Annotated in this window: 59 protein-coding genes (1 of these 59 cut by a window edge); 25 read left to right on the top strand and 34 right to left on the bottom strand. The window is 71.9% G+C overall.

The window, feature by feature from the left end; genetic code table 11:
• The 4 genes from cysS to ACFXGI_RS32460 all read right to left on the bottom strand — a co-directional run.
• A protein-coding gene (gene cysS / locus ACFXGI_RS32475) for a cysteine--tRNA ligase (RefSeq protein WP_384714551.1) crosses the window boundary here: on the bottom strand, positions 1–894 show its 5' portion. Its footprint begins 507 nt before the window's first position; the window shows 894 of its 1,401 coding nt (coding positions 1–894); it begins with the start codon at positions 892–894; its stop codon lies off the left edge, out of view.
• Between the two features lie 88 nt (positions 895–982).
• The gene (gene ispF / locus ACFXGI_RS32470) at positions 983–1,492 is read right to left on the bottom strand and encodes a 2-C-methyl-D-erythritol 2,4-cyclodiphosphate synthase (protein WP_384714548.1); all 510 of its coding nucleotides are present in this window, start codon (positions 1,490–1,492) and stop codon (positions 983–985) included.
• Positions 1,482–2,228 carry a 2-C-methyl-D-erythritol 4-phosphate cytidylyltransferase gene (ispD, locus tag ACFXGI_RS32465; RefSeq protein WP_384714545.1) on the bottom strand — a complete coding sequence of 249 codons (747 nt, stop codon included), beginning with the start codon at positions 2,226–2,228 and terminating at the stop codon, positions 1,482–1,484. Before ispD ends, ispF begins: the two co-directional genes overlap by 11 nt.
• A 246-nt stretch (positions 2,229–2,474) precedes the next feature.
• Positions 2,475–2,957: a CarD family transcriptional regulator gene (locus ACFXGI_RS32460; RefSeq protein ID WP_003953493.1), complete on the bottom strand. Its 483-nt coding sequence runs from the start codon at positions 2,955–2,957 to the stop codon at positions 2,475–2,477.
• Between the two features lie 636 nt (positions 2,958–3,593).
• Here ACFXGI_RS32460 and ACFXGI_RS32455 point away from each other — a divergent pair.
• Positions 3,594–4,274 carry a DUF461 domain-containing protein gene (locus ACFXGI_RS32455; protein WP_384714542.1) on the top strand — a complete coding sequence of 227 codons (681 nt, stop codon included), beginning with the start codon at positions 3,594–3,596 and terminating at the stop codon, positions 4,272–4,274.
• 91 nt (positions 4,275–4,365) lie between these two features.
• Here the strand turns inward: ACFXGI_RS32455 and ACFXGI_RS32450 are convergent, their stop codons facing one another.
• The gene (locus ACFXGI_RS32450) at positions 4,366–5,046 is read right to left on the bottom strand and encodes a response regulator transcription factor (RefSeq protein WP_007265514.1); all 681 of its coding nucleotides are present in this window, start codon (positions 5,044–5,046) and stop codon (positions 4,366–4,368) included.
• A 52-nt stretch (positions 5,047–5,098) separates the two neighbouring features.
• The gene (locus ACFXGI_RS32445) at positions 5,099–6,322 is read right to left on the bottom strand and encodes a sensor histidine kinase (RefSeq protein WP_384714539.1); all 1,224 of its coding nucleotides are present in this window, start codon (positions 6,320–6,322) and stop codon (positions 5,099–5,101) included.
• 216 nt (positions 6,323–6,538) lie between these two features.
• Here ACFXGI_RS32445 and phoU point away from each other — a divergent pair, with 216 nt between their 5' ends.
• Entirely contained in the window at positions 6,539–7,216 is a 678-nt protein-coding gene (gene phoU, locus ACFXGI_RS32440) for a phosphate signaling complex protein PhoU (RefSeq protein ID WP_030858619.1), read from the top strand.
• Between the two features lie 129 nt (positions 7,217–7,345).
• The gene (locus ACFXGI_RS32435; RefSeq protein WP_199813613.1) at positions 7,346–7,495 is read left to right on the top strand and encodes a hypothetical protein; all 150 of its coding nucleotides are present in this window, start codon (positions 7,346–7,348) and stop codon (positions 7,493–7,495) included.
• A gap of 128 nt (positions 7,496–7,623) precedes the next feature.
• Here the strand turns inward: ACFXGI_RS32435 and ACFXGI_RS32430 are convergent, their stop codons facing one another.
• Entirely contained in the window at positions 7,624–8,652 is a 1,029-nt protein-coding gene (locus ACFXGI_RS32430; RefSeq protein ID WP_384714535.1) for a hypothetical protein, read from the bottom strand.
• A gap of 557 nt (positions 8,653–9,209) precedes the next feature.
• Here ACFXGI_RS32430 and ACFXGI_RS32425 point away from each other — a divergent pair.
• On the top strand, positions 9,210–9,512 hold the full coding sequence (locus ACFXGI_RS32425) for a hypothetical protein (RefSeq protein WP_384714532.1): 303 nt from the start codon (positions 9,210–9,212) through the stop codon (positions 9,510–9,512).
• 203 nt (positions 9,513–9,715) lie between these two features.
• On the opposite strand, the gene ACFXGI_RS32420 is transcribed toward ACFXGI_RS32425, so the two are convergent.
• Entirely contained in the window at positions 9,716–10,477 is a 762-nt protein-coding gene (locus ACFXGI_RS32420; RefSeq protein WP_030157053.1) for a phosphoglyceromutase, read from the bottom strand.
• 187 nt (positions 10,478–10,664) lie between these two features.
• On the opposite strand from ACFXGI_RS32420, the gene ACFXGI_RS32415 reads away from it, so the two are divergent.
• Complete coding sequence (locus ACFXGI_RS32415; protein ID WP_384714529.1) at positions 10,665–11,945, top strand: MDR family MFS transporter; 1,281 nt, start codon at positions 10,665–10,667, stop codon at positions 11,943–11,945.
• Between the two features lie 72 nt (positions 11,946–12,017).
• Here ACFXGI_RS32415 and ACFXGI_RS32410 read toward each other — a convergent pair whose 3' ends face one another.
• Positions 12,018–12,506 carry a YbjN domain-containing protein gene (locus ACFXGI_RS32410; protein ID WP_384714526.1) on the bottom strand — a complete coding sequence of 163 codons (489 nt, stop codon included), beginning with the start codon at positions 12,504–12,506 and terminating at the stop codon, positions 12,018–12,020.
• Positions 12,499–13,881 (bottom strand): D-inositol-3-phosphate glycosyltransferase, encoded by a 1,383-nt coding sequence (gene mshA, locus ACFXGI_RS32405; protein ID WP_384714523.1) that lies wholly within the window; start codon positions 13,879–13,881, stop codon positions 12,499–12,501. The genes ACFXGI_RS32410 and mshA overlap by 8 nt, the downstream gene beginning before the upstream one ends.
• Positions 13,882–14,184: 303 nt before the next feature.
• Between mshA and ACFXGI_RS32400 the strand changes: the two genes are divergently transcribed.
• The 3 genes from ACFXGI_RS32400 (at position 14,185) to ACFXGI_RS32390 (ending at position 17,895) form a co-directional block, all read left to right on the top strand.
• Complete coding sequence (locus tag ACFXGI_RS32400) at positions 14,185–14,997, top strand: class I SAM-dependent methyltransferase (RefSeq protein ID WP_229338328.1); 813 nt, start codon at positions 14,185–14,187, stop codon at positions 14,995–14,997.
• A 276-nt stretch (positions 14,998–15,273) separates the two neighbouring features.
• A complete protein-coding gene (locus tag ACFXGI_RS32395; protein WP_384714520.1) occupies positions 15,274–16,335 on the top strand; it encodes a C40 family peptidase in 1,062 nt (353 codons plus the stop codon).
• 234 nt (positions 16,336–16,569) lie between these two features.
• On the top strand, positions 16,570–17,895 hold the full coding sequence (locus ACFXGI_RS32390) for a PP2C family protein-serine/threonine phosphatase (protein ID WP_384714518.1): 1,326 nt from the start codon (positions 16,570–16,572) through the stop codon (positions 17,893–17,895).
• A gap of 46 nt (positions 17,896–17,941) precedes the next feature.
• Here the strand turns inward: ACFXGI_RS32390 and ACFXGI_RS32385 are convergent, their stop codons facing one another.
• The 5 genes from ACFXGI_RS32385 to ACFXGI_RS32365 form a co-directional block, all read right to left on the bottom strand.
• Positions 17,942–18,289, bottom strand: coding sequence for a DUF2516 family protein (locus ACFXGI_RS32385; protein ID WP_030157060.1), 348 nt, complete (start codon positions 18,287–18,289; stop codon positions 17,942–17,944).
• Positions 18,290–18,431: 142 nt separating this feature from the next.
• Positions 18,432–19,007: a hypothetical protein gene (locus tag ACFXGI_RS32380; RefSeq protein WP_363124532.1), complete on the bottom strand. Its 576-nt coding sequence runs from the start codon at positions 19,005–19,007 to the stop codon at positions 18,432–18,434.
• 26 nt (positions 19,008–19,033) lie between these two features.
• Positions 19,034–19,444, bottom strand: a complete 411-nt coding sequence (locus tag ACFXGI_RS32375) for a helix-turn-helix domain-containing protein (RefSeq protein WP_384714513.1) — start codon at positions 19,442–19,444, stop codon at positions 19,034–19,036.
• Between the two features lie 51 nt (positions 19,445–19,495).
• On the bottom strand, positions 19,496–19,915 hold the full coding sequence (locus ACFXGI_RS32370) for a VOC family protein (protein ID WP_384714510.1): 420 nt from the start codon (positions 19,913–19,915) through the stop codon (positions 19,496–19,498).
• Between the two features lie 10 nt (positions 19,916–19,925).
• Positions 19,926–20,378 carry a helix-turn-helix transcriptional regulator gene (locus ACFXGI_RS32365; RefSeq protein WP_384714507.1) on the bottom strand — a complete coding sequence of 151 codons (453 nt, stop codon included), beginning with the start codon at positions 20,376–20,378 and terminating at the stop codon, positions 19,926–19,928.
• Positions 20,379–20,501: 123 nt separating this feature from the next.
• Here ACFXGI_RS32365 and ACFXGI_RS32360 point away from each other — a divergent pair, with 123 nt between their 5' ends.
• Both ACFXGI_RS32360 and ACFXGI_RS32355 read left to right on the top strand, forming a co-directional pair.
• A complete protein-coding gene (locus ACFXGI_RS32360; RefSeq protein ID WP_384714504.1) occupies positions 20,502–21,041 on the top strand; it encodes a hypothetical protein in 540 nt (179 codons plus the stop codon).
• Between the two features lie 10 nt (positions 21,042–21,051).
• The gene (locus ACFXGI_RS32355) at positions 21,052–21,384 is read left to right on the top strand and encodes a deoxyxylulose-5-phosphate synthase (protein ID WP_384714501.1); all 333 of its coding nucleotides are present in this window, start codon (positions 21,052–21,054) and stop codon (positions 21,382–21,384) included.
• Between the two features lie 55 nt (positions 21,385–21,439).
• Here ACFXGI_RS32355 and ACFXGI_RS32350 read toward each other — a convergent pair whose 3' ends face one another.
• The 3 genes from ACFXGI_RS32350 to ACFXGI_RS32340 all read right to left on the bottom strand — a co-directional run bounded on the left by ACFXGI_RS32350 (position 21,440) and on the right by ACFXGI_RS32340 (position 24,159).
• Positions 21,440–22,207, bottom strand: a complete 768-nt coding sequence (locus ACFXGI_RS32350) for a putative protein N(5)-glutamine methyltransferase (protein WP_384714498.1) — start codon at positions 22,205–22,207, stop codon at positions 21,440–21,442.
• Positions 22,208–22,222: 15 nt separating this feature from the next.
• Positions 22,223–23,467 (bottom strand): GNAT family N-acetyltransferase, encoded by a 1,245-nt coding sequence (locus ACFXGI_RS32345; RefSeq protein ID WP_384714495.1) that lies wholly within the window; start codon positions 23,465–23,467, stop codon positions 22,223–22,225.
• Positions 23,468–23,550: 83 nt separating this feature from the next.
• Positions 23,551–24,159, bottom strand: coding sequence for an AmfC protein (locus ACFXGI_RS32340; RefSeq protein ID WP_384714492.1), 609 nt, complete (start codon positions 24,157–24,159; stop codon positions 23,551–23,553).
• A 162-nt stretch (positions 24,160–24,321) separates the two neighbouring features.
• On the opposite strand from ACFXGI_RS32340, the gene dtd reads away from it, so the two are divergent.
• A complete protein-coding gene (gene dtd, locus ACFXGI_RS32335) occupies positions 24,322–24,747 on the top strand; it encodes a D-aminoacyl-tRNA deacylase (protein ID WP_384714489.1) in 426 nt (141 codons plus the stop codon).
• 9 nt (positions 24,748–24,756) lie between these two features.
• On the opposite strand, the gene ACFXGI_RS32330 is transcribed toward dtd, so the two are convergent.
• From ACFXGI_RS32330 to ACFXGI_RS32270, 13 genes are all read right to left on the bottom strand, one after another.
• The gene (locus ACFXGI_RS32330; RefSeq protein ID WP_384714486.1) at positions 24,757–25,725 is read right to left on the bottom strand and encodes a YgfZ/GcvT domain-containing protein; all 969 of its coding nucleotides are present in this window, start codon (positions 25,723–25,725) and stop codon (positions 24,757–24,759) included.
• A 10-nt stretch (positions 25,726–25,735) separates the two neighbouring features.
• A complete protein-coding gene (locus tag ACFXGI_RS32325; protein WP_229338304.1) occupies positions 25,736–26,191 on the bottom strand; it encodes a Fur family transcriptional regulator in 456 nt (151 codons plus the stop codon).
• 67 nt (positions 26,192–26,258) lie between these two features.
• Complete coding sequence (locus ACFXGI_RS32320; RefSeq protein WP_030157076.1) at positions 26,259–26,831, bottom strand: FABP family protein; 573 nt, start codon at positions 26,829–26,831, stop codon at positions 26,259–26,261.
• A gap of 275 nt (positions 26,832–27,106) precedes the next feature.
• Positions 27,107–28,006, bottom strand: coding sequence for a hypothetical protein (locus tag ACFXGI_RS32315; RefSeq protein ID WP_384714482.1), 900 nt, complete (start codon positions 28,004–28,006; stop codon positions 27,107–27,109).
• Positions 28,003–28,818, bottom strand: coding sequence for a hypothetical protein (locus ACFXGI_RS32310; protein ID WP_384714479.1), 816 nt, complete (start codon positions 28,816–28,818; stop codon positions 28,003–28,005). Before ACFXGI_RS32310 ends, ACFXGI_RS32315 begins: the two co-directional genes overlap by 4 nt.
• Positions 28,815–29,588, bottom strand: a complete 774-nt coding sequence (locus tag ACFXGI_RS32305) for a hypothetical protein (RefSeq protein WP_384714476.1) — start codon at positions 29,586–29,588, stop codon at positions 28,815–28,817. Before ACFXGI_RS32305 ends, ACFXGI_RS32310 begins: the two co-directional genes overlap by 4 nt.
• 113 nt (positions 29,589–29,701) lie before the next feature.
• Positions 29,702–29,965, bottom strand: a complete 264-nt coding sequence (locus tag ACFXGI_RS32300; protein WP_119097642.1) for a DUF3099 domain-containing protein — start codon at positions 29,963–29,965, stop codon at positions 29,702–29,704.
• A 129-nt stretch (positions 29,966–30,094) separates the two neighbouring features.
• A complete protein-coding gene (locus tag ACFXGI_RS32295) occupies positions 30,095–30,385 on the bottom strand; it encodes a DUF1416 domain-containing protein (RefSeq protein WP_229338292.1) in 291 nt (96 codons plus the stop codon).
• 63 nt (positions 30,386–30,448) lie between these two features.
• Entirely contained in the window at positions 30,449–31,294 is an 846-nt protein-coding gene (locus tag ACFXGI_RS32290; protein WP_384714472.1) for a sulfurtransferase, read from the bottom strand.
• Between the two features lie 177 nt (positions 31,295–31,471).
• Positions 31,472–31,555: a putative leader peptide gene (locus ACFXGI_RS32285; protein WP_350206375.1), complete on the bottom strand. Its 84-nt coding sequence runs from the start codon at positions 31,553–31,555 to the stop codon at positions 31,472–31,474.
• A 161-nt stretch (positions 31,556–31,716) separates the two neighbouring features.
• Positions 31,717–32,427 carry a DUF2993 domain-containing protein gene (locus tag ACFXGI_RS32280; protein ID WP_384714469.1) on the bottom strand — a complete coding sequence of 237 codons (711 nt, stop codon included), beginning with the start codon at positions 32,425–32,427 and terminating at the stop codon, positions 31,717–31,719.
• A 109-nt stretch (positions 32,428–32,536) separates the two neighbouring features.
• A complete protein-coding gene (locus ACFXGI_RS32275) occupies positions 32,537–34,465 on the bottom strand; it encodes a hypothetical protein (RefSeq protein ID WP_384714466.1) in 1,929 nt (642 codons plus the stop codon).
• Positions 34,466–34,475: 10 nt separating this feature from the next.
• Complete coding sequence (locus ACFXGI_RS32270; protein ID WP_384714463.1) at positions 34,476–34,730, bottom strand: MoaD/ThiS family protein; 255 nt, start codon at positions 34,728–34,730, stop codon at positions 34,476–34,478.
• A gap of 471 nt (positions 34,731–35,201) precedes the next feature.
• On the opposite strand from ACFXGI_RS32270, the gene ACFXGI_RS32265 reads away from it, so the two are divergent.
• From ACFXGI_RS32265 to ACFXGI_RS32245, 5 genes are all read left to right on the top strand, one after another.
• Positions 35,202–36,017: a response regulator transcription factor gene (locus ACFXGI_RS32265; RefSeq protein WP_384714460.1), complete on the top strand. Its 816-nt coding sequence runs from the start codon at positions 35,202–35,204 to the stop codon at positions 36,015–36,017.
• A 24-nt stretch (positions 36,018–36,041) separates the two neighbouring features.
• Complete coding sequence (locus tag ACFXGI_RS32260; protein WP_099891111.1) at positions 36,042–37,064, top strand: LacI family DNA-binding transcriptional regulator; 1,023 nt, start codon at positions 36,042–36,044, stop codon at positions 37,062–37,064.
• 227 nt (positions 37,065–37,291) lie between these two features.
• The gene (locus ACFXGI_RS32255) at positions 37,292–38,422 is read left to right on the top strand and encodes a S1C family serine protease (protein ID WP_384714457.1); all 1,131 of its coding nucleotides are present in this window, start codon (positions 37,292–37,294) and stop codon (positions 38,420–38,422) included.
• A gap of 63 nt (positions 38,423–38,485) precedes the next feature.
• Positions 38,486–39,241, top strand: coding sequence for a response regulator transcription factor (locus ACFXGI_RS32250; RefSeq protein WP_384714454.1), 756 nt, complete (start codon positions 38,486–38,488; stop codon positions 39,239–39,241).
• Positions 39,238–40,689, top strand: a complete 1,452-nt coding sequence (locus tag ACFXGI_RS32245) for a sensor histidine kinase (RefSeq protein WP_384714451.1) — start codon at positions 39,238–39,240, stop codon at positions 40,687–40,689. The genes ACFXGI_RS32250 and ACFXGI_RS32245 overlap by 4 nt, the downstream gene beginning before the upstream one ends.
• On the opposite strand, the gene ACFXGI_RS32240 is transcribed toward ACFXGI_RS32245, so the two are convergent.
• Together ACFXGI_RS32240 and ACFXGI_RS32235 are read right to left on the bottom strand one after the other, a co-directional pair.
• Positions 40,669–41,559: a phosphatidylinositol-specific phospholipase C gene (locus ACFXGI_RS32240; protein WP_384714448.1), complete on the bottom strand. Its 891-nt coding sequence runs from the start codon at positions 41,557–41,559 to the stop codon at positions 40,669–40,671. The genes ACFXGI_RS32245 and ACFXGI_RS32240 overlap by 21 nt on opposite strands.
• A 104-nt stretch (positions 41,560–41,663) precedes the next feature.
• On the bottom strand, positions 41,664–42,233 hold the full coding sequence (locus ACFXGI_RS32235; protein ID WP_384714445.1) for a TetR family transcriptional regulator: 570 nt from the start codon (positions 42,231–42,233) through the stop codon (positions 41,664–41,666).
• Positions 42,234–42,382: 149 nt separating this feature from the next.
• Between ACFXGI_RS32235 and ACFXGI_RS32230 the strand changes: the two genes are divergently transcribed.
• Positions 42,383–43,165, top strand: a complete 783-nt coding sequence (locus tag ACFXGI_RS32230; RefSeq protein ID WP_384714443.1) for an alpha/beta fold hydrolase — start codon at positions 42,383–42,385, stop codon at positions 43,163–43,165.
• 96 nt (positions 43,166–43,261) lie between these two features.
• Here the strand turns inward: ACFXGI_RS32230 and ACFXGI_RS32225 are convergent, their stop codons facing one another.
• Positions 43,262–45,076, bottom strand: coding sequence for a bifunctional metallophosphatase/5'-nucleotidase (locus ACFXGI_RS32225; protein ID WP_384714440.1), 1,815 nt, complete (start codon positions 45,074–45,076; stop codon positions 43,262–43,264).
• Positions 45,077–45,251: 175 nt separating this feature from the next.
• On the opposite strand from ACFXGI_RS32225, the gene mshD reads away from it, so the two are divergent.
• The 8 genes from mshD to ACFXGI_RS32185 form a co-directional block, all read left to right on the top strand.
• The gene (gene mshD / locus ACFXGI_RS32220) at positions 45,252–46,184 is read left to right on the top strand and encodes a mycothiol synthase (RefSeq protein WP_384714437.1); all 933 of its coding nucleotides are present in this window, start codon (positions 45,252–45,254) and stop codon (positions 46,182–46,184) included.
• Positions 46,185–46,550: 366 nt separating this feature from the next.
• The gene (locus ACFXGI_RS32215) at positions 46,551–48,833 is read left to right on the top strand and encodes an RNA degradosome polyphosphate kinase (RefSeq protein WP_384714434.1); all 2,283 of its coding nucleotides are present in this window, start codon (positions 46,551–46,553) and stop codon (positions 48,831–48,833) included.
• Complete coding sequence (locus ACFXGI_RS32210) at positions 48,814–49,770, top strand: CHAD domain-containing protein (protein ID WP_384714431.1); 957 nt, start codon at positions 48,814–48,816, stop codon at positions 49,768–49,770. Before ACFXGI_RS32215 ends, ACFXGI_RS32210 begins: the two co-directional genes overlap by 20 nt.
• Before the next feature lie 331 nt (positions 49,771–50,101).
• Positions 50,102–51,241 carry a phosphate ABC transporter substrate-binding protein PstS gene (gene pstS, locus ACFXGI_RS32205; protein ID WP_384714428.1) on the top strand — a complete coding sequence of 380 codons (1,140 nt, stop codon included), beginning with the start codon at positions 50,102–50,104 and terminating at the stop codon, positions 51,239–51,241.
• Between the two features lie 128 nt (positions 51,242–51,369).
• Complete coding sequence (gene pstC / locus ACFXGI_RS32200) at positions 51,370–52,359, top strand: phosphate ABC transporter permease subunit PstC (RefSeq protein ID WP_384714425.1); 990 nt, start codon at positions 51,370–51,372, stop codon at positions 52,357–52,359.
• Positions 52,359–53,441, top strand: coding sequence for a phosphate ABC transporter permease PstA (gene pstA, locus ACFXGI_RS32195; RefSeq protein WP_384714422.1), 1,083 nt, complete (start codon positions 52,359–52,361; stop codon positions 53,439–53,441). The genes pstC and pstA overlap by 1 nt, the downstream gene beginning before the upstream one ends.
• Before the next feature lie 30 nt (positions 53,442–53,471).
• The gene (gene pstB / locus ACFXGI_RS32190; RefSeq protein WP_384714419.1) at positions 53,472–54,248 is read left to right on the top strand and encodes a phosphate ABC transporter ATP-binding protein PstB; all 777 of its coding nucleotides are present in this window, start codon (positions 53,472–53,474) and stop codon (positions 54,246–54,248) included.
• A 211-nt stretch (positions 54,249–54,459) separates the two neighbouring features.
• On the top strand, positions 54,460–54,595 hold a 136-nt coding region (locus ACFXGI_RS32185; protein ID WP_384714578.1), incomplete at its 3' end, for a transposase.

Here is a 54,595-nt window from a genome sequence, read left to right as displayed (position 1 = left end):
CGAGCGGTAGTGCGGGGTGCCGAGGTAGTAGCGCAGGACGATCGGGCGCCAGGCCTTGACCATCTCGGAGACGAGCACCGAGTTGCCCAGGGACTTGGACATCTTCTCGCCGGACATGGTGACCCAGGCGTTGTGCACCCAGTACTGCGCGAACTCGTCGCCGAAGGCCTTGGCCTGGGCGATCTCGTTCTCGTGGTGCGGGAAGATCAGGTCGAGTCCGCCGCCGTGGATGTCGAAGGCGCTGCCGAGGTACTTGTGCGCCATCGCGGAGCATTCGAGGTGCCAGCCGGGACGGCCGCGGCCCCACGGGGTCTCCCAGTCGGGCTCGCCGGGCTTGGTGGCCTTCCACATGGCGAAGTCGCGGGGGTCGCGCTTGCCGGTGATGCCCTGCTCGGTGGGCTGGCGCAGGTCGTCGATGTCCTGGTTGGACAGCGCCAGGTAGCCGGGGTACGAGCGCACGTCGAAGTAGACGCTGCCGTCGGCCTCGTACGCGTGGCCGCGCTCGATGAGCCCGCGCATCATCTCGATCATCTCGGGCACGTGGCCGGTGGCGCGCGGCTCGTACGTGGGCGGGAGGCAGCCCAGCGCGTCGTAGCCGTCGTTGAAGGCGCGCTCGTTGTCGTAGCCGATGGACCACCACGGGCGGCCCTGGTCCTCGGCCTTCATGATGATCTTGTCGTCGATGTCGGTGACGTTGCGGATGAAGGTGACGTCGAGACCGCGGTACCCGAACCAGCGGCGCATGATGTCGAAGTTCAGGTAGGAGCGGACGTGCCCGATGTGCGGGGCCGCCTGGACGGTGGCGCCACAGAGGTAGATCGAGACGCAGCCCGGCGTGAGCGGGACGAAATCGCGGATCTGCCGGGCGCTGGTGTCGTACAGGCGAATAGTCACGGCATCCAGGGTAGTGGGCGGGTAGCAGTGCCCCGCGACCCTTTCGGGGGCGCGGGGAAGCTTTGTTGTGGAGTCGGTGCCCCCGGGACTACGAATTCGTCCGGTACACCAGTGCGGTGGCGATGGCGGCGAGGCCTTCGGCGCGGCCGGTGAGGCCGAGGCCGTCGGTGGTGGTGCCGGAGACGGAGACCGGGGCTCCGGCCGCCGCGGAGAGGGTCTTCTGGGCCTCTTCGCGCCGCTTGCCGATCTTCGGGCGCACGCCGATCACCTGGACGGCGATGTTGCCGATCTCGAAGCCCTCGGCGCGGACGATACGGGCGGCCTCCGCCAGCAGGGTGACGCCGGCGGCACCGGACCACTCGGGGCGGGAGGTGCCGAAGTGCGCGCCGAGGTCGCCGACGCCGGCGGCGGAGAAGAGGGCGTCGCAGGCGGCGTGGGCGGCGACATCGCCGTCGGAGTGCCCGGCGAGGCCGTCCTCCCCCTCCCAGAGCAGCCCGGCGCACCACAGCTCGCGCCCGGCCTCGAAGGCGTGCACGTCGGTGCCGATCCCGACGAGCGGGATCAGCGGGGCGGCGGAACCGGCGGAGCTAGTAGGCATCGGTGGCCCTCCTGCGGGCGAGTACGGCCTCGGCGAGGACCAGGTCGATCGGGCGGGTGACCTTGAAGGCCTCTTCGTGGCCGGGGACCACCATGACGGTGATGCCGAGCTGTTCCACCATTCCGGCGTCGTCCGTGGCGCCCTCGCCGTTGACGGCGATGGCCTCGTGCGCCCGTACGAGGGTCGCGAGGTCGAAGCCCTGCGGGGTCTGTACGGCGCGCAGCCGGGCCCGCTCGGGGGTGGCGACGACCGGCTCGGGCTCGCCGGGCCCACCGGGCTCGACCTCCTTGACGGTGTCGGCCAGCGGCAGGGCCGGTACGACGGCGGGAGAACCCGCGCGCACGGCCTCGACGACGGAGTCGACGGTGTCCACGGGGACGAGCGGGCGGGCCGCGTCGTGGATGAGGACGGAGGTGACGTCCGCGGGGAGCGCGGCGAGGCCGGCGCTCACGGATTCCTGGCGGGTCTCGCCGCCGGGGACGACCAGGATCTCGGTCCGGTCGGGCAGCGTGTGCTCGTCGACGAGCCGGCGCACCTCGGCGGCGCCGTCGGACGGGGCCACGACCACCACGAGGGACACGGCCCGGGAGCGGGCCATCGCGCGGACGGCGTGGATGAGCATGGGGGTGCCGCCGATGGCCCGCAGGGCCTTGGGGGCGCCGGGGCCGAGGCGTACCCCGCGGCCGGCGGCCGGGATCACCGCGGCGGTGCGGTGGGGGCGCGATTCGTCAGACATCAGTAGCTCCGAGCCAGGTTTGTGACTTCGGCCGACATGGGTATGGCCTGAAGGGTGCCGGGTGCGACGCCCTCGCCCCTTCCGTGACGACCGGTCGAGCAGGCTGTCAGGACCCGGCACGCCGGTGGAAAGAGTGCAGCAAAGGTGTGGGTACAGACATGCCGCAGCGCCCGGCAACAGCCCTCTCGTGGAGGAGAGGACATGTCATCGGGCACCGCGGCACAACTGTGTGAAGGTTTTCCCGCGTCAGGACGCGAGAACCTCGTCGAGGAGGGCCTCTGCCTTGTCCTCGTTGGTGTTCTCCGCGAGCGCGAGCTCGCTCACCAGGATCTGGCGCGCCTTCGCGAGCATGCGCTTCTCGCCCGCGGAAAGCCCGCGCTCACGCTCACGACGCCACAGGTCACGCACCACTTCGGCGACCTTGATGACATCGCCAGAAGCGAGCTTCTCCAGATTTGCCTTGTAGCGCCGGGACCAGTTCGTCGGCTCTTCGGCATACGGTGCACGAAGCACCTCGAAGACCCGGTCCAGCCCGTCCTGGCCGACTACGTCGCGAACGCCGACGAACTCCGCATTGTCCGCAGGCACACGAACCGTCAGGTCGCCCTGAGCGACCTTGAGCACCAAGTAGGTCTTGTCCACGCCTTTGATCTGGCGAGTTTCGATGGCCTCGATCAGCGCGGCCCCGTGATGGGGATAGACCACGGTGTCGCCAACCTTGAACGTCATGTGACAGGTACCCCTTCCGTGGCTATCCAGGGTAACACGAGAACTGACTGTTACGAATGGCGTTTTCGCAGGTCAGGGCACATCTCGGGGCTTGACAACAGCGACACGAACGTGCTGCGAGGAGCTTCCGGAGGGGGGTATTCGCAGGTCGGAGGCGCTGTGCGGACCGGGCGAAACGGCCACGCTACACCCGCGCGCCGGTCGCGGCAGTGTGACGTACGTCCCGTTTTGCCGGTTTCGAAGCCGGGAAACCGAACTACTCCGTTCGACTGGCGACCACCCGTACGGAGCGGTTCAGGCCCAATCCGGAATTGATCACCGGGGGCCGTTCGAAGGAATCCCGGAATTGATCACCGGGGGTCCGGCGTGCGATATGCGGGCGGCACATGATCGGCAGATGAACGGCGCGGGAAGTGCCGAGCGGAAGGGCCGGGGGAAGAGCGGTGTGAACCGCGGGGGAATGCAAGATCGCGGGGCCGGCACAGGGTGGCCCGTGCGCTGCGGAGGGTCGGGTGCGGGGGCGAGGCGGCGGCTCGGTAACCTAAGCGCGCTGACACACCCTTAGAGCGGCTTTACCTCGGCCGCTCCGAGACTGCCCACCCTTCCGTTCCGTACGTCCAAGGAGTTGCCGCCGCCGTGAGCCGCAGCCTTCGACGCGGTGCCCTCGCCGCCACCGCCGTCGTGTTCTCGATCGCCTCGCTGGCCGCTTGCGGTGCAGGCCAAAACGCGGAAACGCTCCAGATCAAGCCGGACAACGCCGCTGTCACCAAGGGCAACATCAAGATCCAGAACGCGCTGGTGATCACCCAGGGCGAGAAGGAGGGGAAGGGCCCGGCCGCCGTCTCCGCGACGCTCTTCAACACCGGCATCAAGCCGCAGACCCTTGACGCCATCACCCTCGTGGGTGGCAAGAGCAAGGTCGTGCTGAAGCCCGCCGAGGGCTCGTCCAAGGTCACCGTGCCGGCCCACGGCTCGATCGTCCTGGGCGGCAAGGGCAACCCCTCCGCCGTGATCGAGGGCGGGGAGGCCGTGCAGAAGGGCAACGCGCAGGAGCTCGTCTTCCAGCTGAGCAACGCGGGTGACGTGCCCATCGCCGCCTTCGTCGTCCCGGGCACCGGCATGTACGCGCCCTTCGGCCCGACCGAGGCCCCGATCGCCGCCCCCGGCGCCACGCCGTCGGGCAGTGCCTCGGCCGCCCCCTCGGGCAGCCCGTCCGGCTCCCCGGCCACCACCCCCTCGGGCGCCGCTTCCGGCACCCCGTCGGGCGCGGCCTCGGGCGCCCCGTCGGGTTCCCCGTCCCACAGCGCCGGCCACTGAGCCTGCGCCGCCACGTACGAAGGGCCCCGTCCGCCGAAGCGGACGGGGCCCTTTCGTCTGTGCGGCTCCTCTTGCCTGCGCCGCCCGCGGTTTACGGCTCGAACTTGTAGCCCAGGCCGCGGACCGTGACCAGGTAGCGCGGCGCGCCCGGGTCGGGCTCGATCTTGGCGCGCAGGCGCTTGACGTGGACGTCCAGCGTCTTGGTGTCGCCGACGTAGTCGGCGCCCCAGACCCGGTCGATCAGCTGCATGCGGGTCAGCACGCGGCCCGCGTTGCGCAGCAGCATCTCCAGCAGGTCGAACTCCTTCAGCGGGAGGTCCACCTTGGCTCCGGCGACGGTGACCACGTGGCGGTCGACGTCCATCCGTACGGGGCCGGCCTCCAGCGCGGCCGGGGTGACCTCCTCCGGCTCGCCGCGGCGGCGCAGGACCGCGCGGATGCGGGCGACCAGCTCCCGCGAGGAGAAGGGCTTGGTGACGTAGTCGTCGGCTCCTATCTCCAGCCCGACGACCTTGTCGATCTCGCTGTCCTTGGCCGTCACCATGATGACGGGCACGTTGGAGCGGCCGCGCAGCTGCCGGCAGACCTCCGTGCCGGGCAGGCCGGGGAGCATCAGGTCGAGGAGGACGAGGTCGGCGCCGTTGCGCTCGAACTCGTCGAGCCCGTCGGGCCCGGTCGCCGCGATGGCGACCTCGAAGCCCTCCTTGCGGAGCATGTAGGACAGGGCGTCGCTGAAGGATTCCTCATCCTCGACGACGAGCACTCGGGTCACGGAAGGACCTCCGGGGCAGGAATGGCTGGCTTGGTTCGTGGAGAAGCGTGGTTCAGGCAGGCGTGGGGTGGCTCGGAGCGGGGGACTCCGCGGCCGGGGTGGTCGCGGGTGCAGATGCCGGAGCGGCTGCTTCCGGCAGGCGCAGGGTGAACGTGGAGCCCTGACCCTCCGAGCTCCATACGGACACCTCCCCGCCGTGTGAGGCCGCTACGTGCTTCACGATCGCAAGGCCGAGGCCGGTTCCACCCGTGGCGCGGGAGCGGGCCGGGTCCACGCGGTAGAAGCGCTCGAAGATGCGCTCGCGGTCCTTTTCCGGGATGCCGATGCCCTGGTCGGTCACGGCGATCTCGATCAAGTCTCCCCCAGGTGCCGCGACCTTGCGTCCGGCTATGCCGACGCGGGTGCGGGCGGGGCTGTAGTTGACGGCGTTCTCGACCAGGTTCCCGAGGGCGGCCGCGAGCTGCCCCCGGTGGCCCCAGACGCGCAGGTCGGCGGTGCCGCCCGCGGCCATGGTGATGTGCTTGGAGGAGGCCGTGTGACGGCAGCGGTCGATGGCCTCGGCCACCAGCGTGTCCACCCGTACGGGCTCCGCGTCCTCGAGCGGGTCGTCGTTCTGCACCCGGGAGAGGTCGATGAGCTCCTGTACGAGGTTGATCAGGCGGGTGGCCTCGATCTGCATGCGGCCGGCGAAGCGGCTGACCGCCTCGGGGTCGTCCGAGGCGTCCATGACGGCCTCGGACAGCAGGGAGATGGCTCCGACCGGCGTCTTCAGCTCGTGCGACACGTTCGCGACGAAGTCGCGCCGTACGGCCTCGATGCGGCGGGCCTCGGTGAGGTCCTCGACCAGGAGCAGGACCAGCCGGGAGCCCAGCGGGGCCACGCGCGCCGAAACCGCGAGGGCCTCGCCGCGGCCGGTGCCGCGCCGGGGCAGGTCGAGCTCGACCTGGCGTATTTCCCCGTCACGGCGGGTGTCGCGGGCCATGTGGAGCATGGGTTCGACGGCGAGTTTGCCGCCGCGTACCAGTCCGAGGGCGTACGCCGCCGAGCTGGCCTTGACCACCGCGTCGCCCTCGTCGAGCACGACGGCGGAGGAGCGGAGTACGGAGAGGACGGTGTCCACGCCGGGCGGGAGCACCGCGTTGATGTCGGGGCGCATGGAGCTCCGGGTGGGGCGGGCCTGGTCGCGCTCGCTCCAGCGGAACGCCAGCATCGCGATCACACCGGTGCAAAGACCGGCGATCGCTGCAGCTGCGGCGACCGCCGCGTTCACGTCCATGCCTCAAGGTTAAGCAGGCCCGACGGTACTTCCACAGCCGTTCGGGTGGCACCTCGAACAGTCGTCGCCCAGAGTTCACCGTGGCGACGGGGTTGATTCACTTGTGATGCCGGAGTCGGACGCGTTTGCGCCCCACCGTGTCAACGTGGGGGCACGAGGCCGCCCCGGCCCGTCCCACACGGGCAGCAGAGGCAGTAGGCAAGAGAGGGACAAGCCATGCGTGACGCGTACCACGAGGAACTGGACTCGATCGGGGAAGGCCTGGTCGAGATGGCCCGGCTCGTCGGTTCCGCGATCGGGCGGGCCACGACGTCCATGCTCGACGCCGACCTGAAGCTCGCCGAGAGCGTCATCGCCGCCGACCAGAAGGTGGACGACCTCCAGCACGACCTGGAGGCCCGCGCCATCGCGCTGCTGGCCCGCCAGCAGCCGGTCGCCACCGACCTGCGCATCGTGGTGACCTCGCTGCGCATGTCGGCGGACCTGGAGCGCTCGGGCGACCTGGCCCAGCACGTGGCGAAGCTGGCCCGGCTGCGCTTCCCCGACACCGCCGTACCGCGGGACCTGCACGCCACCATCCTGGAGATGGGGCAGCTGGCGCAGCGCCTGATGGCCAAGGCGGCCGAGGTCATCATCACGAAGGACGTCGACTTGGCCCTCCAGCTGGAGCAGGACGACGACGAGATGGACCAGCTGCACCGCACGCTGTTCCAGCACCTGATGGACGACCGCTGGAAGCACGGCATCGAGACCGCGGTGGACGTGACCCTGCTGGGCCGCTACTACGAGCGCTTCGCGGACCACGCGGTGTCGGTGGCCAAGCGCGTGGTCTACCTGGTGACGGGCGAGCACGCGGACGAGCTGCAGGCGCCGACGCAGGTCGAGGGCGTCTGAGGCGTTCTGCTCCAATGCGCCGTTGACGCGCTGGTGCGGCTGGGCATGAATGAGGGCGAAGGCAGTAAGAGGCCTTGCGTACGAGACGTACCGGTACGACGCCACGCACGCCGCCTGCGAGGAGGATCCATGCCCGATTCCCCCGTCCCCATCACCCCGGAGCACGAGCAGCAGCCGCGGCCCGAGCCGCTGCGGCTCCCGCTGCTCGCGGCCTGCGGCTGCGGCTCGGGCTGCGGCTGCGGCTGCCAGTCCGGCGCACCCTGCCAGTGCGGCGGCTGACCCCGCCCGACCGGCTCGGCGGCCCGGCCGTCACAGGCACCAGGAGCGAGGAGAGGCCCCCTGCACGCGGAGATCCGCGGGCAGAGGGCCTTTCGCCGTTGCCGGCCCTATGTCTTGCGTCCTACGTCCTACCAGAACACGACGAGGTAGCCGCTGCCGCCCACGCCACCCGGGCTGCCCGCGCCGCCGGTCTCGGTGCCGCCGGTCCCGCCGCCACCGCCGTTGCCGCCCACGCCGGTGTTCGCCGGCGGCAGCTGGACGATGCCGTCGACGGCGGCCGCGCCCACTCCGCCCTGGGCGCCGCCCTGGCCGTTCGCGCCGCTGCGGTTCGTCACATCGAGGCTGCTGCAGGTGCCGGCGCCGCCGGTGCCGCCCGTACCCGGGGTGCCCGTCGTGACACTGCCGCCACCCGCTCCGCCACCGCCGGTGCCGCCCGTGGTGCTGAGCTGGATGCCGGTCGCGGAGGAGAACGTCGTCGGGCTGCCGGTCCCGCCGGTGCCGCCCGGCAGTCCGTTGTTGCCGCCGGCGGGCGCGCCGGGGCCGCGGGTGCCGGCCGCGCCGCCGGAGCCGACGTCCACCGTGTAGCTCTGGCCGGGCTTCACCTTGAGGACGCACCAGGTGAACCCGCCGGCGCCGGCGCCACCGCCCTGGCCTCCGTTGCCCGCCAGCGGCGCACTCGCACCGCCTCCTCCGCCTCCTCCGCCGCCACCTGCGCCCCAGGCCTGGACGTGCACCGAGGTCACGCCCTCGGGCGGTGTGAAGAACCCGTCCGCCGTGAAGTCCCGCAGGCCGTGGACGACGGCGGGCGCCTTCGGCTCCTTCTTCTCCCTCTCCTTCTCCTTCTCCTTGGAGCCCGAGCCCGGCCTGTCACCCCCGCCGTGGGAGCCGTCGGACCCCGGCCTGTCACCCCCGTCGTGAGAACCGTCGGACCCAGGCCTGTCTCCTCCGCCGTGGGAGCTGTCGGAGCCCGGCCTGTCTCCTCCGCCGTGGGAGCCGTCGGCGCTCGGCCTGTCACCTCCGCCATGGGGGCCGTCGTACGCGAGTGCCCCGGGTGCCGTGGTGAGCAGCTGGCCGGAGAAGGCCACGGCCGCGAGGGCCGAGGCGAGGAGCACCCGGCGGGGGGCGCGGGAGCGCTGGGAAACGGGCTTCTGGTTCACGGAGCGAGTTCCTTCCCCGCGGTGGGCCGAGGCTTTCGCGGAGGACGAGGGAATTGCGGGACCGGTCGGTCTGCGAGCCCATCGGACCCTCGCCCCCCGCACTCCGCACCCCGGAAACCGGATGCTTGACCCGCGCAGGTGACCGCTTGACCCACCCGAGCGACCAAGATCCCCAACCCGCCGCCGACTCCCCCGCCCCACACGCCAACAGGCCCCCTACCCGCCGAAAACCAGCAGGTGGAGGGCCTGTTCGTGGGTCAGTGTTACTTCTTGCCCTGGGTCTGGCGGGCCCGTTCTTCACCCTGGTCAGAGGGCCGCACACCCTGACCGACCTGCCGTCGGGCGGTCATCGTCGGTCGTTGTCCGTCGTCCTCGGTCGCCCTCGGAGGGCCCAGAGAGGGCCAGTGGCGGGGCCCCAGAAGCTGCTACCGGTAGCAGCCCTGCCAGCAACCGAAGGAAGGGGGCGGGTCCGGCCGGACGGGGGGTCTGCCGGGGCTGAACGGGGGACCGGTGGGGTGGGGAGGTAACCGGGGGGACGGGCGGGACGTTCCCCGCGCATGAAGCTGAATCGAACCTCGCTCGTCGGCGCTCTCGCCGGCGCCGTCCTGCTCCTCGGCGGTGCGCCCGCCCAGGCCGCCGACAACCCGCTGCTCTCGCTCCTCGACAACCTCAACATCTCCGACATCTCGGAGGTCGTGCACGTGCCGGTCGAGCGCGTCCTCAACCCCAACGTCGTCCTGTCCAACGGCAACGTCGCCGCGCTCCAGGACACGGCAGAGTCCCTGCTGGCCAAGCCCGTCGCCAAGCCGGCCGCACCGGCTGTCGCCCCGGCCAAGCCCGCCGCGCCGGCCGCCCCCTGACCCCCGGCCACGCGAGAGGGCCGTCACCCCGGCCAAGGCGGCCGTCACGCCGCCGAGTCAGCACAAGGGCCCTGCCCGGAGTCCCTCTCGGCGAGGCGCTCCGCCCGCAAGACCCACCAGCCTGAGGGCCCAGAGGGGACCCAGGGCCTGAAAATGCCTCCCACCGGCGCCGTATGCGCAGGTGGGAGGCATGATCACGAAACTTACTTCTTCTTGCCCTGGTTCTTGACGGCCTCGATGGCGGCGGCCGCGGCGGCCGGGTCGAGGTAGGTGCCGCCCGGCTTGAGGGGCTTGAACTCGGCGTCCAGCTCGTAGGCGAGCGGGATGCCGGTCGGGATGTTCAGGCCCGCGATGTCGGCGTCGGAGATGCCGTCCAGGTGCTTGACCAGCGCGCGCAGGCTGTTGCCGTGCGCGGCGACCAGGACGGTGCGGCCCGCGAGGAGGTCCGGGACGATGCCGTCGTACCAGTACGGGAGCATGCGGACGACGACGTCCTTCAGGCACTCCGTCTTCGGGCGCAGCTCCGGCGGGATCGTCGCGTAGCGCGGGTCCTCGGACTGGGAGAACTCCGTACCGTCCTCGAGGGCCGGCGGCGGGGTGTCGTACGAGCGGCGCCACAGCATGAACTGCTCCTCGCCGAACTCGGCGAGGGTCTGGGCCTTGTCCTTGCCCTGGAGCGCACCGTAGTGCCGCTCGTTCAGGCGCCAGGAGCGGTGGACCGGGATCCAGTGGCGGTCGGCTGCCTCGAGCGCCATCTGCGCGGTGCGGATCGCGCGCTTCTGGAGCGAGGTGTGCACGACGTCGGGGAGCAGGCCGGCGTCCTTGAGCAGCTCACCGCCGCGGACCGCCTCCTTCTCGCCCTTCTCGTTGAGATTGACGTCCACCCAGCCGGTGAACAGGTTCTTCGCGTTCCACTCGCTCTCGCCGTGGCGGAGGAGGATCAGCTTGTACGGTGCGTCGGCCATGCGTACGAGCCTAATGGACGCGCGGGGGCGCTCGCGCGCGTGTCCACGGCCGTGGACACAGCCGTGGACGGGGCCGTGGACGGGGCCGTGGATTGACGGTGCGCGTCAATCCGGTGGCTCTCGCCGACCCCCACCCGTAGGGTGCGGTGAGCAGGAGAGCCACTTACATTACCGGGGGGAATCCGTCATGTCCGTTGCCAGTCTCAGACGGGCGGCGCGTGAGAGCGTGGCCGGCCTCCCCCGCGAGTTCTGGTGGCTGTGGACCAGCACCCTGGTGAACCGGCTCGGAGCCTTCGTCGCCACGTTCATGACCCTGTACCTGACCGTGGACCGGGGCTATTCGGCCTCCTTCGCGGGACTCGTGGTAGCCCTGCACGGGCTCGGCGGGGTCGTCTCCTCGCTCGGCGCGGGCGTGATGACCGACCGGCTCGGCCGGCGCCCCACACTGCTCGCGGCCCAGGCCTCGACGGCGTTCTCGGTGGCGCTGCTCGGCTTCATGGAGCACCCGGCGGCAATCGCGGCGGTGGCGCTGCTGGTCGGCATGACCTCGAACGCCTCGCGCCCGGCGGTGCAGGCGATGATGGCGGACATCGTCCGGCCGGAGGACCGGGTCCGGGCCTTCGCGCTGAACTACTGGGCGATCAACCTCGGCTTCGCCGTCTCGGCGACGGTGGCCGGCTTCGTCGCCGAGTACAGCTACCTGGCCGGGTTCCTCGGCGAGGCGGCGCTGACGCTGGTCTGCGCGGTGCTCGTGTACGCGAAGCTGCCGGAGTCGCGGCCGGAGCAGACCGCCGCGGAGCAGGCGGCCGCCGAACCGGAGATCGGGCTCGGGACGGTGCTGCGGGACGGGCCCTTCATGGGCGTGGTCGGGCTGTCGTTCCTGATCTCACTGATCTTCACGCAGGGCTCGTTCGGGCTGCCGCTGGCCATGGGCACGGGCGGGTTCTCCGCCGCGGACTACGGCATGGTCGCGGCCGTGAACGGGGTGCTGATCGTGCTGCTGCAGCTCCCGGTCACCCGGTTCATCGAGAAGGGCGACCCGCAGAAGCTGCTGGTGGCCTCGGCGCTGCTGGCCGGGTACGGGTTCGGGCTGACCGCCTTCGCCGGGTCGGTCTGGAGCCTGGGGCTGACGGTCTGCGTGTGGACGCTGGCCGAGATCGTCAACTCCCCGACCCAGATGGGCCTGGTCGCCCGGCTCTCCCCGCTGCACGGGCGCGGCCGTTACCAGGGCATGTACACGATGTCCTGGGCGGTGGCCTCGCTGGTGGCTCCGCTGATGGCCGGCTTCATGATCGACCGGTGGGGCGCGGGCTGGCTCTGGGCGTCCGTGGCCGTGCTGGGCACGGTGGCGGCGCTGGGGTACTGGCTGCTGATGCGGAAACTGGCCTACAGCGAGCCGGGGTCGGTGGTCTCGGCTTCGGCCCCGGCCCCGGCAGTCCGACCCGCCCCGGCCGTCGCCGAGGCCTGAGGAGTGTCCCCCGGTCCCGTACGTACGAAGCCCCCGCGCGCGGGGGCTTCGTACGTACGGGACCGGCCGCGCTCAGGACGTCGGCTGCGTCAGGTGCTTGAAGGCGTCCAGGTTGCGCGTCGGCTCGCCGCGCGAGACCCGCCACTCGTACTCGCGCCGGATCGCGCTCGCGAAGCCCAGCTCCAGCAGGGTGTTGAACGAACCGTCCGCCGCCTCCAGGACCGTGCCGAGCAGCCGGTCCAGGTCCTCCGGGGTGACGACGGACAGCGGGAGCCGGGCCGTCAGGTAGACGTCGCCCAGCGCGTCGACCGCGTAGGCCATCCCGTACAGCTTGAGGTTGCGCTCCAGCAGCCAGCGGTGGACGCCCGCCTCGTTCTCGTCGGGGTGGCGGATCACGAACGCGTTCACCGACAGCGAGTGCCGGCCGACCCGGATCGAGCAGGTCGTGGACAGCTTGCGGGTGCCGGGGAGCTGGACGACGTACGAGCCGGGCTCGGGGCTCTCCCAGCCCAGTCCGGCCTCGGTCAGCGTGCTCTCGATGATCGCGGCGGTGTCAGCCATGGTGGGAGCGTACGCGACGGCGGTGATCATGCATCGCCGCGGTGTACACGTCCGCCGTGCCGCTCGCCGCCGTGTCCCAGCCGAAGAACTGCGCGTGCCGCGCGGCCTCGGCGCCCATCCGGTCCGCGAGCCCCGGTTCGTCCACGAAGCGCCGCAGCTCGCGCGCGTAGTCCACCGGGTCGTGCCCGGGTACGAGGATCCCCGTCACCCCGTCGTTGACGGCGACGGGCAGCCCGCCGACCGCGGCGGCCAGCACCGGGGTGCCGGTGGCCTGGGCCTCGATCGCGACGAGCCCGAAGGACTCGCTGTACGAGGGCATGACGAGCACGGACGCCGCCCGGAACCAGTCGGCGAGCGCGTCCTGGCGGACCGGCGGGTGGAAGTGGACGATGTCGGCGATGCCGAGCTTCGCGGCGAGCTTCTGCAGCCCCTCCGGCTTGGCGAGCCCGCTGCCGCTGGGCCCCCCGACGACGGGGACGAACAGGCGCCGGCGCAGCGAGGGGTCGCGGTCGACGAGCTCGGCGACCGCGCGCAGCAGGATGTCAGGGGCCTTGAGGGGCTGGATCCGGCCCGCGAAGAGCGGGATGACGGCGTCCTGCGGCAGGCCGAGGCGGGCGCGGGCGGCGGCCCGGCCGTCGCCGACGGTGAAGCGGTCGAGGTTCACGCCCGGGTGGACGACGGCCACCTTGCCGGGGTCGGCCTCGTAGTGGCGGACGAGCTCGTCGGCCTCTTCGGTGGTGTTCGCGATGAGCCGGTCGGCGGCGGCCACGATCTGCGTCTCGCCGATGACGCGGGCGGCGGGCTCGGGCGTGTCGCCTGTGGCGAGCGCGGCGTTCTTGACCTTGGCCATGGTGTGCATGGCGTGGACGAGGGGGACGCCCCAGCGTTCGGCGGCGAGCCAGCCCACGTGGCCGGAGAGCCAGTAGTGGGAGTGGACGAGGTCGTAGTAGCCGGGCCGGTGGCCGGCCCAGGCCTGCATGACGCCGTGGGTGAAGGCGCACAGCTGGGCCGGGAGCTCTTCCTTGGCGAGGCCTTCGTACGGGCCCGCGTCCACATGCCGTACGAGGACCCCGGGGGCCAGCTCGACCGAGGACGGCAGACCGCCCTCGGTGGCGCGGGTGAAGATCTCGACCTCGATGTTGATCGCGGCGAGGCGCCTGGCCAGCTCCACGATGTACACGTTCATACCGCCTGCGTCGCCGGTGCCGGGCTGGTGCAGCGGCGAGGTGTGCACGCTGAGCATGGCCACGCGGCGCGGCTTGCGGTGGTGGCCGACGGCCGGCAGGCGCAGGCGCGGCGGGTCGTGGCGGGTGCCGCGGGCGGCGGCGATGCGGCCGCCGAGGCTGCCGCCGAGGCGGGACACGTACTGGCTCAAGGGAGCAGTTCCTCTCGCTCGGACGACACTCGGACGGCCCGCGGTGGGGTGGGCGGACCACCGGCGGGACTCGGACGGACACGGACAGGGCATGACGGAAGGAGCGCACGGGGCGCCCTTCAAGGAGTGCAACCCGGATGGCCGTGTCCCGCATTCCGGGGAAGCGCGCATTTTTCCTCGGCGTTTGCGTCGGCGGCCCGCCCGGGGGCGGTTTCCGTCAGGTCGGGCCCTTTCGTGCGGCGGCGCCCTTCGTGCCGCGGGGGCGTTTTCATCCGGTGGGTGCGCTCCGCTTACCCTCGGCGCATGTCCTCCCGCTCCGCCGCCCCGCCCCCGCGCCGCCCCGTGGGCACGGTGACGCGCGGGACGACGAATCCGAACCGGCTGCGCCGGATGGACCGCTGGATCGCGGCCACGCACGGGCCGGTGCTGCGGCGCTCGCAGGACCCGGTCGCGGTGGACCTCGGCTACGGGGCCGCACCGTGGACGGCGGTGGAGCTGCTGGCGCGGCTGCGGGAGGCGGCGCCGCGGGTGCGGGTGGTCGGCATCGAGATCGAGCCGGCGCGGGTCGCGGGGGCGAAGCCGTACGAACGGGAGGGGCTGAGCTTCCGGCACGGCGGGTTCGAGGTGCCGCTGGAGGGCGGGGCCCGGCCGACGCTGATCCGCGCGGCGAACGTACTGCGCCAGTACGACGAGGATCAGGTCGCGGCGGTATGGGAGCGGCTGTGCGCCCGGCTGACCCCGGACGGCCTGCTCGTCGAGGGCACCTGTGACGAGATCGGGCGGCGCCACGTGTGGGTCGCATTGGGGCCCGAGGGAGCGCGCACGGTGACGTTCGCGACCCGGCTGGGCTCCCTGGAGCGCCCCTCGGACCTGGCGGAGCGGCTGCCGAAGGCTCTCATCCACCGCAATGTGCCGGGGGAACCGGTGCACGCGTTCCTGCGCGACTTCGACCGGGCGTGGGCGGCGGCCGCCCCCTACGCCTCGTACGGGGCACGGCAGCGCTGGATCCGGACGGCGCGGGCGCTGGCCGCGGACTGGCCGCTGGCGGACGGGCCGGTGCGGTGGCGGCAGGGGGAACTGACGGTGCGCTGGGAGGCGTTGCGCCCGGCGGGGTGAATGTGGCGCGGCCGGGAACCGGTTGCCGGGGTGGCCCGTTGAGTCGTCGGGGACGGGTGTGGGGGGGCAGGTGTGGGGGACTGGACGGGGGCTGGACCGAGGGCGGAGCCAGGACCGGAGCCGGGGCCGGAGCCTGCACCGGGGCGAAGATCGGGACGGCCCCCGTGAGGGTGTTGGAATTCACCCACTCGTGGCACCATCCCGAAGGCAGGGCAAAGTTACTGATGAATAGTCAGATCTGATACCGGATCCGACTCGGGGCACCTTGGGGGGACCATGGGGACCGTGGAGCGCAGGCGATGGAGGGGTGCGTCCGCTCTCACGCTGCTGTGTGCGACGGCGCTGCTGGCGGTGTCGGCCATGACGGGCGTGGCCCAGGCGGCGCCGATGCCCGAGCCCGGCGCCAAGTCCCTTGAGCAGGTACGCAAAGAGATCGACGAGCTGTACCGCCAGGCGGGCACGGCGACGGACGCGTACAACCTCGCGGAGGGCGAGGCCAAGGCGCAGTCCGCCAAGATCGTCGAGATCGCGAAGCAGGTGGTGGCCGGCCAGGACCGGATCACCGCCCTGAAGAACCGCGCGGGGGCCGCCGCGCGCGCCCAGTACCGCTCGGGCGGGATGCCGGCCGGCGCCCAACTGGTCTTGAGCAACAACCCGAGCCAGTTCCTCGACGGGGCGGACCGCATCCGCCAGGGCGAGAAGGCGACCACGGACCTGCTCTCCGAAATGAACCGCACGCAGAGCGACTTGCAGCAGTACGCGAAGGACGCGAGCGCGCAGTGGGAGAAGCTCGAAGCCAACCGGATCAAGCAGGAGACCTCGAAGAAGCAGATCGAGGAGAAGATCAAGTCGGCGGAGTCGCTGGAGAGCAAGCTGCAGGCCGAGGAGAAGGCCCGGCTGATCCAGCTGGAGCAGGAAGCGCAGTACAAGGCGCAGACGGCCTGGCTCTCGACCGGTGTGCTGAAGGAGATCAACACCTCGGCGTCGGAGTCGGGGAAGAAGGCGGTCCAGTACGCCACGGCGCAGATGGGCAAGCCGTACGAGTGGGGCGCCGAGGGCCCGTCCTCGTTCGACTGCTCCGGCCTCACCTCCCAGGCCTGGCGCGCGGCGGGCAGGAGCATCCCGCGTACGTCGCAGGAACAGCTGCGGCTGCTGCCGAAGGTCGCGATCAAGGACATGCGGCCGGGTGACCTGATCATCTACTTCGACGACGCGACCCACGTCGGGATGTATGTGGGCGACGGCGCGATGATCCACGCCCCCCGCCCGGGCCGCAACGTCACCCTGGCCGGAGCCGGCTCGATGCCGATCAAGGCAGTGGTCCGCCCCGACGCGTAACCGCGGCCCCGCGGTGAGGGAACCCCGGAGGGCCGGGCGACGTCTCGGTGGGCGGGACTGCGATCGCCGTCGCCGTGACGTTTCTCATTCAGTGGGCACCCAGTGAGGCGGACTTTCCCCCGCGATAACGGCATATGCCTGCGGCGCTGGCCCGGAACACCATTCCGCTCCCCGGCCACCGCCCGCTAGGGTCTGCCGGACGCACCCTCGGGGGGAGGGAAGGAACCGGAGACGATGGCCGTACCCGTACCGCGGCAGAGGGAGACCCCCGCCACGGAGAGCGCTCAGGCAACCCCGCCGGCAACTTTGTCGGCAGCCGCGCCGGCAGCACCGCACGTCCCCGCCGCGCACGCCACCGCGCCCCAGGCGTCCCTGACCCTGCTGGTGATCGAGGACGACCCCGCGGGCGGGCTCACCGTGCCCGAGATCCTCGACGCCGACCGGCACCGCATCCGGCTCCGCACCGCCCGCAACCTCACCGAGGCCGCGCGCCTGCTCACCCACGACGTGCACTGCATCCTGCTCGACCTCTCCCTCCCCGCCACCGGATCCACGACGACGGGCGGCTCGCGCACCGCCGTCGTCGACCAGCTGGACACCCTGCGCGAGGTGCTCCGGATCGCGCCCCGCCACGCCGTCCTCGTCCTCACGGCCGAGGCCGACGCCGAGCGCGCCGCCGAGGCCGTACGGGTCGGCGCACAGGACTTCCTCTTCCGCGACGAGCTCGACGGCCGGCTGCTGAGCCGCGCGATCCGCTACGCCGTGGAGAGAAAACGGGCGGACATCGCCCAGTACAAGCTCGCAGAATCGAAACTTCGGGCCCAGGAGAACGCCCGCCTGGAGCGGGGACTGCTCCCCAACCCCCTCCTCGAAGGCTCCGACCTCCGCTTCGCCGCCCGCTACCGCCCCGGCCGCAGCCGCGCGCTCCTCGGCGGGGACTTCTACGACACCGTCCGCACCCCCGACGGCACCGTCCACGCCATGATCGGCGACGTCTGCGGCCACGGCCCCGACGAGGCCGCCCTCGGCGTCGAGCTCCGCATCGCCTGGCGCGCGCTGACCCTGGCCGGCCTGTGCGGCGACGACCTGCTGTCGACCCTCCAGGAGGTGCTGGAGGTGGAGCGCCCCAACGACGAGATCTTCGCGACCCTGTGCACGGTGGACATCTCCCCCGACGGCCGCCGCGCCGGCCTGTGCCTGGCCGGCCATCCGGCCCCTCTGATCTCCCGGCCGGGCCGCCGTGCGCGGCTCCTCCCGTACGAGAACAGCGGCCCGGCGCTCGGCCTGCTGTCCAAGGCCCGCTGGCCGCGCCGCCAGGTCGAGCTGGGCGGCACCTGGAGCCTGATGCTCTACACCGACGGGCTGATCGAAGGCCGCATCGGCGAGGGCAGGGAACGGCTGGGGCAGGACGGGATGGTCGAGATGATCAACCGCCACCTCGACCGCGGCCTGAGCGGCGAGGGGCTGCTGGAAGCCTCCGTCACCGAGGCCCGCCGACTCAACGGCGGCGAGCTCACCGACGACGTGGCCGTGGTCCTGCTCTCCCGCAACGGATCCTGACGGTCCTACCGAGAGCCCGACGAGCCCTGACGGGTCCCGACGCGGGTCAGCGCCCGCCGTTGTACGGGCCGTACGGACCGTCGCTGCTGCTCCCGCCGCTGCGCCGGCCGCCCCGCCCGCCGCCCGAGACCTGCTTGAGGGCCGGGCGTACGTCGACGAAGAACACGATGGTGGCCACGAGGCCGGCGATCTCCAGGAACAGCATCCCCAGGAAGAAGTCCACCAGCACGGTGACACCGAGGATGACCAGCCAGAAGGTCTTGGTCTGCTTGTCGGCGGCGCGGTACGCGTCCTCGCGCGCCAGCAGCGCGAACACGAAGGCCACGACGGCGAGTGCCAGCATGGCGAACCCGAGCAACGGAAGCACTCCGTTATCGAACCCGTTCATCAACATCGCCTGACCGCCTTCTCACGCTCGCACGCCTGATGCCGCCTGCCTCCACGCTACCGGCAGAGCGGCCCTCGCAGACAACAACGGGCCGGACACCTCGCTGGTGCCCGGCCCGCCGCCACGGAATTCGATTCCCGTTCGGGATTCAGCTCTCGTCGCCGGCCACGACGGCGGCCTTCTTCACGTTGTTCTTGCGCGCCGCGTTGCGCCGGGCGGCGGGCTTCTCCTCGGCCGAGGCGTCGGCGGCGGGCTCTTCGGCCTGCTCCTGCGCCGGCACCTGCTCCTGCTTCGGCTCGACGGCGACCGCGATGTCGACGATCTCCTCGGAGACCTCGCCGCGCCAGGTCCGCACGGCCTGCTCGCCGTGCTCGGCGACCTTGTCGTACGTCTCCTTGGCGCGCACCGCGTACTCGGCGGCCACGCCGACGCCGCGCAGCGCCAGGTCCTGCGCGGTCTCCCCGAGCTTCTTCGGGTCGATCGCGGTCAGCACGTCGGCGAACTTGGCGGCGACCGCCTCCTGCGCCTCGCGCGCCTTCTCCTGCACGACCTTGGGGTCGGTGTTCTTCACGGCCTCGATGCGCGCGGGGGCCTCGGCGCGCAGCTGCTCGATGAGCCCGGGCACCTTCTTCGCCTGCTGGACCGCGAGGTCGGCGGTGCCGGCGGCGAAGTAGAGCGGCGTCGGGTCGGTGAGGGTCTTCTTCAGGTCATCGGCGATGGCCATGGTGGCTGGTCCTCCCGGATCACAGTTCAGTTCGTAGGGTGCATCGCGTCGTCCCCGCCGGACGGGTGGGACGGGTCGGCCGGGTCGGCCTCGGCCGCGTTCTCCTTGCGGAACGAGTCGTAGATCTGGAGCAGCACCTGCTTCTGCCGCTCACTGATGGACGGGTCGCCGAGTATGACGGCCCGCGTCTCGACCTCGTCGCGATCGCGCTCGTCCAGGATCCCGGCCTGCACGTACAGCGTCTCCGCGGAGATCCGCAGCGCCTTGGCCAGCTGCTGCAGGATGTCCGCGCTCGGCTTGCGCAGCCCGCGCTCGATCTGGCTCAGGTACGGATTCGACACCCCCGCCGCGTCGGCCAGCTGCCGCAGCGAGAGCTGGGCCTGCCGCCGCTGTTCGCGGAGGTATTCGCCGAGATTTCCGACGTTGAGCGATGCCATGCCCCGATCCTGCCGCACCTTGCTAACTATTGCAAGCACCTGCTTGCAAAATCACCCACGGGCGCGGGGCTGGTTGAAGCGGAGCATGTTGCCGGCCGGGTCGCGGAAGGCGCAGTCGCGGACGCCGTACGGCTGGTCGGCCGGCTCCTGGAGGACCTCGCCGCCCGCCGCCCGGATGCGTTCGAAGGCGGCATCGACGTCGTCGGTGGAGAAGATCACGCCGCGCAGCATGCCCTTGGCGAGCAGCTCGGCCATCGCCTGCCGGTCGGCGGGCGCGGCGTTCGGGTTCGCGGCCGGCGGTTCGAGGACGATCTCCACGTCCGGCTGCGCGGGCGAGCCGACGGTCACCCAGCGCATCCCCTCGAACGCCACGTCGTTGCGCACCTCGAGGCCGAGGGCGTCGCGGTAGAAGGCGAGTGCCTTGTCGTGGTCGTCGACCGCGATGAAGCACTGGGACAGCTTGATTTCCATGCAGTCGACGCTAAGCGCGGGCGGGGGATTCCGCTTCCGGGCCGTTCTCGGCGGGCCCGCTCGTGGCGGGGCCGTTCCTGACGGGCCGCGTGAGGATCTTGGCCACGCACGCCGGGATGGCCGCGCCCGGTTCGTGGCTGCGGGCCCGGTACGCGCTCGGGCTCTCGCCGACCAGCTCGGTGAAGCGGGAGCTGAAGGAGCCCAGCGAAGTACAGCCGACCTCGAAGCAGACCTCCGTGACGCTCAGGTCCCCCCGCCGCAGCAGCGCCTTCGCCCGCTCGACGCGGCGGGTCATGAGGTAGCTGTACGGGGTCTCCCCGAAGGCGGCCCGGAAGCTGCGGGAGAAGTGCCCCGGCGACATCAGGGCGACCCGCGCCAACTCGGCCACGTCGAGGGGCCGGGCGTACTCGCGGTCCATCATGTCCCGGGCCCGGCGCAGCCGTCTGAGGTCATCGAGCGTCACCCCGCCAGCGTACGGCGGGGGCGGCGCCGGCGGGAGGCCGTGACCGGCGCCGGCCGCGCCGGGCCCGGATCGGACGCCGTCAACTCGTTCGCCCTGCCGCTGCGTTGTCCGTACGCTCGCCAGATGGCGATACCCGAGAACGTCGAGGCGTGGGACCGGGTGGAGCGCCGCCCGGACCTCGTCGCATACCTGCTCCTGCTCTCGGCCGAGTACGCAGGCGCAGGGGCGCACCGCACCCTCGACGGCTTCCTCCTGGGCTGGGTGACGGTCCTGGACCGGCACCTCGACGGCACCGCCGTGCTCGGCGGCGGCTGGCGCGGGCTGGCCTGTCAGCTGTACCGGGCTCGCACGGCCGAGCCGCACCGGGACACCGCGCTCGCCGAACCCCCGACCGCCGAGGACGCGGTGTCGAACGCGTCGGACCTGCGCCGGTACCTGGCGACGCTGGCCGTGGACTTCGCCCGCGACCGGCAGGAGATGCGCACCCGCGCCGCCCGCGGCCTGTGGGCCGGGGACGGCGGGAGCTGGGCGCACGGCACCGCGGAAGCATGGTTCGACGGCTGGGCCGCATGGCTCGCGGTCACGCCGTACGCCCACGAGCTGGAACCGGTCGGCTGGCGATCGGTCGCCGAACAGCTCTCGGCCGCACGGATCTACGAGTAGGAGCTTCGCCGTGCCGCATCGGTTCGCCCACGTCTGCCTGTCCTGCCGGATCTCGCTCAAGCTCGCACGCCACGGCGAACGCGGCGAGGAGCGGGACCACCGGTGCCCGCGCTGCCGCGGGGCGCTGGTGTGCGCCGGTGACGCCTTCGCGGCGCCGCCGCGCCGGGACGTCGACAGCTGGCGCGTGGTCGGCGCCCTGCTGGCCGCCGGGGTCGACTTCCGGCAGGCCTGCTGCGGCTGCGGACCCGGCTACCGCCCGCGCACCCTGCGCGAGGTGCGGGAACGTACGGAGCGGGCCCGCAGGACCGGCCGGCCCCTCGCCCGGGCCCTCACCACGCCCTGAGCGGCGAGCGTGCGTGCCAGGCCCCGCCGGCCAGACGGGACTTTGACGACACGACCTAGGCCGCGCGCGTGCCGATCGCCAGCGTGGCGTGCAGGTCCTCCGAGGTGGTGGCGCGGACGATCAGGCCCGCCGCCGAGAGGGCCGAGGCCGTACGGGGGGACTGGCGGGCGCTCGTCTCGATCAGCAGGCGACCGCCCGGGGCCAGCCAGGGCAGGGCCCCCGCCGCGACCCGGCGGTGGATGTCCAGGCCGTCCGGGCCGCCGTCCAGGGAGGTCAGCGGCTCGTGGTCGCGGGCCTCCGACGGGAGCAGCCCGATCTCCTCCGTCGGTACGTACGGGGCGTTGACCAGCAGCAGGTCCACCCGGCCGCGCAGCGAGTCGGGCAGCGCCGCGTACAGGTCGCCCTCGTGGACCTGGCCGCCGTACGGGGCCACGTTCAGCCGCGCGTACGCCAGCGCCGCCGGGTCGATGTCCGCCGCGTGCAGCTCCGCCCTCGGGCCCAGCTGCGCCGCCACCGCCGTGCCCAGCGCGCCGACCCCGCAGCACAGGTCCAGGACGACGGCGTCCGGCCGGCCCAGGGACACCGCCTCCTGCACCAGGAACTCGGTGCGTCGGCGCGGTACGAAGGCCCCCTCGCCCACGCGCATGCGCAGCCCGCAGAACTCGGCCCAGCCGACGACGTGTTCCAGCGGTTCGCCGCCGGCCCGGCGGGCCACCAGGTCCGCCAGGTGCCCGTCGTCCTCGGCGGCGTCCGTCAGCAGCTCCGCCTCCTCCTCCGCGAAGACGCAGCCCGCCGCCCGCAGGGTTTCGACAATCGAAGTCACTGGATCCGATCCCTCTCAGAAGATGTCCGGGCACCACGGGCGGCGCGCCGTGCGGAACACCGCGTCCGCGAGCGCCAGAGCCCCCGGCCGCTCCTCCACGATCCGCCCGAGCGCGCCGAGCCGCACCGCCGACTCGTCGCCGAGGTACAGGGAGCCCAGCGCCGACGCGTCGAGCCGCAGGTCCGCCGGCTCCACGGTGGCCTCGCACTCCCCCGTGCCCGCGTCCAGACGGTAGCGCCCGGCGGCCGGACCGGCCGGGTCCGTGACCTCCAGCACCAGGACCCCGGGCACCTCGTACGTCCGCGCGCCCAGCGCCCGTACGACGTCCAGCACGCGCACCCACAGGAAGTCCGAGGCCGTCACGATCCTGGCGGCACGCGGGTCGGGCAGCAGCCGGCCCACGAGGTCGTCGGGGGCGCGGTAGCCCGTGCGGACCTTCAGCACCCAGTCGATCGAGCACAGGAAGTGCCACAGCGCGCGCTGCGCCTCCGGCGTGACCGCTATCAGGTCCTTGACCTGCACGGTGTTGAGCGGGACCTTCGCGTCCGTCCAGTGCTCGTCGGCCCCGTACACGACGAGGCCGGCCGGCTCGCCCTGCGCCGTCCGGTAGACGGCGTGGAACTTGCCCTTGTACGGGCGGGAGGACATCTCCTCCAGTCCGGTGGCCAGGCTCCACCAGCGCGCGTTCCGGCTGACCGTGCCGGGCGACACCGCCCGCAGCCTCTCGTGCAGCCCGGGTCCGACGGCGCGCGCCTCGGCCGCGTCCACCAGCTCGATCCGGCCCCCGTCCGCGGGCCCGGACCAGCGCGGGTCGAGCCCGGTGCGGCTCACGTCGATCTCCCACTCGGCGATCGACGCGGCGGGCCCGTACCCGTAGCGCCCGTAGATCGGGTACTCGGCGGCGATCAGCGTGGACACGACGTCGCCGCGTTCCCGCGCGGCCGCCAGCTCGGTGGCCATCATCCGGGTCAGCAGACCGCGCCGGCGGTGCGTGGGCAGCACGGCGACGTTGGTGACGGCGCTCGCGGGCACGCTCGCCCCACCCGGGACGGTCAGCTCCTGGGCGAAGGAGCGGAAGGTGGCCACGCAGCGGCCGGCGGATTCGTCGAAGGCGCCGAGCGTGCGGGCGAAGTCGGCGTGCTTGGCCCGCTGCGCGATTTCGGATGCGTCGGCGGGTTCAGGGCGCAGGAAGCCGCTGTTCACGGCTCGCAACCACTCGGGGAATTCGGATTCGGCGATGGGCCGGACGGCAGCACTCATAACCGGCCACGCTAACCGCCGCTCCGGTCCTCGTCGCGCGAATTACCCGTGCCGGACCACGCCGGACGGGCAACCCCCGCGGGCTACACCAGCAGGTCGTCCACCTGTGCCTCGCCCTCCCGGTAGCGCCGGGTGATCTCCGCGGTGCAGTCGTCGGCCGTGCGCTGCAGCTGCTGCCGGCGCCGCGAGACCTGCTGCTCGTACCGCACCAACCGGCCCATGGCGTCGTGCAGTTCGCCGTCGGTACGGGCGACCAGGTCCGACAGCTCCACGTCCGACAGCATCTCCGCCGCCAGCAGCCGGAACTCCTCGCTGTGCGGGGTGCAGAGCGTGACGTGCCGGGCGGAGGCGCTGCGGCTGGAGGGCGCGTCGGCGAGGATCTCCGAGAGCCGGTCCACCACCGGCGCCTCCGGGGTCACCGGGGCGTCCGGGTCGCTGCGCCGGGCCAGTTCGGCACGCAGGATGTCGATCCGGCCCTGGAGGAGTCTGCGTACGTAGCTCAGATCGGCCTCGTCGCGCTGCGCGTCGCGGCGCAGCGTACGCAGCTCCGGGAGCCCGAGTGCGGTCGCGGGCGTGGTCGGCGCCTGCTCCCCTCCCGTGCGCTGCGCGGGCGGGCGGACCGCGCCCGGCGCAGTGGCCGCGGGTGATGCAGGTACGGGTGATGCAGGTACGGAGGTACCAGAAGTATTCATGTGAACGTGTCCGTCCCCTCGACCGGTGCATGGGGTCTCCCCCGGCCCGTGGGACCGGGGGGAAGCACCGCCTGCGTGCATCGTGCCACTCTCCGTGGTGCAGGTGCAGTCCCACTCCACCCGATCGGCCCCTGATGGGTGCACGCCTGATACACAGGTGGTATGCGAGCAGTGGTGCAGAGGGTGGACGGCGCGAGCGTCGTCGTGGCCGGCGAGACCGTGGGCGAGATCGTCGGCGAGGGGCTGTGCGTGCTGGTGGGGGTGACCCACGACGACACCCCGGAGAAGGCGGCGCAGCTGGCGCGCAAGCTGTGGTCCGTACGGATCCTGGAGGCGGAGAAGTCCTGCAGCGACGTGGGTGCGCCGCTCCTGGTGATCTCGCAGTTCACGCTCTACGGGGACGCCCGCAAGGGCCGGCGCCCCACCTGGAACGCGGCGGCGCCCGGCGAGGTCGCCGAGCCGCTGGTCGACGAGGTCGTCGCGCAGCTGCGGGCGCTGGGGGCGACGGTGGAGACGGGCCGGTTCGGCGCGGACATGCGCGTCTCGCTGACCAACCACGGCCCGTTCACCATCGTCATCGACATCTAGGCACCGCCGTCACGGTGCGACGACGACCTCCTGCGCGGCGGCCGTCGTGCCGACGAGCAGCGGGGCGTCGACCGGCACGTTCCGCTTGACCAGCGCGAGCGCGATCGGGCCGAGCTCGTGATGGCGGACCGCGGTGGTCACGAAGCCCAGCTGGCGGCCCTCCTCCCCGTCGGCGGCGAGCCGGATCGGCGTGCCGTGCGCCGGGAGCAGCACCTCGGAGCCGTCCAGGTGCAGGAAGACCAGGCGGCGCGGGGGCTTCCCCAGGTTGTGGACGCGGGCCACCGTCTCCTGGCCGCGGTAGCAGCCCTTCTGCAGGTGCACGGCGGTGCCGATCCAGCCCAGCTCGTGCGGGATGGTGCGGTGGTCGGTCTCCAGTCCGAGCCGCGGCCGGTGCGCCTCGACGCGCAGGGCCTCGTACGCGAGGAGGCCCGCGGCGGGGCCGTGGGAGGCTGCGAAGGCCTCCAGCTCGGCGCGGGGCAGGAAGACGTCGCGGCCGTACGGGGTCTCCCGTACGGGGTGCTCCTTGGCGAGCTCGGCGATGGAGCCGGCCGGCAGGTGGACGACGGCGAAGTCGGCGGTGCGGTCGGCGACTTCGACGCGGTAGAAGAACTTCATCGACTCCAGGTAGGCGATCAGCGCCTCCTGGGTGCCGGGCTCCACGTGCGCCCACACGGTCTCGCCGTCGTCGACGAGGTAGAGCGCGTGCTCGATGTGGCCGTTGGCGGAGAGGATCAGCGCCTCGGTGGCCTGCCCGGGCGCGAGTTCCGTCAGGTGCTGGGTGAGCAGCAGGTGCAGCCAGCTCAGCCGCTCCGGTCCGGTGACGGTGACGACTCCGCGGTGCGAGAGGTCGACGAAACCGCGGCCGTCGGCGAGCGCGCGCTGTTCGCCGTACAGCTCTCCGTAGTGGGCGGCGACGCCCTCGTCGCGGCCTTCGGCCGGTACGGCGCCGGGGAGATGGAGCAAGGGGCTGCTGGTCATGCCACCAAGCCTACGACGGGGTGTCCTGGTGCTTGGCGGCGCACTTCTTGCAGAGCCCGAAGATCGCGAAGTGCTTCATGTCGGTCTCGAAACCGAAGGTGGCGCGCAGCTTCGCGGTGAACTCGGCGGCGATGTCCACGTCCGCCTCGATCACGTCGGTGCACTCGCGGCAGACCAGGTGGATGTGGTGGTGCCGGTCGGCGAGGTGGTACGTGGGGGCCCCGTGCCCGAGGTGGGCGTGCGAGACCAGCTTCAGCTCCTCCAGGAGCTCCAGCGTGCGGTAGACGGTGGAGATGTTGACCCCGGACGCGGTCTTGCGCACCTGGGCGAGGATCTCGTCCGGCGTCGCGTGCTCCAGGCTGTCGACCGCTTCCAGCACGAGCTGGCGCTGCGGGGTCAGCCGGTATCCGCGCTGCCGCAGGTCGCTCTTCCAGTCGGCACTCTCGGTGTCTCCGATGCTCCCCACCCGGCCAGTGTAAGCGCGCGAAGGGGACCGCGGGCCGAGCCCGCGGTCCCCTTTCGCGCAAGACCCGTCAGCGGAAGAAGGCGATGCCGTCGTCCGGCATGTCCGGGAGGTTGCGCGCCATCTCGGCGACCTCCTCCGGGGTGACGACCTTCTTGAGCTGGGCCGACATGTACGGGCGCAGCTCGACGTCCGGGGTGGCCTTCTCGCCGACCCACATCAGGTCGCTCTTCACGTAGCCGTAGAGCCGCTTGCCGCCGCTGTACGGGCCGGAGGCGGCGGTGCGGGCGACGGCGTCCGTGACCAGGTCGATCTGGGGCTTCTGGTCGGCGAGCTCGCCGTACCAGACCTCGACGACGCCCTGGTCGCGGACCATGACGATCTCGACCTTGCGGTCCTTGTCGATGCGCCAGTAGCCGGACTCGGACTCCAGCGGCCGCACCTTGTTGCCCTCGGCGTCGAGGACCCAGCTGTGGGAGGTGTATTCCAGGAAGTCCCGGCCGTCGTGGCTGAAGACGACTTCCTGGCCGAAGTTGCACTTCTCTTCGCCGGGGAAGTCGAAGACGCCCGCGCCCTCCCAGGTACCGAGGAGGAAGGCGAGGGGCACGAGGCCCGGGTTCAGGTCGGACGGGATCTGGATCATGTGTGGCTGCTCAGGCGATCTGTGGGAGGGGTTCCGGGTCCGGGACGGCGGCCGATCGGAGGATCAGCGCTGGCCCTGGTACAGCTTCTTCACTGCGAGGCCGGTGAAGGCGAGCACGCCGACGCAGACCAGGACCAGCAGGGAGGTGAAGAATGCCTCAAGCACGGGGTGCTCCTCGAAGTGATGTGGGCGTGTACGGGGCCGGTCCCCAAGCCTACTGGCCCGGGGACCGGCGCACTCCGTGAGGTAGGCCGCACGGCATTTCCCGTCAGGTGTCAGCTCAGCAGCTGGCTCTGCAGGATCACCGTCTGGTGGAAGGGGACGGTGGCCACGCCGGACTTCCGGGTCTGGATGATCACGCCCTGGACGTCACCCGCCTGGAGGCACCCGAGCCTGGTCTGCTCCTCGCCGCCCGCCGGCTCGGGCTCCCGGTACAGGTTGACGTGGTTGCCGCTGAGACCGCCGGCGTACCCGGCGATCCGGCGCTCCGGGCTGGACTGCTTGGTCTTGACGTCCTTCCAGGACAGGTCCGTCTCCAGGACCGGGGCGCCGGCCAGCTGCATGTTGACGGTGCAGCCGCGGAAGGCGTCCACGAAGCCCTCGGCGTGGAAGCGCAGCAGGTAGACGTGCGTGCGCGTGCCGTCGGGCATGGTCCAGCCCCGGCCGACGATCTGGCGCAGCCCCTCGTACTCCAGGCCCTCCTTGAGCTTCGCCCGGCCGTCCGGGGCGTACTCCTCCAGAAAGGCGTCGACGGACACCGCCCCGTCCTTGTCCGTCCTGACCCCGTCGTCGGGCCGGGCGCCCTCGGGGGCGGGCAGCAGCAGGCCGGTGAGCGGCGCGTAGTGCGTGCCGGCCTTGTTGTCGGGGCCCTCGGGCAGCGGGGCGCCGGCGGGCAGGGCGGGCTTGGCCAGGGCCGGGTACGTCCAGCGGCCGTCGTCCCGGGTGGACAGGCCGGGGATGTCGGTGCGCTCCGGCCGGGCGATCCCGTACGTGACCCCCGTGCCGACGGCGGCGAAGACGAGGACGGCGGCCGTCCAGCGCAGCGCCGCGAACAGCTTGCGGCGGTCCTTGGGCTTGGCGGCGGCGGGTACGGCGGCCTCGGCCACCGGCACGGCCTCGGCCACCGGGACGGCCTCGGCCGCGGGAACGGTCTCGGCGGTGTTCTGCTCGGTCACACGGACTCCCCGGGGGACTTCAGGTGGTTCATCTGCTGCTTGAACAGGTCCACGGCCTCGGTGGCGGAGAACGGCGGGATCCCGTACGCCCGGAAATCCACGAGGACGTCGCCCTGGACCGCCACGCAGTCGATGGTGTCGATCTCCTCCTTCTCCTTCCCCTCCGGGTCGCGCACCTTCTGCAGCGCGCACTTGGCGTCGGGGAAGCCGTCCGCCTTCGGCGCCTGGCGGTCGTCGGCGACCAGTTCGAGGATCTTCTTGGTGACGTCCGAGAACTTGGCGAGCGCCGACGGATCGGCCTGCGTGAGGCGTACCTCCGCCACCAGCCCGAGGTGGTCCTTGCTGTAGCTGCGTCCGGCCGTGCCCTTCAGCTTCAGGTCGGCCAGCGCCTTGTCCCGCTGCTCCCGCTGCGCACCGGAGAGCCCGGAGCGCGCTTCCTTGAAGGCTTCGATCGCCCGCTCGCCCGACACGTAGAAGTCGTTGCCGTCCGCGCCCATGTCGGGGCCGAGGCTGTAGTTGACCGGCAGCGGCATCAGCTTGCCGGTGAGCTCGTTCGCCGGCACGGCCGGAACCGGCTGCGGCGAAGCGCTGGGCGTGGGGCCCGCCGCGATCCAGTACCGGGTCGGCGCGCTGCGGTCGGCGTCGGCGACCGCGGCGGACGCCCAGAGGGCGCCTGCGGCGAGGACGGCCAGCGCGGCGGCGCCGGCGGCCAGCGCCACGGCCTTGCGCTTCGCCGCGCGCGGCGGCGCCACGGGGGCCGGGGTCCCGTCCGTCGCCGCGGCGGTCAGGTCCTCGTTCTGCCGGTCGTTCACAGGCGCTCCCACTGCCGCTTGGCCAGCTCGACGACCGTGTTCTCGTCGATGGTGCCGCGGTTGTTCGTGTACTCGATCTCCATGACGATGTCGCCGCGGCGGGCGATGACCCGGGACGAACGGACCGGGTAGTACCCGGGCTTCTCGTGGGCTTCGGAGTCGATCCAGAGGTGGCCGTAGGCCGCGGGCACACCCGGCATGTCCTTGCCCGTGTTGCCCGCGTACTCCTTCTTCTCCAGGTAGCCCTTGTCGTGCTGGTAGGCGTCGGCCCCCGCACGGTCGGCGAACTGGAACAGCTGCACCGAGACGTAGTTCCGCTCGTCCTCGGACCACCGGCGGCTGGCGATCCGGCGGATGTCCTTGCGGAGCAGGAAGCCGAGCCCCTGGTTGGGCTGCTTGTAGTAGTCCGCGGAGAACTGGTCCGGATCCTCGTAGCCCGAGGAGGTGACCTTCGCCCCGGACGGGGCCTCGATCAGCGTCTTGGCCAGGTCGTCGTCCGTCTTGTGCCAGCGGTTGGCGTTGACGGAGCGCGTGCTCGTCGACTCGTTCGGAGCCTGCGGCTTCGGCTGGTCGATCGTCTTCTGCGCCAGCGGCGGCAGGGGCGTGGGCTCGCGGTCGTACTGGATCGCGTAGCCGGTGACCGTGCCCGCGAGCACGCCGAGCACGACGGCGCCGGCGATCAGGAGGACCGTACGGCGGCCGTCGCGAGGGCGGCGGACTGAGGTCTCCTCCCCGGCCGGCTGCTCAGGGATGGTCTCTGCGTGTTCCAAGGAAGTCCCCCCACAGGACGTGCGGCATCAGGTGATCACCCGTGCACACGCATGACCTGTGCAGGAGGGGGGTGGTTGTACACACCCTTATTACGTTCTTATCTCGCGGCGTTTCAGTCCTCGTGACGCCGCTTTCCGTCCAGTTCGTCCCACCACTCGTCGGACTTCGGGTCCCCCGAGGGGTCGTCCCACCAGCGGTCTTCCGGGCCCCGGCGGTTCGCGATCATCGCGGCGACCGGCGGGATGACCATGGCGACCACGCACAGGGCCACGGCCGCCTCGACCGAGAACAGCCGCACGAAGGACCAGGCGGATACGAAGAGGAAGATGCATCCGCCCATGAGGACGAAGTAGACGCGGCGCCGCCGGGCGTACATGCATCCAGCGTAGGGCCGGAGGGGGAACGGCGCGCAGGGTCGCGACGGCACGAAGGGCCGCACCCCGTTCCAGTGGCGTCCAACCCCCGGGGGTGCGGCCCTTCGGCCGGTCATTCAGGCGTGCGGTGCTCAGACCGCGATCGCCACGTCCGTCACGCCGCCGGCCTCGGCCACGACCACGGCGCGGTCGGCCTGGCCGCCGGAGACCAGGGCGCGCAGGGTCCACGAGCCGGTCGCCGCGTAGAAGCGGAACTGGCCGGTCGCCGAGGTCGGGACCTCGGCCGTGAACTCGCCGGTCGAGTCGAGCAGGCGCACGTAGCCGACGACGGGCTCGCCGTCGCGCGTCACCTGGCCCTGGATGGCGGTCTCACCGGGCTTGAGCGTCGCGAGGTCGGGCCCGCCGATCTGTGCTCCACACATGTTCTCTGTCCTGTCCTAGAGAGGTCGTATCTACGGAGGGCGTCGCGTGCCCGGCCGTCGTGGTTACTTGTTGGGGCCGAGCTCGATCGGCACGCCGACCAGCGAGCCGTACTCGGTCCAGGAGCCGTCGTAGTTCTTGACGTTCTCCTGGCCCAGGAGCTCGTGCAGCACGAACCACGTGAGCGCGGAGCGCTCACCGATGCGGCAGTACGCGATGGTGTCCTTCGCCAGATCGACCTGCTCGGCCTGGTAGAGGGCCGTCAGCTCCTCGTCGGACTTGAAGGTGCCGTCGTCGTTGGCGTTCTTCGACCACGGGATGTTGCGGGCGCTCGGCACGTGGCCGGGGCGCTGCGACTGCTCCTGCGGGAGGTGCGCCGGGGCGAGCAGCTTGCCGGAGAACTCGTCGGGCGAGCGGACGTCGACCAGGTTCAGGGAGCCGATCGCGGCCACGACGTCGTCGCGGAAGGCGCGGATCGAAGCGTCCTGCGGCTGGGCCTTGTACTGGGTCGCCGGGCGGTTCGGGACCTCGGTGCCGTCGACCAGGTCGCGGGAGTCGAGCTCCCACTTCTTGCGGCCGCCGTCGAGGAGGCGGACGTCCTGGTGGCCGTACAGCTTGAAGTACCAGTAGGCGTAGGAGGCGAACCAGTTGTTGTTGCCGCCGTAGAGGACGACCGTGTCCCCGTTGGAGATGCCCTTGGCGGAGAGGAGCTTCTCGAAGCCCTCCTGGTCCACGAAGTCGCGGCGGACCGGGTCCTGGAGGTCCTGCTTCCAGTCGATCCGGACAGCGTTGGTGATGTGGTTCTTGTCGTACGCGGACGTGTCCTCGTCCACCTCGACGATGACGACATCGGCGTCGTTCAGGTGGGCCTCGACCCAGTCGGCGTCTACGAGGACGTCGCTGCGGCTCATGGTGTTCTCCTCCGGGGCAGTGTGCGGCGGGATCTGCGGGTACTCCTGGTGCGTACCGCTGCGGGCGGCTTCCTCGGGCACTGCGCGGGGAGGCGTCAGCGGGCAGGAGGGGACGGCTGCAATGCGGTCACGCGGGAAGGACGGTCGTCCGGCTGATGGAGCGGAAGCGCTCACAGGTCACATGGATCGACAGAGCATGGCGGCGACGCGACACAGGTCTACTGCCCGTCGCTTCGTGAGGTCCGCCTGCTGATGCTTCATAGCCATGGATCGTAGGGACGAATCGGCCACCCTGTCACCGGCGTATCATATACCGAGACAGGATCGTCCGAATAGTGGGATGAATACACCTTCGGACGGCTGCCGCACCGCCTCCGGGGCCTTCGCACGCCCCGCCCTTCTGCGGATCGGACAACGCCGTCTCACGATCCGGCCAGCACCACGTCCGTACCGCTCAGCGTGAGGTGCACGCCGGACTCGTCCGAGGTCAGCGCGGTCAGCTTGAGCCCGGACGGCAGTCCGCTGTCGAGCCTGCGGTCGAAGTCGGTCTTCTTGCGGACCGCGCTCTCGATCCCGGGCAGGCCCTCGCCCGGCACCTCGTCGGCCCGGACGCGGACCGTCTTGCCGCCGCCGGGGGCGTCCACGAGCGTGACCGTCGACACCACGCTGGGGGCGAGCCTGCGGCCGAGGACCTCCACGGCCGCCGTCACCTTCACCTTGCCGGGCGCCCCGCCGTACGTGACCGTCACACCGGTCTGCGAGGCCTCGGTCAGGTCCCGGTACGTGACGAGGGCCGTGCCCTCGGCCCGCTTCGCGGTGCCCCCGCTGTAGTCCCCGTTCAGCTTCACGCCGTGGAAGCCGGCGTCCAGCTCCGAGAGCCGCGTCTTGCGGCCGTCCGACACCGCCTCGACGCCCTTGAGCTTCACGTCGACGCGGTCGAGGTCGTGGCTGAGCGCCTGGGTCAGGAACGGGAACCCGTGGATGTCCACCTCCGTGGACCCGGCCAGCCCCTGGCGGGCCTGGATGCGCTCGGCCAGCCGGTTCTCGGCGTAGTTCACCGCCCAGCGGTCGGCGCCGGCGAACAGCGCCCCCAGCACCACTCCGATGATCACAACTACGCGCAGGAACCGCACGTGCCCTCCCCCTGTAGACCGGTACGTGCGTTCTAGTTGACCATGGACGGCCGTACGGGGGCCGTCAGGAGCGGGGGCGGGCCGGGCTGCGGGTGCCGCGCCCCCCGCGTCAGCCGACCACCCGCCCGATGAGGTAGACGGCGGGAGCGGCCGCCGCCAGCGGCAGCGCGACACCGGCCGTCATGTGGACGAACTTGGACGGGTAGTCGTACGCGGCCACCCTCAGCCCGATCAGCGCGCACACCCCGGCGGCCAGCCCGAGCAGAGCCCCGCCGACACCGACGGAGGTCAGCCCGCCGACGGCGATGCCCGCTCCGGTGGCGGCGGCCAGCGAGACGCCGACGGAGACCGGGGTCGGCAGCGGCAGCGCACGGGTGAAGACGGCGACCGCGACGGCCGCCGCTCCGACGCTGACGGCGGCGGAGTCGGCCGCCAGGTAGCCGGCGCAGACGATGGCGAGCGCGGCGGAGGCCACCGAGGCCATCAGCCCGTGCATCCGCTCGTCGGGGTCGGCGTGGCTGCGCAGCTGGAGGACCAGCGTGAGCAGCACCCAGGCGCCGAGGGTGCCGATGATCGCGCCGGGGCCGTACGTGTCGTCCACGGCGAGCACGGCCGCGTCGGCGACGAGGGCTCCGAGGAAGGCGAGGGCGATGCCCTGGCGGGCGGGCCACATGCCGTTGAGCCGGAACCAGCCGGCCGCGGTGAGTCCCTGGAGGACGATCAGCGGCGCGAGGAGGGCGAAGTCCCCGACGGCGGCGGCACCGGCCAGCAGCAGCCCGAGCGCGGCGGTCAGTACGGCCGGCTGCGGCCCGGGATCGATGATCGGCGACAGCCCCTCGGCCCGCGCCTGAGCCGGATCGACGGCCCGCAGGGTGTTCCCCCCGAGGGTGGGCGGAGAGTACTCGGGCTCCTCGCCGTCGGCGGGGGCCTCAGCCGCGGAAGCGGCCGCGGCCGGGGCCGGGGCCGGGGCGCCGGCGGCCTGCTCCTCGGGGCCCGAGCCGGAGCCGGAGCCGGGGTCGGGGCCCGGATAGGGCGGCAGGAAGGCGGTCTGCTCGGCGGCACCGCCCGCCGGGGCGGCCTGCGGAGCGGCGGCCTGCGGCGGGAGGTAGGCGGTCTGCTCGACGGCGGAGCCCTCGGCCCAGTCCGCGCCGGACCCGCCGCGCGCCCAGTCGCCGCCGGGAGCGGGGGGCTGGGCGGCGGGCGCCTCGTCCCGGAACCACCCCTCGGGAGCCACGGGCTGCGCCTGCGGCTCGGCCGCAGCGGGGCCCGGGTACGGCGGCAGGTAGGCGGTCTCGGCCGCGGCGGCGGCCGGCCGGCGCCCGCCCGTGTCGGAACCCGGGTACGGGTACGGCGTACCGGCGGCCGCCGGGGAGGCGGCCGGGCCCGGGTACGGCGGGAGGAAGGCCGTCTGCTCGGCGGCGTCGCCCGCCGGGGCGGCGGGCTGCGGCGGGAGGTACGCCGTCTGCTCCGCGGCGGAGCCCTCGGTCCAGGAGCCACCGCCCGGCGCCCAGCCGGAGGCGGCGGCCTCGTCGCGCAGGCCCCAGCCGGCCGCGGGGGCGGAGGCGGCCTGCGCCTCGCCACCCGGCTGCCAGCCGGCCGCGGGGGCGGGGGCGGCCGACGCGGCCGGGGCCTCGGTGCTCGGCTGCCAGCCGGCCGGCGGGGCCTGGGCGGCGGGTGCCTCGTCGCGGAACCAGCCCTCGGGCGCGGCCGACTGCCCGTACGCGGGCTGCCCGGCGCCTGGCTGCCCGTACGCGGGCTGCCCGGCGCCTGCGGGCTCCGGCCACGCCCCGGCTCCCTCCGGCGCCTGGGTCCAGCCCTGCGCCTGCGGGGCCGGCGCCTCGCCGGCTGCCGCCGCGGCGGCAGCCGCCTCGTCGCGGAACCAGCCGTCCGGCACAACCGGCCGGCCCGGCAGCGCGCCCGGCGGCGGCTGCACCGGCTGGTAGCCGGTTTCCCAGGTGTCCGACTGCCAGGTCTGGGTCCCGTACGGGTCCGGCTCCTGACTCTGCTGCTGCTGTCGCTGTTCCTCGGGAGTGCTCATCGGTTTCCGCTCACCCGCCCGCGAACGGCGGGAGCACCTCGACGGTGCCCCCCTCGGTCAGCGGTACGGCATCGTGCGGGCGCTTGCCCACGGGCTCTTCGTTCACGAGGAAGGAGCAGCGCTGCAGGACCAGGGTCAGCTCACCGGGATGGCGTTCCCGCACGGCGTCGAGCGCCTCGGCCAGTGTCCGCGCCGAGTACGGCTCCTCCGCCGTCTTGGCCGCGGCCTTGGCCGCCGCCCAGTAGCGGATGGTTCCGGTTGCCACTGCTGCTCCTATCGTCGGCTCTCTACCGTCGGCCTCCATGATGACCCCTCCGGCTCCCGGATCCGGTGTGCCTCCAGGCGCCCCGCATGTGCCCGGGCGGCCTCCCGTACGTCCATCGATCCGGTGAAACCGGGGCATACGCTGGTCGTGAGGGTGGCAGGAACCACAGACGCGGGGAAGGCCGATCCCCTGCCGCGCGGCGACGGGTGGGCTATTCTGCTGGCGAGAGGATCCGGGCAACGTTGCCCCCGGGTCCTTTTGTGCTTTCAGCGCGTTGAACGGACCGAGAACAGTGGTGTCCGTCCGGACCTCAGGGCGCGGGGACCGGCGAACGTCACACCGCACCAGCACCACGCACCACGCACCACGTACGAAGCAGTACCGCGAAAGTCCTCGACGGGACCGAGGAGGAACCGACGTGATGGACCAGCGAACCGTGCACGAACGCCCGACCGGGGCAGGTGGTCGGGCATGAGCTCTCTCCTGCTGCTGACCAATGCCCTCCAGCCGTCCACCGAGGTGCTGCCCGCCCTCGGCCTGCTGCTGCACAGCGTCCGGGTGGCCCCCGCCGAGGGCCCGGCCCTCGTGGACACCCCCGGCGCGGACGTCATCCTCGTCGACGGCCGCCGCGACCTGCCGCAGGTGCGCTCGCTCTGCCAGCTGCTCCGCTCCACGGGCCCCGGCTGTCCGCTCATCCTCGTCGTCACGGAGGGCGGCCTGGCGGCCGTCACCGCCGACTGGGGCATCGACGACGTCCTCCTCGACACCGCGGGCCCGGCCGAGGTCGAGGCGCGGCTGCGCCTGGCCACCGGCCGCCAGCAGCTCGGCTCCGACGACTCCCCGATGGAGATCCGCAACGGCGACCTGTCGGTCGACGAGGCGACGTACTCGGCGAAGCTGAAGGGACGGGTCCTCGACCTCACCTTCAAGGAGTTCGAGCTGCTCAAGTACCTCGCCCAGCACCCGGGCCGGGTCTTCACGCGTGCGCAGCTGCTCCAGGAGGTATGGGGGTACGACTACTTCGGCGGCACCCGGACGGTGGACGTGCACGTACGGCGGCTGCGCGCGAAGCTGGGCCCCGAGCACGAGTCCCTGATCGGTACGGTCCGCAACGTCGGCTACCGCTTCGTCACGCCGGAGAAGGTCGAGCGGGCGGCCGCGGAAGCCGCGGCCCAGGCGGCCGCCAAGGCCGCGGCGCAGGCGGCGGCCCGGGCTTCGGCCGGCGTCCCCCGTATGGAGGAACCTCCTGTGATCGTCCAGTCGACCGGACGGCCTGCCCAGAGGTAGGTCACCCCGCGTAGACTCCCGAGCGTGGCCAAGGTGACGCGGGATGACGTTGCACGACTTGCGGGTACGTCTACCGCCGTCGTGAGCTACGTCATCAACAACGGACCCCGGCCGGTCGCCCCGGCCACGCGCGAGCGTGTACTCGCCGCGATCAAGGAGCTGGGCTACCGCCCGGACCGGGTCGCACAGGCGATGGCGTCGCGGCGCACCGACCTCATAGGCATGATCGTCCCCGATGCCCGGCAGCCGTTCTTCGCGGAGATGGCGCACGCGGTCGAGCAGGCCGCCGCCGAGCGCGGAAAGATGGTCCTGGTCGGGAACTCCGACTACCGGGACGAGCGCGAGGTCCACTACCTGCGGGCCTTCCTCGGGATGCGGGTCTCGGGCCTGATCCTGGTCAGCCAGGGCATGAGCGAGCGCGCCGCCTCCGAGATCGAGGCGTGGGACGCGCGCGTCGTCCTCCTCCACGAGCGGCCGGAGGCCATCGACGACGTCGCGGTCGTCACGGACGACATCGGCGGCGCGCAGCTCGCCACCCGGCACCTGCTGGAGCACGGGCACGAGTACGTCGCCTGCATCGGCGGGGTGGAGAACACCCCGTCGGTCGGCGACCCCGTGGCCGACCACGTGGAGGGCTGGCGCCGGGCGATGCAGGAGTCGGGCCGCTCCGTCGAGGGCCGGCTCTTCGAGGCCCCGTACAACCGCTACGACGCGTACCGGGTGGCGCTGGAGGTCCTCTCCGGCCCGGACCGGCCGCCGGCCATCTTCTGCGCGACGGACGACCAGGCGATCGGCGTCCTGCGCGCGGCGCGCGAGCTGCGCATCGACGTGCCGGGGGAGCTGGCCGTGGCCGGCTTCGACGACGTCAAGGAGGCGGCCCTGACGGACCCGCCGCTGACGACGATCGCCTCGGACCGCCCGGCGATGGCCCGTGCGGCCGTGGACCTCGTCCTGGACGACGCCCTGCGCGTGGCCGGCTCCCGCCGCGAACGCCTGAAGCAGTTCCCGTCGGCCCTGGTCATCCGCCGCTCCTGCGGCTGCCGCTGACCCTCTCTTCGACGCGCTCCTCGCACCGCTCGGTGCCAGGGCGCCCCCGGGCTTCGGCCCGCTGCGCCGGCCTCCGTCGGCCGGCCTCCGTCCGTCGGCCCCGGCCGGCATGCCCCACCCCGCCCGGCGGCCCAAGGCAGGCGGGCTCATGTCGGGCATACGCGGTTCTGTCGGGCTTCTCAGGGGGGACTCAGGAAGCTCTCATGATCCGGGGACAGAGTCGAATCATGACCGAGAGCTTCCGCCGCGACGGCGAGTACCCGCAGGAGAACGGCCCGACCCAGAGCGCGCCCCTCGGCGGGGCATACCCGCCGCCGCCCGCCTACCCGCCCCCGGCGGCGCCCGGCTGGCACGAGGCGCACCAGCCCCCGGCAGCTCCCGTACCCACCGCGCCCTCCGGGGGCCCCGCGCACGCGGCCCGGGCCAAGCGGCCCGTCGCACTGCTCGCGGCCGTGGCGCTGGCCGCCGCCGTGATCGGGGGCGGCACCGCCGCCGGCGTGCAGCAGCTGCTCGCCGGCCAGGACCGCAGCGGCGGCGGCATCAGCGGCACCAACGTCTCGCAGTCCAGCACCGGCACCGTCTCCGGCGTCGCCGAGCAGGTCAGCCCTTCCGTCGTGCGGATCGACACCCGCACCGGCTCCGGCCAGGGCACCGGCTCCGGTGTCGTGGTCACCGCCGACGGCGAGATCGTCACCAACAACCACGTCGTCGACGGCGCCACCGAGATCCAGGTGACGATGAGCGACGGCAAGAAGTACACGGCCAAGACCGTCGGCACCGACCCCGACAAGGACCTCGCCCTCATCAAGCTCCAGGGCGCCAGTGGCCTCAAGCCGGCCAAGCTGGGCAACTCCGACAACCTCAAGGTCGGCGACCAGGTCGTCGCCATCGGCTCCCCCGACCGCCTCACCGGCACGGTCACGAGCGGCATCGTCTCCGCCCTGAACCGCGAGGTGAACGTCCCCAAGTCCGAGCAGCAGTCCCCCCAGCGCCAGCGCGGCGGCGGCAGCTGGCCGTTCTCGTACGACGGCCAGCAGTTCAACGGGAACACCGGGTCGAACACCACCTCGTACAAGGCCATCCAGACGGACGCCTCCCTCAACCCGGGCAACTCCGGCGGCGCCCTCGTCAACATGAACGGCGAGATCGTGGGCATGCCCTCCGCGATCTACTCCCCCTCCGGCGACAGCTCCGGCGCGGGCAGCGTCGGCCTCGGCTTCGCCATCCCGGTGAACACGGTCAAGGCCGACCTCGACTCCCTCCGCAAGGGCGGCCCGGGCGGAGCGGGCAACGGCGGCAACGCAGGCAACGGCAACAGCGACAACAGCGGCACCAACGGCTTCGGGACGTCGTTCTAAACGGCCCGGGCGTCCCGTGCGAGCCTGGTACGACCGAACACGACCACCCCTGGGGGACCGAAGATGAATCCGGCCGAAGGCGACCCACACCGCATCCTCGTCGTCGACGACGAACCGGCCGTGCGGGAGGCCCTGCGCCGCAGCCTCGCCTTCGAGGGGTACGCCGTGCAGACCGCCGTCGACGGGCTCGACGCGCTCGAGAAGGCGGCCTCGTACGACCCCGGCCTGATCGTCCTCGACATCCAGATGCCCCGGATGGACGGCCTCACGGCGGCCCGCCGGCTGCGCGCCTCCGGCAGCACCACCCCGATCCTGATGCTCACCGCCCGCGACACCGTCGGCGACCGCGTCACGGGCCTGGACGCGGGCGCCGACGACTACCTCGTCAAGCCCTTCGAGCTCGACGAGCTGTTCGCCCGCGTCCGCGCCCTGCTGCGCCGCAGCTCGTACGCGGCCTCGCGGGCCGGCGGCGACGGGGCCGCCGACGACACGGACGCCCTCGCCTTCGGCGACCTGCGCATGGACCTCGCCACCCGCGAGGTCACCCGCTCCGGGCGCCAGGTCGAGCTGACCCGCACCGAGTTCACACTGCTGGAGATGTTCCTGGCGCACCCGCGCCAGGTGCTGACCCGCGAGCAGATCCTCAAGACCGTCTGGGGCTTCGACTTCGAACCCAGCTCCAACTCCCTGGACGTGTACGTCATGTACCTGCGCCGCAAGACCGAGGCCGGGGGCGAGCCCCGCCTGGTGCACACCGTGCGCGGGGTGGGCTACGTCCTTCGCGCCGCCGGGGCCGGCGACTCCGGGGGGCTCGAGTGAGTCCGGCGGCCAGATTCCGCGCGCTCCCGCTGCGCTCCCGCATCGCCCTGCTGGTCGCCACGGCCGTGGCCCTGGCCGTGGCCACCGTGTCCGCGGTGTCGTGGGTGATGGTGCAGGCCCAGCTCGGCAACCAGCTGAACCAGTCCCTGATGTCCACCAATCCGACCGCGCAGGTGCTGGAACGGCTGCGCGAGGGCTGCCCGGCCCGCCCGCCGGCGCAGGCCCAGCAGGACATCGCCGAGAACCTGAACGCCACGGTCCAGATCGTCGCCTCGGACGGCAGCCACTGCTGGGTGAGCGGGCAGACCGACCTGCCGGTGACCGATACGGACAAGCAGGTCGCGGCGGGCCGCAAGGCCAAGGCGCTGCACGACGCGACGACCGACAACGGCGTCGCGATGCGCGTCTACACCTTCGCCGCGCGGACCCAGCCCGGCGCCCCGGTCTTCGCCGTCTCGGTGGCCCGGCCGCTGGCCGACATCGACAAGCCGCTGTCCACGCTGGCCTGGGTGCTGATCCTGGTCTCCGGGATCGGGGTGGCCGGCGCGGGCCTCGCCGGCCTGTGGGTGGCCCGTACGGGGCTGCGGCCGGTCGACGAGCTCACGGGTGCCGTCGAGCACATCGCCCGGACCGAGGACCTGACCGTACGCATCCCCGACGAGGGCGACGACGAGATCGCCCGCCTGTCGCGGTCCTTCAACTCCATGACGGCGGCGCTCGCCTCCTCCCAGGAGCGGCAGGCCCAGCTGATCGCGGACGCCGGGCACGAGCTGCGCACGCCCCTGACCTCGCTGCGCACCAACATCGAGCTGCTCGCGCGCAGCGAGGAGACCGGCCGCGCCATCCCGCCCGAGGACCGCAAGGAACTGCTGGCCTCGGTCAAGGCGCAGATGACGGAGCTGGCCGCGCTGATCGGGGACCTGCAGGAGCTGTCCCGCCCGGACGCGGCCCCGCCCGCCAAGCTGGAGGTGGTGGCCCTGCACGAGATCGCACAGAGCGCGCTGTCCCGTGCCCGGCTGCGCGGTCCCGAGCTGCACTTCACCGACGAGATCGCGCCCTGGTACGTGCGGGGCGAGGCGGCGGCGCTGGAGCGGGCGGTGGTCAACGTCCTGGACAACGCGGTGAAGTTCAGCCCGCCGGGCGGCACGGTCGAGGTCGCGCTGCGGGCCGGCGAGCTGACCGTACGCGACCACGGGCCCGGCATCCCGGCGGAGGACCTGCCGCACGTGTTCGAGCGGTTCTGGCGCTCCTCCTCGGCCCGCGCCCTGCCCGGCAGCGGGCTGGGCCTGTCGATCGTGGACCGTACGGTGCGCCGCACGGGCGGCAGCGTCGAGCTGCGGGCGGCCCCGGGCGGCGGCCCGGGCACGGAGGCGGTGCTCCGCATCCCGGGCGCTCCGGCGCCGCCGCCGGAGCGGCCGCGGCAGCCGTCAGTTGTGCCGTATGAGTGAGGCGACCAGTCCGGAGCGGGTGTTCGGGAAGTCCATCGGGACGATCCCGAGCCCGGTCCGGCCGGCCAGCTCCCCGCCGTCGACGAACGAGTGCACCTGCGGGTTGAGCCGGTCGGAGTTCCAGCGCGGGGGCATGTAGGCGGCGGTGCTGACGTAGTTCACGAACAGCTTCCCGGGCTGCTGGACGGCCTTGCGGAACTGGTTCTCGATCCGGCCGCGCTTGGCGAAGGGCTCGGTGTTGTAGTCGTCCTGGATGTCGAAGACGTTGCCGTCGCCGTAGCGCAGGCCGGGCAGACCGCCGTTGTCGGCGAGCAGGACCACCTTGCCCCTGGCCTGGCCGAGGGTGGGCAGCGAATCCGCGATCCGGAAGAGCGGGCGCCAGCCCCGGTTGTCGAGGTAGTCGTCGAACACGGCGCGGAAGGTGGCGTCGCTGTCCTCGGAGTACTCCTGCTTGAGCCGCATCAGCACGGTCTCGGAGGGGTGCGCGGCGAGGAAGTTCCAGCAGGCGACGAGGACGTCGCCGAACATCAGGTCCTGGAAGAACGCCGCGTGGTGGATGGCGAAGGAGCCGCCGGTGACGCGGCAGCGGACGTCCAGGAACCGGATCCCGGAGTCGAGCTGCTGGGCGATCGAGGTGTTCTGGCAGGCGACGTAGAGCCCGCCCTTGGTGGCGCCCGAGTCGTGGGTGCCGGGGATCGTCATCCGCTGGAGCGCGGTCGCGTCGCCGAGTCCGGCCATCCAGTCCTGGGTGGACAGGGCCTGCGTGCCGAGCGTACGGGCGCTGGCCGGCCCCGCCGCTCCGAGTACCGCGGCCGCGCCGGCGCCCGCCGCCAGTGCCCCGACCAGAAATGCCCGACGATCCAGTGCCATGCCCGCCCCTTTGCCGACCCGGTGATGGACTCCCAGCCTCCGCTGGGGTGGTGCCTCCGGGATTCTGGCGTGCGGGACGCGGCTTTACTACCCTTCGGTAGCCCCTAGCTTTCGAGCAACTCGGCCATGGCGCGCAGACCTTGGGCGAGCTCCCGGCCGGTCGGCGCCTGCTCCGGGTCGGTCAGCGCCTGCACCATCACCCCGCTCAGCAGCGCGATGTGCACCGACCCGAGGGCCCGTACGTCCTCCTCGGCGACCGCGCCCTCGGGGACCCCGCGCAGCTGCGCGGCCACCATGCGGCGGGCCTGGCGCTGGTTCTCGGCGAGGGTGGCGAGCAGCTCGGGCGCGGACTGGGCGTGGACGAAGGCCTCGACGGAGGCCATCCAGAGCCAGCGCATGTCGCCGAAGTCGCGGATCTTGCGGTCCCAGGTGTCGGCGTAGCGCTCCGCGGTGCTGGCGCCCTGGCCGGCGAGCCGGCCGGACCCGGCGGCCCACTCCTCCATGGCGGCGAAGAGGGCCAGGTTGAGGAGGGCCTCGCGCGAGCCGAAGTGGTAGCCGATCGCGGCCATGCTCACCTGCGACGCCGAGGCGATGTCGCGCACGGTCGTGCGCAGGTAGCCCTTCTCCTCCAGGCAGCGGCGCGCTCCGGCCAGCAGGTCCTCGCGATTTCCCATGCCGGGATCGTATCCGCGACAGATTTTGGGCAAGCGCGCAAGACATTCGTATTGCGCACTTGCCCAAATCCTGGCAGGCTCGTACCCGTACCGCACCGGAACCGCAGGACCCGACCGGCACCGCATGACCAACAGGGGAGAGCAAAGCCATGCGCCACACGCTGACGATCGACGACCGCGAGCTGTCGTACCTGGACTTCGGCGGCCCGGGACGCCCGCTGCTCGCCCTGCACGGAGGCATGTCCGAGGGCCTCGCCTTCGCCGGCCTCGCCGACGCCCTGGGCGACGCCTGGCGGGTCATCGCCCCCGACCAGCGCGGCCACGGCGACTCCGACCGGGCCCCCGACTACAACCGCGCGGGCTACCTCTCGGACACCGTGGCCCTCCTCGACCACCTCGGCCTGGACGCCCCCGTGGCCCTCCTCGGCTACTCCCTCGGCGGGTTCAACGCCTACCACCTGGCCGCCGCCCACCCCGACCGGGTCGCGGCCCTCGTCAACGTGGACGCCACCGTGGCGGTCGAACCCGACACCGCGGGAGCCCTCTTCGGCTTCCTGCGCGACATGCGGTACACCGCCCCCACCCGCGAGGAACTCCTCGCCGCGGCCGGCCCGGTGGGCTCGCAGTTCGTCGCGCAGGCACTGCGCCCGCTCGCCGACGGCGGCTGGCGGCTGCCGTTCCACCCGCAGGACATGACCGACTCCGCCGAGGCCTGCCGCGGCGACCACTGGGACACCTGGCTCGGGAGCCACTGCCCGGCGCTGCTGATCCACGGCACGCGCAGCCAGACGCTCACGCAGGAGACGGCCGACGCGATGGTCGCGCGCCGGCCGGGGACCTCGTACACACCTGTGGACGGGGACCACTTCCTGCCGTTCACCCACCCCGAGGAGTTCCACGAGGCCGTCCGGAAGTTCCTCGCGGGCATCTGACCGCTCCGCTCCGGTACGGGGGTCCGGGGCGGACACGCCGAAGGGGCGGCGGGCCGGGAAGGCCCACCGCCCCTTCGGGCTTGCCGCGCGCGGGTGTTACTTGACGACCGTGATGCGGTCCGCCACCGGCGGGGCGAGCGGGGCCGCCTCCGTCGACTTCGCCAGGTAGGCGTTGAAGGCCTCCAGGTCGGGCACGCCGACCAGCTTGTTCTTGTGGTCCTTCAGGACGGTGAAACCGTCACCGCCGCCCGCGAGGAACTCGTTCATCGCGACCCGGTAGGTCTTGGCGGGGTCGATCGCCGCGCCGTTCAGCTTCACCGAGTCGACGACGATGCGGTCCGCGCCCGCCTTCGTCATGTCCAGGGTGTACGTGAAGCCCTTCGAGACCTGCAGGATCTTCGGGTTCGGGCCGTTGACCGGGCCGCTGACCTGCTGCTGGAGCGCGGTGATCAGCTGCGCGCCCGTCAGGTCCACCACGTTCATCAGGTTGTTGAACGGCTGGACCGTGTAGGACTCGCCGTACGTCACGACGCCGTCGCCCTCGCCGCCCGCGGCCTTGTACGCCAGGTCGGCACGGATGCCGCCCGGGTTCATGACGGCCAGCTGCGCGCCGCCCTTGGCGGCCGGGGCCGTGGCCTCCAGCTGCGCGTCGGCAATCATGTCGCCGAGCGGCTTCTCGGGCGCCTCGGAGCCGCGGCCCGCGATGTCGGCCGAGATGTAGCCCATGGGACGGCTCGCGACCGGGGCGGCCAGCGCGTTCCAGCGGGTGATCAGCTCGGTCATGTCCGGGGCCTTGGGCTGGTTCCGGCTGACGAGCTTGTTGACCGGCTTCGGCGCGAGCGCCGCCGTACGGACGATGTCCTTGGTCTGGCGGTCGTACGTGAGCGTGGTGTCCGTGAACACGCGGCCGTACGAGGCGGCCGAGGTCACCATGCGCGGGTTGCCCGCCGGGTCCGGGATGTTGCAGGCGTAGGCCTGGTGCGTGTGGCCGGTCACCAGCGCGTCGACCTTCGGGTCCACGTTCTTGGCGATGTCCACGATCGCGCCCGAGATGCCGGCGCCGGCGCCCGGGGAGTCGCAGTCGTAGTTGTAGGCGCCGTTGGCGGGCAGGCCGCCCTCGTGGATGAGCGCGACGATCGACTTGACGCCCTGCTTGTTCAGCTCGGCGGCGTACTTGTTGATCGTCTCGACCTCGTCGCCGAACTTCAGGCCCTTGACCCCGTCGGCGGTGACGACGTCCGGCGTGCCCTCCAGGGTGACGCCGATGAAGCCGATCTTCACGTCCCCCTTCTGCCAGATGAAGGTCGGGTTCAGCATCGGACGCTTGGTCTTCTCGTCCGTGACGTTCGCCGCGAGGTACTTGTACTCGGCGCCCGTGTACTCCTTGCCGGGCTCGAAGCAGCCCTCGACCGGGTGGCAGCCGCCGTACGCCATGCGGCGCAGCTCGGCCTTGCCCTCGTCGAACTCGTGGTTGCCGACGCTGCTGACGTCGAGCTTCAGCTTGTTCAGTGCCTCGACGGTGGGCTCGTCGTGGAAGAGACCGGACAGCATCGGGCTGCCGCCGATCATGTCACCGGCCGCGGCCGTGACGGAGTACTCGTGACCCTTGCGGGCCTCGCGCAGGCTGGTCGCCAGGTACTCGACACCACCGGCGGGTATCGCCTTGGTGGTGCCGTCCGCCTGACGCTCGCTCACGGTGCCGGAGGAGCCCTGCGGGGGCTCCAGCGTGCCGTGGAAGTCGTTGAACGACAGCATCTGCACGTCGACGGTGCGGCTCTTGCCGGCACCGCCACCACTCGCGGCACCGGCCGGCAGTGCGGCCGCGACCATCGCTCCGGCACCGGCCGTGACGGCGATGGCGGCGAAGGTCAACCGGCGGGTTCGGCGGTGCCGTTGTGGCGTCGCTGACATTTAGTCCCCTTTTGGACAGCGGTAAAACTCGGGAGTTCGGCGGCAGCCTATGGTCAACGCGCGTAGCACGACAGGGGGTAGGGGTGTCGGACTGGTTACATGCAGAAGACGGCTCACCGTCGGTCCGCTGCACGCACACCACCGCGGGCGCCCGCCGCGGTCGTAGGCTCGACGCATGACTGACGACGCAGCAACGGCCCTCGAGCCGGGACGCCAGATCCAGACCCTCGACGAGCTGACGGAGGAACAGGCCGACGCCGTGCTCACCCTCATCGAGGACGCGGCGCGCACGGACGGCACCACCGCCGTGTCCGAGCAGGGCCGCCTCCAGCTGCGCGGCGGACGCCGCGAGGGCATCCGGCACTTCCTGCTCACCGAGAAGGGCCGGCTCGCCGGATACGGACAGCTGGAGGACACCGATCCGGTGGAGGCCCCCGCCGCCGAGCTCGTCGTCCACCCCGCGCTGCGCGGGCGCGGGCACGGGCGGGCGCTGGGTTCGGCCCTGCTGGCCGCCTCGGGCAAGCGGATCCGGGTGTGGGCGCACGGCGGCAAGTCGGCCGCCCGCCACCTCGCGCAGGTGCTCGGCCTGACCCTGTTCCGGGAGCTGCGCCAGCTGCGCCGCCCGCTGGGCCCGGACGGGCCGCCCCTGCCCGAGGTGGCGCTGCCCGCCGGGGTGACCGTACGGACCTTCGTGCCCGGCCAGGACGACGCGGCCTGGCTCGCGGTGAACTCGGCCGCCTTCGCCCACCACCCCGAACAGGGCTCGCTGACGCAGCGGGACCTGAACGACCGGATCGCGCAGCCCTGGTTCGACCCCAAGGGCTTCTTCCTCGCCGAGCGGGACGGGGAGCTGATCGGCTTCCACTGGACGAAGGTGCACGCCGAGGAGCGCCTCGGGGAGGTCTACGTGCTCGGCGTCCGCCCCGGCGCCCAGGGCGGCGGCCTCGGCAAGGCCCTCACCGCGGTCGGCCTGAACCACCTCGCGGGGGCCGGCCTGCCCACCGCGATGCTGTACGTGGACGCCGACAACCCGGCGGCCCTCGCCGTGTACGAGGGCCTCGGCTTCAGCACCCACGAGGTCGACCTGATGTACCGCACGGAAAGCTGACGCGGCCCCCGCCGAAGACGGATGGCGCCCTCACGGAACGCCGACGGACGACCGGCGGACGACCGGCGGACGACCGGCGACTCCCTCACGGAGGGCCGCCCGCGGGGCACGGAGAGCGAGGGCCCGCCTTCGGGTGGGCCCCGCGCCCGGGGCGCACGCGGGGGACACGGGGGACGCGCCGGTGCATTCCGGGCGTGGAAACGACGTAAAAGACGTACTCGTGCACCACCCGGAGCCTGGAAGCCATGCGGCATTCACCGGACCTTCATGCACGCTTGCGACTCTCCCCGCATGCAGCCCCGACTCCGACTGACGGCGATCCCGTCCGACGCGCCTGTCCTGCCCCCTGCGCGGAACAATGGAGTCATGAGCCCCCAGCCCAGCGCAGGCCCCACCGAGGTCCCCGCCCAGCACCCGTCTCACACGTCTGCCGACGCCGCCCCGGCCGCCCCCGGCCCGGCGGCCAAGCCCGCGCGGATCGGCTCCATAGCCGCGCACCGCCCGCACTCCGGCCTCGAGCCCGGCCTCGCGCCCGATCTCGACGCCGACCTGGACGCCTACGACGACAAGGACGGCGACGAGCTCCCCCCGGGGCGCTTCCTCGACCGCGAGCGCAGCTGGCTGGCCTTCAACGAGCGCGTCCTGGAGCTGGCCGAGGACCCGGCGACCCCGCTCCTGGAGCGCGCCAACTTCCTGGCGATCTTCGCGAGCAACCTCGACGAGTTCTTCATGGTCCGCGTCGCCGGCCTCAAGCGGCGCATCGCGACGGGCGTCGCCACCCGTTCGGCCTCCGGCCTCCAGCCCCGCGAAGTGCTGGACCTGATCTGGACCCGCTCGCGCGAGCTCATGGCCCGGCACGCCGCCTGCTTCCAGCAGGACATCTCCCCGCAGCTCGCCGAAGAGGGCATCCACCTCATCCGCTGGCCGGACCTCACCGAGAAGGAGCAGGCCCGCCTCTTCACCCTGTTCCGCAACCAGATCTTCCCGGTGCTCACCCCGCTGGCCGTGGACCCCGCGCACCCGTTCCCGTACATCTCGGGGCTCTCGCTGAACCTCGCGGTCGTCGTCCGCAACCCCGTCAGCGGCCACCGCCACTTCGCGCGCGTCAAGGTCCCGCCGCTGCTCTCGCGCTTCCTGGAGGCCTCCCCGCAGCGCTACGTCCCCCTCGAGGACGTCATCGCAGCGCACCTGGAGGAGCTCTTCCCCGGCATGGAGGTCCTGGACCACCACATGTTCCGGGTGACCCGCAACGAGGACCTGGAGGTCGAGGAGGACGACGCGGAGAACCTGCTCCAGGCCCTGGAGAAGGAGCTCATGCGGCGCCGCTTCGGCCCGCCGGTGCGCCTGGAGGTCGAGGAGTCCATCGACCCCGCCGTCCTGGACCTCCTCGTGCAGGAGCTGAACGTCTCCGCCGCCGAGGTCTACCCGCTGCCCGGCCCGCTGGACCTGACCGGCCTCTTCGGCATCGCCTCCCTGGACCGGCCCGAGCTGAAGTACCCCAAGTTCGTCGCCGGCACCCACCGCGACCTCGCCGAGGTCGAGTCCGCGTCCGCGCCCGACATCTTCGCCGCGCTGCGCGAGCGGGACGTGCTGCTGCACCACCCGTACGACTCCTTCTCCACCTCGGTGCAGGCCTTCCTGGAACAGGCCGCCGCCGACCCGGACGTCCTCGCGATCAAGCAGACGCTGTACCGCACCTCCGGCGACTCCCCGATCGTGGACGCCCTGATCGACGCCGCCGACTCCGGCAAGCAGGTCCTCGTACTCGTCGAGATCAAGGCCCGCTTCGACGAGCAGGCCAACATCAAATGGGCCCGCAAGCTGGAGGAGTCCGGCTGCCACGTCGTGTACGGCCTGGTGGGCCTGAAGACCCACTGCAAGCTGTCCCTCGTGGTCCGCCAGGAGGGCGACACCCTGCGCCGCTACTCCCACGTCGGCACCGGCAACTACCACCCCAAGACCGCCCGCCTGTACGAGGACCTCGGCCTGCTCACCGCCGACCCGCAGGTCGGCGCGGACCTCTCCGACCTCTTCAACCGGCTGTCCGGTTACTCGCGCCGCGAGACCTACCGCCGCCTGCTGGTGGCCCCGCGCTCGCTGCGCGACGGCCTGATCGCGCGGATCGACAAGGAGGCCGCCCACCACCGGGCCGGCCGCCCCGCGTACGTGCGCCTCAAGATGAACTCGATCGTCGACGAGGCCCTCATCGACTCGCTCTACCGGGCCTCCCAGGCGGGAGTGCCCGTCGACATCTGGGTCCGCGGCATCTGTGCCGTACGCCCCGGGGTCCCCGGGCTCTCGGACAACATCCGGGTCCGCTCGATCCTCGGCCGCTTCCTGGAACACTCCCGGGTCTTCGCCTTCGGCAACGGCGGCGAGCCCGAGGTGTGGATCGGCAGCGCCGACATGATGCACCGCAACCTCGACCGCCGCATCGAGGCACTGGTCAGGGTCGCCGACCCGGCCCACCGCGCGGCACTGGACCGGATGCTGGAGACCGGCATGTCCGACGCCACCTCCTCCTGGCACCTGGGCCCGGACGGCGAATGGACCCGGCACAGCACGGACCACGAAGGCCAGCCGCTGCGGCACGTTCAGGAGATGCTCATAGACGCCCGGAGGCGCCGGCGTGGCTCTGCCAAACCATGACCTGACAGCGCGTGGAGAGGGGTTCGCGGGTGACGTGCTCGGCACGTACCTGCGGGCCCAGGCCACCGCCTTCCTGCGCGGGCTGCGCCTCCACGAGGAGAGCGGGGCCGACGCCGCGGAGGGCAGCGATGCGGCGCGCAGCCTGCGGGGGGCTGCGCGCCGCATCAGCGGATCCCTGTCCACCTTCCGGGTGGTGACCGAGTCCTCCTGGGCCGACGGACTGCGCACCGAGCTGGTGTGGCTGTCCTCGACCCTGGCGGACGAGCACGCCTACGCCGCCCGGCTGACCCGGCTGCTGGACGCGCTGCACCGGCTGTCGGGCTCCCCGGAGGTGCCCGCGCCCCGGGGCGCCGCCGGCGCGCTGACGGTGGGCTCGGCGCGCGCCGGGGCCCTGCTGGAGCGGCAGCTCACGCTGGCCCGGACCCGCGCCCACTCGGCGACCCTCCAGGCGCTGGGCTCGTCCCGGTTCCACGCGGTCGCGGACGCCGTGGCCGTACTGGCCTCCGAGGTGCCGCTGGACCCGGTCGCGGCCCGCGGGCGGGTGGACGAGGTCCTGGTCCCGCTGGCGGAGGTGGCCCACACCCGGCTGGCGGCGGCCGTCTCGGCGCTGCCGCACGCCGCCGAGTCCCAGACGTACAACGCCGACCACGACGGCTCCTGGCACGAGGTGCGCCGGCTGCTGCGGGTCCACCGCTACGCCCGGGAGACCCTGGGCGAGGACGTGGCCCGGCTGGCGGCGGCCGGCGAGGCCCTGGACCGCCACCGCGACGCCGCGGAGGCCGCAGCCGCCTCGGCGACGGCGGCGCGCACCCCGCGGATCGCCCCGGCGACGGCGTACGCCCTGGGCGTGCTCCACGCCGACCAGCGCCACGAGGCGGAGGCGGCCCGCTCCACGTTCCAGGGCCTGTGGCAACCGGCGACGGTCGCCGCCCCCTGACCGGGCAGCGACCGAAAAGATTCGGCCATCCCCGGGTCCGCCGCAGGCCCGGGGAACCACCCCGTCCGGGGGTCACATAACGGTAACGGCGGGACAACGGCGGATGACACTCCGGAGCAAACCCGACCATCCACACCAGGCCGTCCGCCACGGTTCACCGTCCGTTCACTTGGCCCGGTCGGCCGCTTCACCTGATCTGCCTAATTTCAGTGGTGCACGGAGCGCGTCGTCCACCAGATCGAATGACACGCCGTGCATCCGACGTAGTCCTCTTCGCACGCCGCCCCGACACAGAAAGCGGCCGGCGGCTTCTGGAAGGAACACCCGAAAAGTGAAGCTTCAGCGCAAGAACATGCTTCGTGCCTCCGCCCTCGGGGCGCTTGTCGTGTCCGGCGCCCTGGTCCTCACGGCGTGCGGCTCGGACAACAACACGAAGGATGGCGGCGCCGCCAGCGGCAAGCCGTCGGCCGCCGCCGCGGGCGACGTCAAGTGCGACGACGCCAAGGGCAAGCTCCTTGCCTCCGGCTCCTCCGCCCAGAAGAACGCCGTGGACCTGTGGGTCAAGAACTACATGGCCGCCTGCTCCGGCGTCGAGGTCAACTACAAGTCCTCCTCCTCCGGTGAGGGCATCGTCGCCTTCAACCAGGGCACCGTCGGTTTCGCCGGCTCGGACTCGGCGCTGAAGCCCGACGCCGTCGAGGAGTCGAAGAAGATCTGCACCGGCGGCCAGGGCATCAACCTGCCCATGGTCGGCGGCCCGATCGCCCTCGGCTTCAACGTCGCCGGCGTGGACAAGCTGAACCTGGACGCCCCCACGATCGCCAACATCTTCAACGACAAGATCAAGAAGTGGGACGACGAGGCGATCAAGAAGCTGAACCCCGGCGTCACGCTTCCCTCCACCGCCATCCAGGCCTTCCACCGCTCCGAGGACTCGGGCACCACCGAGAACCTGGGCAAGTACCTCAAGGCCGCCGCTCCCGAGGCCTGGACGTACGAGGCCGCCAAGAAGTGGCCGGCCCCCGGTGGCCAGGGCGCGACCGGCTCCGCCGGTGTCGCCTCCCAGGTGAAGGCCGTTGACGGCGCGATCGGCTACTTCGAGCTGTCCTACGCCTCCTCGCAGAGCATCAAGACGGTCGACGTGAACACGGGCGCCGCCGCCCCGGTCAAGGCCTCCTCCGAGTCCGCCTCCAAGGCCATCGCCGCCGCCAAGATCGCCGGCACCGGCTCCGACCTGGCGCTGAAGCTCGACTACACCACCAAGGCCGAGGGTGCCTACCCGATCGTCCTGGTGACGTACGAGGTCGTCTGCGACAAGGGCAACAAGCCCGAGACGCTCGCCACCGTCAAGTCCTTCCTGAACTACACCGCCTCGGACGCGGGCCAGAAGGTCCTCTCCGAGAACGGCTACGCGCCCATCCCGGCCGAGATCAACACCAAGGTCCGCGAAGTCGTCAAGTCGCTGTCCTAATCACTGAGCCTCCGGTGCCGGGCAGTTCCCGTCCGAACTGCCCGGCCCGCGAGGACCCTCCCCTCCACCCAGGGGATCCGGTGCACCGCCGCCAGGGGGCAAGGCCCCCCACCCAGACCGGAAAGATCATGGCTTCCACCACACCCACCCAGATAGACCAGGCTCCGCCTGTCTCCAAGAGCGCGAGGTCCACCGGCCGAGCCGGTGACAAGATCTTCGCCGGGCTCTCCAAGGGCTCCGGCATCCTGCTCCTGGTGATCATGGCGTCGATCGCCGTCTTCCTCACCTACCGTGCCTCGATCGCACTGTCGAAGAACGAGGGCAACTTCCTCACCACCTTCGACTGGAACGCGTCCGCCACGCCCCCCGTCTTCGGCATCGCCGTCCTGCTCTTCGGCACCGTCGTCAGCTCGATCATCGCGATGGCCATCGCGGTTCCGATCGCTGTCGGCATCGCCCTCTTCATCTCGCACTACGCGCCGCGCAAGCTGGCCGCGCCCCTCGCGTACGTGGTCGACCTGCTGGCCGCCGTGCCGTCGATCATCTACGGCATCTGGGGCGCCCTCTTCCTGGTCCCGCAGCTCGGAGGCCTCAACCTCTGGCTCGACGAGTACATGGGCTGGACCTACGTCTTCGACAAGACCCAGGTCGGCGTCGCCCGCTCGCTCTTCACCGTCGGCATCCTGCTCGCGATCATGATCCTGCCGATCGTGACCAGCGTCAGCCGCGAGGTCTTCCTGCAGGTCCCGCGCATGAACGAGGAGGCCGCCCTGGCCCTCGGCGCGACCCGCTGGGAGGTCATCCGCATGTCGGTGCTGCCCTTCGGCCGCTCCGGCGTCATCTCCGCCTCGATGCTCGGCCTCGGCCGCGCCCTCGGCGAGACCATGGCCGTCGCGACCGTCCTCTCCCCGAGCTTCCTGATCAACGGCCACATCCTGGACCCGGGCGGCGGCACCTTCGCGCAGAACATCGCCGCGAAGTTCGACGAGGCCAACGAGTTCGGCCGTGACGCGCTGATCGCCTCCGGTCTGGTCCTCTTCCTGCTCACCCTGCTGGTCAACGGTGCAGCCCGCCTGATCATCGCTCGCCGCAAGGACTTCTCGGGGGCGAACGCCTGATGAGCCACGCACTCCAGGACCAGCGGCCCGCCCGGGCCCCGAAGTCCGCCGCTCCCGCCAGCCTGACCCGAGGCGGCCTCCCCCGCTGGGCCCCGGCCGGCACCGCGGTTCTCTCGATCGCCCTCGGCTGCGGCATCGGCGCCCTCGCCGACCTGCACAGCAAGGTCCAGTGGGGCCTGATCGCCTCGATCCTGTTCATCGTGATCACGTACGTCTCCAGCGCGATCGTCGAGAACCGCCGCCAGGCCAAGGACCGCATCGCGACCTCCCTCGTGTGGGTCTCCTTCGTCCTCGCGGTCATCCCGCTGCTCTCGCTGATCTGGACCACCGTCAGCCGCGGCATCAAGGCCCTCGACGGCGACTTCCTCAGCCACTCGATGAACGGCGTCACCAGCTTCGAGCAGGGCGGCGGCGTCTACCACGCGCTGCTCGGCACCATCGAGCAGGTCGCCCTGGCCGCCCTGATCGCGGCGCCGATCGGCCTGCTGACCGCCGTCTACCTGGTCGAGTACGGCAAGGGCGCGCTGGCCAAGGCCGTGACCTTCTTCGTCGACGTCATGACCGGCATCCCCTCCATCGTCGCGGGTCTGTTCATCCTCACGACCTGGAACCTGGCGCTCGGCTTCGGCCCGTCCGGCTTCGCCGGCTCGATGGCCCTGTCGATCCTGATGATGCCCGTCGTGGTCCGCTCCACCGAGGAGATGCTCAAGCTCGTTCCGAACGAGCTGCGCGAGGCCGCCCTCGCCCTCGGTGTGCCGAAGTGGCGCGTGATCCTCAAGGTCGTGCTCCCCACCGCCATCGGCGGCATCGCGACCGGCGTCATGCTGGCCGTCGCCCGCATCGCCGGTGAGACCGCGCCGATCATGCTGCTGGTCTTCGGTACCCAGCTGATCAACGGCAACCCCTTCGAAGGTGCTCAGTCCTCGCTCCCGCTGTACATCTGGGAGCAGTACAAGGTCGGCAGTGACGCCTCCTACGACCGGGCATGGGCCGCAGCGCTCGTCCTGATCGCCTTCGTCATGATCCTCAATCTGGTGGCCCGCGGCATCGCCCGCTGGAAGGCCCCAAAGACCGGTCGCTGACGCGACCCCCTGAAAGCGAAGTGACCCCTCATGGCGAAGCGAATCGACGTCAGCGGACTGTCCGCCTTCTACGGCGCCCACAAGGCCATCGATGACATCTCGATGACCGTGGAGCCCCGCTCCGTGACCGCCTTCATCGGCCCGTCCGGCTGCGGCAAGTCCACCTTCCTGCGCACCCTGAACCGCATGCACGAGGTCACCCCCGGCGGCCGCGTCGAGGGCAAGGTGCTCCTGGACGACGAGAACCTGTACGGCGCCGGCGTCGACCCGGTCGCGGTCCGCCGCACCGTCGGCATGGTCTTCCAGCGTCCGAACCCCTTCCCCACCATGTCGATCTTCGACAACGTGGCGGCGGGCCTGCGTCTGAACGGCAGCTTCAGGAAGTCCGAGCTCACGGAGATCGTGGAGCGGTCCCTGAAGGGCGCGAACCTCTGGAACGAGGTCAAGGACCGCCTGAACAAGCCGGGCTCCGGCCTCTCCGGCGGCCAGCAGCAGCGTCTGTGCATCGCCCGCGCCATCGCGGTCGAGCCGGAGGTCCTGCTGATGGACGAGCCCTGCTCGGCCCTGGACCCGATCTCCACCCTCGCGATCGAGGACCTGATCGGCGAGCTCAAGGAGCGCTTCACGATCGTCATCGTGACGCACAACATGCAGCAGGCCGCCCGCGTCTCCGACCGCACCGCGTTCTTCAACCTCGCGGCGGTCGGCCAGCCCGGCAAGCTCATCGAGATCGACGACACGGACCGGATCTTCTCGAACCCGTCCGTCCAGGCGACCGAGGACTACATCTCGGGCCGCTTCGGCTAGGCCGAAGCCCCTCCGACGAGACATCATGCGGCTCCGCCGCGTGGTCCCGACGTCCTGCGGTGCTGCATGGCGGTGCCACCGCAAGGCGAAAGAAAAGGGCCGGCTCCCCCTGGGTGGGGGGAGCCGGCCCGCTTTCGTTTCCCGGTCGCGACCGGGAAACGGCCTAGGGTCTGTTGCGAAAGTGGATCTTGTTCGTTCATGATCACGTCTTGTGGGACGTGGAGATCTGACGAACGGCCAGTGGGCCCGGCGTGAGCCGCTGCTGCCGCAGGGCATCAAGCCGGGCCGGCCGCAGGTGTGGACGCGTCGGCAGCTGATAGACGGCATACGGTGGCGGATCCGCACTG

The sequence above is a fragment of the Streptomyces sp. NPDC059355 genome, assembly GCF_042752335.1.
Lineage (GTDB): Bacteria > Actinomycetota > Actinomycetes > Streptomycetales > Streptomycetaceae > Streptomyces.
This window is presented reverse-complemented; position numbering and strand designations above follow the sequence as displayed.

Excerpts from the sequence above, each read along its gene's own strand:
- dtd (WP_384714489.1), top strand. The coding sequence starts at position 24,322 with ATGCGAGCAGTGGTGCAGAGGGTGGACGGCGCGAGCGTCGTCGTGGCC.
- ACFXGI_RS32255 (WP_384714457.1), top strand. The coding sequence starts at position 37,292 with ATGACCGAGAGCTTCCGCCGCGACGGCGAGTACCCGCAGGAGAACGGC.
- ACFXGI_RS32275 (WP_384714466.1), bottom strand. The coding sequence starts at position 34,465 with ATGAGCACTCCCGAGGAACAGCGACAGCAGCAGCAGAGTCAGGAGCCG.
- pstA (WP_384714422.1), top strand. The coding sequence starts at position 52,359 with ATGAGCCACGCACTCCAGGACCAGCGGCCCGCCCGGGCCCCGAAGTCC.
- ACFXGI_RS32380 (WP_363124532.1), bottom strand. The coding sequence starts at position 19,007 with ATGGCCATCGCCGATGACCTGAAGAAGACCCTCACCGACCCGACGCCG.
- ACFXGI_RS32215 (WP_384714434.1), top strand. The coding sequence starts at position 46,551 with ATGAGCCCCCAGCCCAGCGCAGGCCCCACCGAGGTCCCCGCCCAGCAC.
- ACFXGI_RS32300 (WP_119097642.1), bottom strand. The coding sequence starts at position 29,965 with ATGTACGCCCGGCGGCGCCGCGTCTACTTCGTCCTCATGGGCGGATGC.
- ACFXGI_RS32385 (WP_030157060.1), bottom strand. The coding sequence starts at position 18,289 with ATGTTGATGAACGGGTTCGATAACGGAGTGCTTCCGTTGCTCGGGTTC.
- ACFXGI_RS32285 (WP_350206375.1), bottom strand. The coding sequence starts at position 31,555 with ATGAAGCATCAGCAGGCGGACCTCACGAAGCGACGGGCAGTAGACCTG.
- ACFXGI_RS32360 (WP_384714504.1), top strand. The coding sequence starts at position 20,502 with ATGGCGATACCCGAGAACGTCGAGGCGTGGGACCGGGTGGAGCGCCGC.
- ACFXGI_RS32290 (WP_384714472.1), bottom strand. The coding sequence starts at position 31,294 with ATGAGCCGCAGCGACGTCCTCGTAGACGCCGACTGGGTCGAGGCCCAC.
- ACFXGI_RS32370 (WP_384714510.1), bottom strand. The coding sequence starts at position 19,915 with ATGGAAATCAAGCTGTCCCAGTGCTTCATCGCGGTCGACGACCACGAC.
- ACFXGI_RS32390 (WP_384714518.1), top strand. The coding sequence starts at position 16,570 with ATGGCCGTACCCGTACCGCGGCAGAGGGAGACCCCCGCCACGGAGAGC.
- ACFXGI_RS32340 (WP_384714492.1), bottom strand. The coding sequence starts at position 24,159 with ATGAATACTTCTGGTACCTCCGTACCTGCATCACCCGTACCTGCATCA.
- ACFXGI_RS32410 (WP_384714526.1), bottom strand. The coding sequence starts at position 12,506 with ATGGCTGACACCGCCGCGATCATCGAGAGCACGCTGACCGAGGCCGGA.
- ACFXGI_RS32250 (WP_384714454.1), top strand. The coding sequence starts at position 38,486 with ATGAATCCGGCCGAAGGCGACCCACACCGCATCCTCGTCGTCGACGAC.
- pstB (WP_384714419.1), top strand. The coding sequence starts at position 53,472 with ATGGCGAAGCGAATCGACGTCAGCGGACTGTCCGCCTTCTACGGCGCC.
- ACFXGI_RS32230 (WP_384714443.1), top strand. The coding sequence starts at position 42,383 with ATGCGCCACACGCTGACGATCGACGACCGCGAGCTGTCGTACCTGGAC.
- ACFXGI_RS32460 (WP_003953493.1), bottom strand. The coding sequence starts at position 2,957 with ATGACGTTCAAGGTTGGCGACACCGTGGTCTATCCCCATCACGGGGCC.
- ACFXGI_RS32420 (WP_030157053.1), bottom strand. The coding sequence starts at position 10,477 with ATGGCCGACGCACCGTACAAGCTGATCCTCCTCCGCCACGGCGAGAGC.
- ACFXGI_RS32320 (WP_030157076.1), bottom strand. The coding sequence starts at position 26,831 with ATGATCCAGATCCCGTCCGACCTGAACCCGGGCCTCGTGCCCCTCGCC.
- ACFXGI_RS32235 (WP_384714445.1), bottom strand. The coding sequence starts at position 42,233 with ATGGGAAATCGCGAGGACCTGCTGGCCGGAGCGCGCCGCTGCCTGGAG.
- phoU (WP_030858619.1), top strand. The coding sequence starts at position 6,539 with ATGCGTGACGCGTACCACGAGGAACTGGACTCGATCGGGGAAGGCCTG.
- ACFXGI_RS32345 (WP_384714495.1), bottom strand. The coding sequence starts at position 23,467 with ATGAGTGCTGCCGTCCGGCCCATCGCCGAATCCGAATTCCCCGAGTGG.
- ACFXGI_RS32445 (WP_384714539.1), bottom strand. The coding sequence starts at position 6,322 with ATGGACGTGAACGCGGCGGTCGCCGCAGCTGCAGCGATCGCCGGTCTT.
- ACFXGI_RS32295 (WP_229338292.1), bottom strand. The coding sequence starts at position 30,385 with ATGTGTGGAGCACAGATCGGCGGGCCCGACCTCGCGACGCTCAAGCCC.
- mshD (WP_384714437.1), top strand. The coding sequence starts at position 45,252 with ATGACTGACGACGCAGCAACGGCCCTCGAGCCGGGACGCCAGATCCAG.
- ACFXGI_RS32225 (WP_384714440.1), bottom strand. The coding sequence starts at position 45,076 with ATGTCAGCGACGCCACAACGGCACCGCCGAACCCGCCGGTTGACCTTC.
- ispD (WP_384714545.1), bottom strand. The coding sequence starts at position 2,228 with ATGTCTGACGAATCGCGCCCCCACCGCACCGCCGCGGTGATCCCGGCC.
- ACFXGI_RS32395 (WP_384714520.1), top strand. The coding sequence starts at position 15,274 with ATGGGGACCGTGGAGCGCAGGCGATGGAGGGGTGCGTCCGCTCTCACG.
- ispF (WP_384714548.1), bottom strand. The coding sequence starts at position 1,492 with ATGCCTACTAGCTCCGCCGGTTCCGCCGCCCCGCTGATCCCGCTCGTC.
- ACFXGI_RS32240 (WP_384714448.1), bottom strand. The coding sequence starts at position 41,559 with ATGGCACTGGATCGTCGGGCATTTCTGGTCGGGGCACTGGCGGCGGGC.
- pstC (WP_384714425.1), top strand. The coding sequence starts at position 51,370 with ATGGCTTCCACCACACCCACCCAGATAGACCAGGCTCCGCCTGTCTCC.
- ACFXGI_RS32400 (WP_229338328.1), top strand. The coding sequence starts at position 14,185 with ATGTCCTCCCGCTCCGCCGCCCCGCCCCCGCGCCGCCCCGTGGGCACG.
- ACFXGI_RS32375 (WP_384714513.1), bottom strand. The coding sequence starts at position 19,444 with ATGGCATCGCTCAACGTCGGAAATCTCGGCGAATACCTCCGCGAACAG.
- ACFXGI_RS32425 (WP_384714532.1), top strand. The coding sequence starts at position 9,210 with ATGAAGCTGAATCGAACCTCGCTCGTCGGCGCTCTCGCCGGCGCCGTC.
- ACFXGI_RS32265 (WP_384714460.1), top strand. The coding sequence starts at position 35,202 with ATGAGCTCTCTCCTGCTGCTGACCAATGCCCTCCAGCCGTCCACCGAG.
- ACFXGI_RS32435 (WP_199813613.1), top strand. The coding sequence starts at position 7,346 with ATGCCCGATTCCCCCGTCCCCATCACCCCGGAGCACGAGCAGCAGCCG.
- ACFXGI_RS32415 (WP_384714529.1), top strand. The coding sequence starts at position 10,665 with ATGTCCGTTGCCAGTCTCAGACGGGCGGCGCGTGAGAGCGTGGCCGGC.
- ACFXGI_RS32330 (WP_384714486.1), bottom strand. The coding sequence starts at position 25,725 with ATGACCAGCAGCCCCTTGCTCCATCTCCCCGGCGCCGTACCGGCCGAA.